The organism is uncultured Cocleimonas sp., assembly GCF_947495625.1.
Lineage (GTDB): Bacteria > Pseudomonadota > Gammaproteobacteria > Thiotrichales > Thiotrichaceae > Cocleimonas.
In genome coordinates, this window is the sequence record NZ_CANLZW010000019.1 from 1 (window position 1) to 57,671 (window position 57,671).

A 57,671-nucleotide genomic window follows, 5' to 3' on the forward strand; every position below is an offset into this window, starting at 1 on the left:
CTTTGCCTGCTCTAGCTTTGCCTGCTCTAGCTTTGCCTGCTCTAGCTTTGCCTGCTCTAGCTTTGCCTGCTCTAGCTTTGCCTGCTCTAGCTGCTGCTGTTTTATTTTTTCTTTCTGAAGCCTTTCTTGTTCTATTTTTTGCTGATTCGAATCATCAACCTCATCTTCCGTTGATTTATGAACATGCAGGGTTGAACGAAGCTTGTCAAAAACGCTTGGTTTTGTTTTAACAGTTAGAGCAGGAGGCTTGGGAGGAACAACAGGCTGACTATTATTAGTTTGCTGTGATTCTGGTTCTTTTTCGGGAATTTCAGCTGTTTCAAGCACAGGTTCGTGCTTTTGATCTTCTTCTGCGGTCAATGAAGCCAAGATGAGATCTAGCTCATCGTCTGAGCTTATTATTTCCATAGGGTCAATAGCGATATCATCCTGTTTTTCAGATGCACTTAATTCGTCAAAAGCTAGCTTTTCACCTAGTTCTGATAATGAGGATTTTTGTGGTGCCTTATCCGCAGACATTTCAACAACCTATACATTTTTTTTATTATTTTTCGCCCAGTATATTCTGGATATATCATATTTAAGCAGTTAAATAGTTTTGGTTAAATTCCTAAAAGAAAACATAACTAAACTTCGAACCACTCCATTTCACTATAAATTATTTTATTCATACAGTCACTTTATACCGGATAGAGGGACTTACTTTTTTGAAAAAAGCTCCAAGAGAATATTGATTTAGTCATGCCGAATTAACAGACACAAAAAAGCCAGCTAGAAAGCTGGCTTTTAATGTATGGCGCGCTGGGGAGGAATCGAACCCCCGACCCCCTGGTTCGTAGCCAGGTACTCTATCCATCTGAGCTACCAGCGCAGGTCTTGATAAATCAAGGTTGCGTATTCTGCTTATATAAACTTTACAAGTCAAGAGATAGATATTCTCATCTTATAGAGTTTGCAACGAAATACGGCTTTACTCAATTAAAATGGCGGAGAAGGAGGGATTCGAACCCTCGATCCGGGATAAACCAGATACTCCCTTAGCAGGGGAGCGCCTTCGGCCACTCGGCCACTTCTCCAATTCTAATCGTGTATTTTTACGAAGCGCAAGAATACCTGTGCACGAGGCCAAGGTAAAGTCCGAATATCAAAAAATCACATACATTTTCACGATTATTTAAAAAAGAGGCTAAAAGTAGGGGGGTGACCTTTTTTAATCTAAAAATACGCTTAAAAATCTTTTTTTTCACTGTGTTATTTTTCAGATCTAATCTCGACCCTCTCATTACATTTAGCCAATAAAAATGATAACCACACGAAAAGTAGATTTTTACCCGCAACAATCCTTTTCTTATATATAATCCATCCCGAATTTATTCTATTAGGAGAATACCATGGCACAAGCCAGCGCTCGTCATTTACTCGTTGATACTGAAGAAAAGTGTAACGATCTTAAAAAACAAATTGAAGAAGGTGCCGATTTTGGCGCAATCGCTCAACAACATTCTAGCTGTCCATCAAAAGCACAAGGTGGTGATTTAGGTTCTTTTGGCCCAGGCCAAATGGTTCCTGAGTTTGATAAAGTTGTATTCAGCGCACCAGTTAACACGGTTCAAGGCCCTGTTAAAACACAGTTTGGTTATCACTTGCTTGAAGTAACAAGTCGCACAGACTAATTACAAAAACACATAAAAAAAGCCCTGATTTTTCAGGGCTTTTTTTATGTCTAAACATTTTATCTAGATAGGATTGCGGTAGGTGTTGGTTCTATTTCTCCAGCCAGGCAACCACTTTCTTTCGTTTCTACTTGGATTTGAATTTTTTACACGACGCTCAAGTACTCTCATCGACGCATCAGCAAATTCATTAAGTGCTTGTTGACCCGGGTTTACTGGACGCATTTCTTCGAGAACCTGCAATAGCCCCCAGTTTTGTCCTTTATAACCACCAGTTCGATTTAAACCTTCACCCTTGAAATTAACATAATCAACAAGTACATATCTACCGCCGCGCGAATTAGCTACAGCATTAAGGTTATTAGCAACCTGACCACGTAAGTGAGATGGAGTCTTCTTAACTAATTTAGGCATCGCACGCATGGCACGATCCATAATGTATTTAGCTTGCAAGTGTCTCGTATTATACAAGAGCTGTGAGAATTGCTTAATCTCTGGACTATTCTTTGCAGCCATTAATTGTGCACGATTTCTCCATGGAGCTCCTTCAAACCTTGCTCTTTGAACCCAAGCAGGAAGTTGCACACCATTTTTCTGTAAGTAATCTAGCAAGCCCGGAAAAGTATTTCCAAATCTTTGACTTCGACCTGATGGGTACCAGGTAAAATGCCCTATTCCCATTGCGGCGAAATCTTCTCTTAGATTCCAGTGAACAAGTTGATCTATACGCCCACCTGTTTCATTTTTAAATATTTGATCACCAATACCATAGAGCTCTGATAATTCAGCTTGTTGTCGAGCATTCTGTGAAGGTTGAGCCGGCTTTACGACGACCCTTGGCTGTTGAACAACGGGTCGTCTTACTTGCTGCTGAGATACACTCTGCTTATAAGTAGGAGCTCTTCTTTGCTGCTGAAAAACCACTTGTTGAGGCTTAGGTGTTTGCTTGGGTGTTTTGACATAATATGTCTTTGAAGAATTAGCTGTATTTTGGGGTGCTGCAGATTGCTGAGTACACGCAGATAATCCTAATAGGGATACCGCAGCCACTGCACTTAAGGCTTTAACTTTCATTGAGTTACCATGTTTATTATTATTATTTTTGGAGCTACTTATCTAACTAAACAAATTATTACTAGTTTAAAACAACAAATGTTAGTTAAGTGGTTCGCTGGTCTAACTATGGTACATAATATAGGATTGAAAATTTCAGTCGAGAAACTCACGACGAATGGACATATCTATTTAATATAATACATATAAAAACAACAACTTAGATTATTTAAAATATTTATTAAACAACCTTTCCCCGAACAAGATAGTTAATATGGCAGCATATATCACAGGTTCCGTGATATCGAGTTTTACCATCCACCAAAAATGCAGCACACCAAGCATAGAAATAGGATAGATCAACATATGCAGCTTCTTCCACTTCTTACCCAATCGCTTAATCATCCCTTTAGTTGAAGTTACCGCCAGTGGCGTCAATAAAATAACGGCTACCATACCTACCGTAATAAATGGACGCTCCAGAATATCAAACCAGATTTCTTCCCAATCAAAGAATTGATCAAACCAAAGATAACCCAGCAAGTGCAAAACTACGTAAAAATAGGCATATAAACCAATCATACGACGCAAGCGCAAAAGCTGAGCCCAGTTGAGTAAACGCCTTAAAGGGGAAATTGCCAGAGTAAGCAATAGAATCCTTAAACCCCAATCGCCTAAACCTCTTATTACAGCCTCTAAGGGATTAGCACCCAGCGCATCTTGCCAGACTCCCCAACCATAATAGATGGCGGGGAGCAGTAATAATACAAACAGAGATGGTTTTAGAATACGTGAAAATTTATATTCCGAGATTTTCATTACTAGCCAACTTTCAATTTACTCACTTATTTTTATTAGATGTGTACCGCCGCAAATTGCCAAACCTAAATTAATCAAGCTTAGAAATTCTTCTTTAAATCCATTCCAGTATAAAGTGATGCTACCTGTTCACCATAACCATTAAACGGTTGCGTTTTAATTTTTCGAAATTGACCGATTCGTCTTTCTTTACGTTGACTCCAGCGCGGATGAGAAACATCAGGATTCACATTTGAGAAAAAACCATATTCATTTTTATTCGCTTTTTGCCAGGAATTTACTGGCTGCGTTTCAGAAAATCGTATTTTTGCGATGCTTTTTATACTTTTAAAACCATATTTCCAGGGAACGACCAGGCGCAACGGCGCACCATTCTGATTTAACAAATCTTTGCCATAAATACCTGTGCCCATTAACGTTAATGGATTCATCGCCTCATCCATTCGCAAACCTTCTACATAAGGCCAATCCAGTACTGCACGTTTTTGACCTGGCATCTGCTTAGGGTCATGAAGCGTTTCAAAGTAGACATATTTAGCTTTAGAGGTTGGCTGCATACGCTTAATCAAATCAGCTAGTGGAAAGCCCATCCACGGTATCACCATTGACCAGCCTTCAACGCAACGAAAACGATAAATCCTCTCTTCGACAGAAACTGGCTTTAACAGATCTTCAAGATTATATTTACCCGGATTTTCACACTCCCCTTCTATAACCACATCCCAGGGAGAGGTTACTAAAGTATGCGCATTTTTTGCGGGATCTTCTTTCCCCGTACCGAACTCGTAAAAGTTACAATACGTTGTAATATCTTTGTAATCTGTCAGCTTTTCATCGGTTGAATAGGGGGATATTGTTTTTGCGGAAGCCTCGATGATAGGCAAACCACTAACCGCTGCAATACCAAGGCCTGCAGCCGTCTTCATAAATTTACGTCGATTTTGATAGACCGAAAAGTCTGTTACTTCATTTTCGCTAAGTTCGTTATTTTTCTTGATTAACATTTAAAGCCTCCGTCCTTATATGCAAAATCAACTATATCATAAGATTTAGCTGAAACCTTTGGATGAACCATGCACAGGATCAGCCCAATACATAAATCCAGATTTGATTATTAGTACGGTTTTTTTTAGTTCTTGTATGCCAGATAAGGGAATTTATTTGCAAAAAGTGAGGGGGGATATAAAATATGACACCAAGAAACAGCAAAGGAGTGTTAACTACACCCCCCTACTTTTAGATGGTTTTTATTAAATCGACACTGGATCGATTTAAGCTGTATTCAAATTTAATTTTATTTGACTGTAATTTACTGTTTACCGTATTCGTGAACCGCATCAACCAGAACAGTCACATTATCAGGATCAATATGCTGATGAATTCCGTGACCCAGATTAAATACGTGACCTGTACCTTTTCCAAAACCAGTAATCACTTTTTTCACTTCATCTTTGATCGTGTCAGCGGATGCATACAAAACACTAGGATCCATATTACCCTGCAAAGTCACTTTATCTCCTACTCGTTGACGAGCGTCAGAGATATCTTGAGTCCAGTCTAAACCAAGAGCATCACACCCTGTTTCCGCCATGATTTCCAACCATTGCCCACCACCCTTGGTAAACAACGTTACAGGGACTCTACGTCCGTCTGCTTCACGCGTTAAACCAGATACGATTTTCTGCATATATGCCAAAGAAAACTCTTTGTATTTCTCAGGTGAAAGCACTCCACCCCAGGTATCAAAAACCATTACAGCTTGAGCACCAGCAGCAATTTGCGCATTTAGATAAGACGTTACACTAGAAGCTAACTTATCCAATAAAAGATGCATTGCCTGAGGATTTTCAAACATCATCCCTTTGACTTTGCCAAAATCTTTGGTTGTCCCACCCTCAACCATATAAGTTGCTAGTGTCCACGGACTTCCAGAAAATCCAATTAACGGCACGCGACCATTTAATTCTCTTCGGATAGTGCGCACTGCATTCATCACATATTGCAATTCGTTTTCAGGATCAGGATCAGGAAGTTGTTGAATATCAGCCAGACTTTTCAAAGGACGCTCAAATTTTGGTCCTTCGCCTTCGGCAAAATAAAGACCTAGGCCCATTGCATCTGGAATAGTTAAAATATCAGAGAAAAGTATCGCGGCATCAAGGTCATAGCGCTCCAAAGGCTGAAGCGTAACTTCACATGCTAAATCAGCGTTTTCACATAGATCCATGAAACTCCCGGCTTTCGCACGAGTCGCTTTATACTCAGGCAAATATCGCCCTGCTTGTCGCATAATCCATATTGGCGTTGTATCTACGGGTTGCTTGAGTAGAGCTCTTAGAAATCTATCGTTTTTTAATTCTGACATGGAAGGCATTGTCCTGAACTAATAACATCAAAACAGAAAGTCTTAGATGTATTAAATTTAAAAAAAGAAAGCGTCATATTATTAATGACAAATGATGACAGAATTTACTATGACATATCGCTGGTGAACATACGATATGAAACATTAATTTTAACCAGCTAAAGCGCTTTTGATGATACCGCTGATTTTTCCCATATCAGCACGACCTTGCATTTGAGGCTTGAGAATAGCCATAACTTTTCCCATGTCTTTCATGCTTTCTGCGCCAGAACTTGCGATCGCATCGGTAACGAGACTCTGAACTTCATCATCACTCAGTGGCTCAGGCAAATATCGCTGGATAAAACCAAGCTCCATTTCTTCCTGAGCAACAAGATCATCACGGCCCGCATCTTTGAACTGACTGATGGATTCACGACGTTGCTTACTCAATTTATCAAGTATAGCAAGAACATCTGTGTCATTGAGGTCTTCGCGAGTATCGACTTCTTGCTGCTTGATCGCAGCTAAGATAGTACGAACTGTCAATAGCAGGTCTTTCTCTTTGGCACGCATAGCCGTTTTCATATCATCGGAAAGGCGTTGTTTTAAGTCTGACATACTAGTGATCTTTGATTTGCTTGAAATAGTTAAACTATTTATTTATCAAAATAACTATATTTAGCATTTAGCGCTATATAGTTAGTGATAAAAGAATGTATTAATTAATACATTCTTACGCGACGATTAATCTCGCGCTTTAAATTCTTGATATTACGCTTAACTGCAGCAGCCTTCTCTCTCTTACGGATTGAAGTTGGCTTTTCATAAAATTCGCGGCTACGAACTTCAGCTACAACGCCCGCTTTTTCACAGGTACGCTTGAAACGACGTAATGCAATTTCAAAAGGCTCGTTTTCTCTAACTTTTACACTTGGCATATTGTTGCTCTGTTTTATATTACTAATAAGATAGTAAGTTAAATGAATATAGGTTTTAAAAGAACGGGATATTATACGCCTCATAACAGCAAATGCAAAATCGAAATTACAATTAATTTCAAAAATCATCAAAATGATATCTTACGCACCACCAATTAAACAAAGTAATTCACCTTTTAACGTAAAAAACTAATAGCCCTGCAATAAATATTGTAGAATAATTAACCAATTACAAAATAAGCCTGTAAAACTATGTTTAAAACACGACCCAACTCAATGCTTAAAGTTATCGCTATGCTCACATTAGCGCTACTAGTCTCCAGTTGCTCCATATATAAAATGGAAGTTCAACAGGGAAATGCATTAAACAACGAAACCGTTTCTCAACTTCAAAAAGGCATGAGTAAAGCAGAAGTTGCCTCTTTGCTAGGCAATCCATTACTGCAAGATAACTTTAGAAGCAATCGTTGGGATTATGTTTACTTCAAACGCGACGGAAAAAAGTTAGGAAACAAACAAAATCTGACGTTATTTTTTACTAACGACCAGCTGACTCAAGTTAAAAAATAGTTATCCAACTGTTTTAGAGCCACTCACCCAGATAATAGATAAACTGTCCTTCTGAAGATTTAGAAGGACCAACCACAATAGCAGCAAACTTTTTATCTCCTGAGGAAGCGTTAGCTATTGCCAATTCTTTAGTCTCAAAAATCTCAACGCAATTTGCCGGAAAACGTTTTCTATTTCTTTTAGGCACATAAACAACGGCAAACCTTGGCAAAGAAACCTTTGTTTGAGGATCTGGCGGAACCATGCCTCTCATTTAATTATCAGCCTTTTCTGCTGCTGCTCCACTACCACCTTTTTTAAGCACTTTACCTTCAGCTGCTCGTTTTTTACGAACTTCCTTAGGATCTGCGATTAAAGGACGATAGATCTCAATTCGATCTTTATCCCTAACCTTTTGTTTCATTGTGGTGATTTTCCCGAAAAGCCCTACCTTCATGGTATCTAAATCTAACTCAGGGTATAGCTCTAATACTCCCGATTCAAGAATAACCTGTTGCACTTCTGAGCCTTCTTCGATCTCTAGATTTAATAAGTCTTGCTCATCTGGCAGCGCATAAATCACTTCTACATGAATTTTATCAGCCATAAACTACCTTCGCTTGCTTTACAAAAGAATCAACCATTGTATTTGCCACTTGATTGAAGACAGGCCCAACTACCATACCCAGAATTTTACTTGAAAATTCATATTCCAAATCAAGCGAAACTTTACACGCGCCAGGCTTTAATTCAGTGAATTTCCAAAAACCCTGAAGCTTTTTAAAGGGCCCATCTACTAGAATTATTTCTATTTGTTCATTTTCAGTAAGAATATTCTTAGTGGTAAAGGATTTTTTCACTGACCCTTTTGATATAGTTACTGAGCCTACAACAACATTACCCTCACGAGAAATTTCCTCAGAAGCACCACACCATGGCAGAAATTGCTGATACGATGACACATCATCAACCAATTTATACATTTGTTCTGCACTATATGGCACTAATGCGCTTTTATTTACTTGAGACATAGAAAAAAACCACTACAATTCTTAAAGCTGTATTAGATTATATTCTAACAGCGAATATTTAGATTCGTCAGGTTATAATCCCTTTTTACTCAATAAAACAACAGGCTAGTATTTCGATGGCAAAGAAAAACAAAAAGAAAAAAGGTCATGGTGGCCAATCCATAGCGCGTAACAAAGTTGCATTTCATGACTATTTTATTGAAGATACTTTTGAAGCCGGGATGGTACTTGAAGGCTGGGAAGTAAAAAGCCTTCGTGATGGTCGCGCTCAATTAAAAGAAGGCTATGTATTCATCAAAAATGGTGAAGCCTGGATGTCTGGCGCTCAAATTACACCGTTGTTGACGGCATCTACGCACATTCATCCAAATGCAACTCGTGTAAGAAAGCTCTTGTTACATGATTATGAAATCGTAAAACTAAAGGCAGAAGTCGATCGCAAAGGTTATTCTATTTTACCGCTATCACTCTACTGGAAAAACAATCGAGTAAAGTTAGAAATAGGCGTTGGTAAAGGTAAAAAGCAACACGATAAGCGTGCAACTGAAAAAGAAAAGGATTGGAATAGAGACAAGCAAAGAGTTTTAAAGGGGAGGTAAAATCAAGAAACTAACTATTGTTAGTTATTTGATTTAGGTCACCCCCCTACTTTAAGGGTGTTTTTTGCTTCCTTGTTTGAACCTTAAATTTGATGGTTTTAGATTCGCACTAGGCATTTTTTAGCAGTGCCTAATAACTATCCCAAAGGGTTTTACCTGATTCATCTTGAATTTTCTGCAAATACTTCTGATGACTATCCAACTCGTTAGCATCAGCTTTTATCACCGCGAAGGGCTGGCGTTTTGAATCTAATCGACTGAATGACTTTGCGCTGACCTCTGCATCACTAGACCCCTCCCCTCCTAATAATAACGCAGTTTGACCACCTGTCATCGCTAGATAAACATCAGCAAGTATCTCAGAATCCAGTAACGCCCCATGCAACTGACGATGATCATTGCTAATCATATAGCGCTTACACAAAGCGTCTAAGGAGTTACGTTGACCTGGATGAAGCTGTCTAGCTTGCACCAAACTATCACTGATTTCACAGATAGTAGCTAGGTCTTGTATACCGCCTGCTACTCCGCTAGATAACAAAGATAGTTCGTAATTTAAAAAACCTATATCAAAAGGTGCATTGTGAATAATTAACTCGGCACCTTTCACATACTCTAAAAAGTCGACAGCAATTTCGTTAAATCTGGGTTTATCCGCTAAAAATTCGGTGGTGATACCGTGAACCGCCAAAGCTTCTTCATCACTTTCACGATCTGGTTTAATGTATTGATGGTAGTTATTATTGGTCAGCTTTCTATCGACCATCTCTACACAACCGATTTCAATAATTCGGTGTCCATCGCGCGTTTCTAAACCCGTAGTTTCAGTATCAAGAAAAATCTGTCTAATCATTTATATATTACCTTAGGTATTCCCTTTCTTTTCATCCATGGCGCGATTCGCTAAATCATCTGCCCGCTCATTGCCCGGGTGACCGCTATGACCTTTGATCCAATGCCAATTTATATTGTGACTTTGCACTGCAGCATCTAATCGCTGCCATAGATCTTTATTTTTCACAGGCTTTTTAGCCGCAGTTTTCCAGCCACGCTTCTTCCAGCCATCCATCCATTCTAGAATACCTTTTCGTACGTATTGAGAATCTGTAGTCAGCTCAATTTCGCAAGAACGAGATAACATTTCCAAAGCGCTTATTGCTGCCATCAACTCCATACGGTTATTTGTGGTTTCAGCTTCGTAACCATAGATTTCTTTCTCGTGCTCACCGAACTTCAATACTGCACCCCAACCACCTGGACCAGGGTTCCCCCTGCATCCTCCGTCTGTATAGACGACTACTTTTTGTTCACTCATAAATTAGAATAATTATCTTGTCTTATTTTTCTCGCAGTTCTATTTAAAGCAACCTTACCGCCACTTAATACAGCAGGAGCTTGCCATACTTTCTTGTCAGGTCGCATTGCAATGACTCGTTTTTTGGCATGAATAACATACATATTACCTAAAATAGGCCCAGTATATTCACCCCAACTCTCCATCCAGCGCAAGCTTTCAAAAAGCTTCTTGTTTTTTACACCTGGTCTATAACCAAGGTAATTCACATCAAGCACTTTAAAACCTAGTAATGAAAACCAGTCTTTCACTCGATTAACACTTCTCATTTTGTATGGACTTTGACGTTTTTCACGAAAATGCCTCATCTGTCTTCCAAGGTTCGAAACAGAATGCGGGTTAAACCCAATCAAAATACAATGCCCTTCGGGTACAAGTATTCTATCTATCTCTCTCAATACCTGATGAGGGTTTTTTGAAGACTCTAGTATGTGGCTTGCAACCACAAGATCAACATTATCTGTGGATATTGGCAATTGTTCGTTAGTAGCGATTAAAGAATAGTCTTGCTTAGCTTTTTCATTAATTGATCCGCCTATGATAGAACTACTAGTAAGTTCAGCTTTATCTAAAGGTTTACCAGCTTTTTCAACTCTGAATTTGAGAGCATCATCGCTTACCAGAGAAAAATCGGCAGTAATCCTGGAATGCTTCAGTAAATCTTCCTGACCACTTAACGCGCCCATTTGTATGGCGTAATAACCAAATATCTCTGACAATAAATCAGAAAAAAAGACATCTAATTCTTCTAAAGCTGCGGCTCCAGAATGAGATTCATACCAGTTAAAACAATGCTTTAGTACTTCTTCGTTGTTTCTCATTTATTATTTATATACCTCTTTTGATTAACGTCCAACTAACTCGAAACCAATATATACCTTGAGATTGAAGCCATATCATACTATATTTACACGTAATATCGGGGGATACTGTAGAGTCATATTTAGATGATAGCACCGTAAATATTCAATTCATTTTTCATGAAAAAAGTATACTCTATTTTTACTAGCATTTAATTTTTAAGGGCATGGGATGAAAACCAACAATTCACCTTTCAGGGTGACTATAACTTTTTTTATATCAATTTTATCAATATATGGACTTCCCAACTTAGTTTCAGCACAAACCAACTCCGACGACCAAAGCATTCTAAATGCTGCTAGAGCATTAGGTGTTGTTAAAAACATTCCTAGAACCGCTCCAGCCCAACAACAAGCATACACCCCAAGAACACAAGCTCAGCCGGCTGCAAATACAGTTAAACCTGACCCTTATGCAGCAAAGCGCCAACAGATACTTAGGCAGAACGCCGCTAGAAGAAAAGCGCATCAACAAAGAATTCAACAAGCTCAACGACAAAAATACCAAAAGGCGAATCTACAGCGAACTCAACAACAAAATTCGCAACACAATCTTTGGAATCGAGTTTACCAAGGCTTCAGATTTCGCGACTACAAACACCAGCCACTTGTAAAAAAATATACTCGCGAATTTTCTCGTAGCCCACAAAGAATCCAACAACTAGCAGATCGTTCTTCTGATTACCTCTTCATGGTAGTAAACGAATTGAACCGTCGAAGAATGCCTACAGAGCTAGCATTACTTCCATTTGTTGAAAGTGCCTATAAAAACTCAGCGTTTTCTCATGCGGGCGCAGCTGGCATGTGGCAATTTATTCCCGCAACTGGTCGTCGCTATGGTTTAAAACAAACACGAAGCTATGATGCAAGATTAGACTCTCATCAAGCTACACGTGCAGCATTAGACTATTTACAAAAACTCAATCGACAGTTCAAAGGCGATTGGTTACTCGCTCTAGCAGCATATAATTGTGGCGAATATAGAGTAGAAAGAGAAATCGCAAAAAATAGAAGTAGAGGAAAAAGAACAGACTATTGGAGCTTAGATCTTCCAAGAGAGACAAGGCAATACGTACCACGCTTACTTGCATTTAAAGAGATCTACCGCAATCCAGGTGCTTATCAAGTCCGTCTTAAAGGAATTCCTAATAGCCCTGCTCTCGCACGCATAAACGTTAATAAACCAGTAAATCTAAGAAAAGCTGCAGCACGTGCCGGCCTTCCTGCCGATAAGTTACTTGCACTTAATTCTGGTTATCTGCATGGTATAACTACACCTCGTTTCTCAAACCAAATTACACTTCCACGTCGCTACGCCGGGCGCTTGCACAAAGCGATACAGTCTCTCCCTCCGGCTAAAGACGTGCACAATGTTTCCGCAAGAGGATACGCTAAGTACTCTCGCGGAAAACGCTCGAAGTTTCGTTATCACAAAGTTAGACGTGGTGATAATTTATTCCAGATTGCACGCAAACATGGCACTACTGTCAAGCGCATAAAAAGACTAAACAAAATGCGAAGCAGTAAAATATGGCCAGGCAAACGACTCATAATTGCCAAAAGCTCCAGAAGAAGCTACTCTTAGCAATCAAAACCACCTTTTTAGGTGGTTTTTTTATACCTTATAGTTTGCATTAATGTTATTAGTATCAAATTATGGAACATGAACTTAGAGCCTATTTAAAAGATAAAAGAACATCTTTCTCAAAAAAATTACAAGCAGAGAAATCTAAAAAAATCATTGAAACAGTTGAAAGCTCTGAAGCCTATAAAGATGCAAAAAATATTGGCACTTACCACTCAGTAAAAGGAGAAGCTAACCCTGCTGATCTTATTCACAAAGCTCAAAGAGAAAAAGCTGAAAAGGTATTTTACTTGCCTGTTCTGTCCTCAAATAAACAACAAGGTTTGTTATTTGGCCAATTAACACCCATAACTAAATTCAAGATCAATAGATTCTCTATCCCAGAACCCATATTTAAGGAAAGCGATTTAGTCAGTGGAGAGCAGTTAGATCTTGTTCTAGTACCGCTTCTTGGTTTTGACAAAAATGGAAACAGACTTGGAATGGGAGGTGGTTTTTATGATCGTTGCTTTGCCTTCAAAAAAGACAAACCAAATAAAACCATACTGATGGGATTTGCCTACGATTTTCAGGAAATAGATGAACTCAAACCAGAAACCTGGGATGTTAGATTAGATTTGATCGCGACCGAAACCCAACTTATCGATTTACGTTAGATTTGCTTTCCTGAATGTTTCTTTTCAACCTGAGGGACAGACTCATTCGGCATCAATAATGGCTTAGAAAGCTCTCTCTTCAACTCTTGTGTACCTTCTTCTATTGCACGACCCAATTCATTCATTGACTCTGACAGGGACTCATCCAGGCCTTTTACGCCTTCTTGCATTAAACCATTCAATTGATCAAAAATATTATTGGCCGTGTATTTCACGACAGAAGTCATAGACTTTTTCACATTCACACGCCAACCATGTCTTGTCTTCACAAGAACAGTTACACCTGGCATCTTAACTCCAGACTCACCTATTTTACTCGTATATAGAACGGTCGAAACTTCAGATCGGGTTTCCCCCATCATCTGCTCACCCAATTCAAATCTTTCTGGATGCAGTTTATCTGTATTTAAATATTTCAGATAATCAACGGTATCCCACGTTGCCATTATTTTTGCTGATTCCATATCACGATCTTGAATCGCCTGCCAAAAAGCCTGACTTACTTGCTTAGGAGATTCAGCTTTATTTGCATTACAAGCACCTAAAGACAACAGAATCGCCAATATAGAACCCACACATACAAACTTTTTGAATGTGTTTTTCATCGTTAAAGCACCTTTCCTGTTAATACACTTTTATCAGAAGAATAACCCAGAATTTGAGTTTGCTTTACTCTTCCCTCTAATAAGACATCATTCTGCCCAATAGATTCAACACGACAGAAGTTTGGAGCATATCCACTATAAACGCGCCTACCCTCTTCATTTTTTTTCTGTCCTTCCCATAACACATCGACTGCTTGATTAATTTGCTGCTGGTGAAAATCTTTCTTTAAACTTTCCGCCAATAAATGAAGCTCATGGCTTCTTTGTTTTTTAATATCTTCCGCGATCTGGTTTTGCAAACCTGCGGCCTTGGTTCCCTCTCTAGGGGAAAAAGCAAATATATGCATATGTCCAAAACCAATAGACTCAACATTTTCTAAAGTTAACGACCATTCTTCATCTGTTTCCCCAGGAAAACCAACAATTATATCTGTTGTCACATTGAAATCTGGAATTGAAGATCTTGCCTGATTAATCAGAGCAGAAAAATCAGCAACCTTACAACGTCGTGACATACGACGTAAAACTGAATCGGCCCCACTTTGCAGTGGTAAATGCATATGCGGCATTAACCGTTTATTTTCGAAAAGAGTAAAGAAATCTTCAGGCAAATCCCAAGGCTCAACGGAAGCAAAACGTATTCTTGGAATATCAGTTTCGGCCAGTAACACTTTCACCAAGTCAGTTAATGAGCTGCCAATATCACTACCATAACCGCCTACGTGAACACCTGTTAAGACAATTTCCTCAATTCCCTGCTGATGCAAATGATTAACTTCTTCTACAATATCAGCTAAGGTACGGCTTTTTTCTTCGCCTCTCGCAACAGTAACTATGCAATAGGTACAACGGTATCGACAGCCATCTTGAATCTTGATGAATGCACGCTGCTTTCCCCTAAGGAACAATGATGATTGATCCGGCTCCATCGCATTTAAAGGCATGGTATTGGCTGAAAACTCATCCATTACCTTTCTCGGCAATAGGTCTTTGTCTTGATTATTCACAACCAGATCTACACCAATTCGCTTTGCCACTTCCTGCTCTTCAAGTGTCGCATAACAACCACTGACAACTAATTTCGATTGCGGATTTTCACGATGCAAACGATTCATCAATTTACGAGATTTCTTTGTGGCCTCGGTCGTTACAGCACAAGTATTAACTACTACTACATCAGCAACTTCTGCATCTTTTACAATGCTATGCCCCTCTCCAGTAAATTCTCTGGACCATTGCTCAAGTTCTGCTTCGTTGAGCCTACAACCTAGTGCTTTTAAATGTATTTTCATGGCTAATTTAAATATCGAAATTATTAGGAATATTGTTTATAGATTAAAGCATATAGACAAATTGTATTTGGATTAATATTACATTAAATACATAATCAATTAAGCCAATGATCTTGCGACTCATTGGCTTAAAAACCCCTTATAAGTAGGGGGGGGGTCTTTAAATTTAAAGAGACAATAAACGGACTCTTTAAGTTTTAAAAGCAGCTAATTATTGAATATTCTCTGGGAACAGCTCAACCTCAGCATTTTCACGTAAAGATTTTAATACTGCTGCCTGTTCGCGAGACGCAATCATTTGAGTAAAGCTCTTTTGCAGATTAGTATCCAACTCTGTTGCCCCGTCTTTAACACCCGTTAAAGCAATCAAGACATAGTCTCCAGCAGGAAGAATGGTATTAGCAAAAGTCTTTTTACCTGATTCCGGCTTATCCATGCTGAATAGTTTATCAACGATAGTATTAGATAAACGTGTATCTGTTCGCTTTACATCAGCATTGATCTCTACTTTATCTGCACTTGCACCAATAGATTCTAATGCCGACCATTCTCCAGATTGCTTAAGAGATGCGAGCACCAACTCGCCTTTGTCAATTAACAGTTTACGAAGCTTTTGACTAAGCAAGCTACTTTTAATTTGCTCTTCAACATCAGCCAGTGATTTTTGTTCTGGGACTTTGTGTTCTTGTAAACGAAGCACCGCTACTTTTGTAGGGTCAATCTCTATCAGCTCTGAATTCTTACCTCCGTTCAAAACTTCATCACTGTATGCCGCTTGAATAAATTTTGCAGAAGAATACTTCTTATCAGGATTTGGGGTTTCACCACGTTGAATCCAGTCTGAAGTTTCAACTTTTGCTCCAATCCCATCTGCTGCACCATCAAGACTACTATCATTCTCAAAAGCCAATGTTTGTAATTTATCTGATTGTTCCAGGAATAATTTCTCAGCCTGCTCTCTACGATAAAGAGTCTCTACTTCAGTCTTTACTTCATCAAATGATTTTTGTTTAGACTCAATGATGTCTTGAACTTTTAATATTTCAAAACCAGCTTCAGTTTTAACAACTTCAGATATAGCACCTTTTTCCAAAGCAAAAACCTCAGTTTCAAACAATGGCCCCATTTCGCCTCTTGCGATTAAACCGAGTTCTCCATTTTTCTCTGCGGCAAGTTTGTCATCAGAATCAGTTTTAGCAACATCTTCGAAAGTTTTAGCTCCAGACTTTATTTCTTCATACAGCGCTTTAGCTTTTTCTTCTGCTTGAGCTTCAGCACCATCTTCATCACCAACTTTAATGAGGATATGAGATACCTTGCGTTGCTCTGGATCTGTATATCGACTTAAATTATCATCATAAAATAACTGTAATGCATCATCTTCTACAGGAATGGTTTTTGCGAGCTCAGACTGTTCCAATAAGACATAACTCACTTTGACTTTATCGTTGGTCATATAATTCGATAAGTTTGCATCGTATTGCGCTTTTATCTCTTCAGCAGAAACTTGAACTTGAGATTCAAAATCCGCCTGCTTCAAAGTATAGGTCTCAGCATTTCTTTGCTGATTCTGCAAACCCTGATATCGAGTAACCTCTTCAACTGGAAGGAAAGCCGCTTTACTAATCCCTTGAGAAAACTGCTGATTAGTAATACTCGTTCTGATTTCTGTTTCAAAACTATTTTTACTTCTTCTTTGAGACTCTAACAACAATTCATAAGTCTTAGGGTCAAACTGACCATCTTTTTGAAAAGCCGGAATGTTTGCAATAGTGTCATAGACTTCCTGATTACTTGCTCGATAACCATTATTTGCAGCTTCCTGCCTTAATAACGCCTGATTCACCACCTGATCTAAAGCTTGCTGTTTGATCGTATCTTCATTAAATCCGGGAGGTAATTTCCCGCCGAAAATTTGCATCATTCTTTGGCGTTGTTGCAATACCAGGTTTTGCACTTCTTGAACCTGAATCTCTTCACCATTCACCGTTGCAGCGACTAGCGAACCACTTCCACCTAAATACGAACTGATGCCAAATAGAGCAAAAGGAACTGCAATAAATCCCACGATTAAATATGCAACCCAACCTTTAGCTTTGTCATGAATATTTTGTAACATAATTTCTCTTTTGTGTTATCAAGTTAGATTACTGAAAAGCCCTATCTCAGTAATATAGTGTTATAAATTCAGCGCGTAATGATACCTTATGCGCCCGTAGTTACCAAGAAAGACAAGCCTTGCTAGTGATAATAATTATTGGAAATTGACCGAAAATGTGATTTAACAAATACAGACACAATAATTTTAAAAAAATATGCCTATAAGTAGGGGGGTGACTTTTAAATTACTGAATTTCAAATATAAAACCCCTCTTTTCAAATAGACATTAAAAATAATAGCTATCTATTTATTTTGAGCAAAAAAAAGGATGCCTTACGGCATCCTTCTTAATATGGCGGAGCGGACGGGACTCGAACCCGCGACCCCCGGCGTGACAGGCCGGTATTCTAACCAGCTGAACTACCGCTCCGGATCACATTTTTCATAAAAATGTAAAAAAAAGTGGTGGGTGATGAGAGATTCGAACTCCCGACATTCGCCTTGTAAGGGCGACGCTCTACCAACTGAGCTAATCACCCACTGAATCAAAATCCATCAGATTTCGAAATTACTAAAAATTGTCACCTTTTTAGCAAGTGGGAAAAACTTTAAACAATATTGTTATTAAAATCCGACAGGATAGTAATCAGCAACAAATACATCTTATATTAAAAAAGGATGCCCTAAGGCACCCTTCATAATATGGCGGAGCGGACGGGACTCGAACCCGCGACCCCCGGCGTGACAGGCCGGTATTCTAACCAGCTGAACTACCGCTCCGCATAACATTTTTTAAAAAAAAACGCAAAAAAAAATGGTGGGTGATGAGAGATTCGAACTCCCGACATTCGCCTTGTAAGGGCGACGCTCTACCAACTGAGCTAATCACCCACTGGATTGAGGCCAACCATCTGGCCTCAGAAAGCGCGCTAGTTTACTGCATCTTTTAGAGCTTTACCAGCCTTAAATGCAGGATTATTTGCAGCTTTAATTTGGATAGTTTCACCAGTGCGTGGGTTACGTCCAGTACGTGCTTTACGCTCACGAACTAGAAATGTTCCGAAACCAATCATAGTAACTTGGTCGCCCTTTTGTAGAGCTTCTGTGATACTTTCTACAAAGCCTTTAAATGCTCTTTCTGTATCAGCTTTAGTTAGCCCTGACTTAGCAGCAACAGCATCAATTAGTTCTGATTTGTTCATAAAATTCTTCCTTTATGTAAATAGTGGCAATATTAATTTCATATTATAATTATTTATGACAATAATTAGAAACGATAATAACAATGTAAATTAAAATCTCAATGTATTTCTTGAGTTATTAGTATAAAGCTATGTGGCTAAAGTACCACCACATCTCACAAGCGGAGACATTTATACCAGCGCACATAGCAAGTTTCAACACAAACTAACAAAAAAGATAAATTAAATAGATTGATTTATAAATACCCGACCAAAAACACTATAAAATGCTTTCAGACGGGTATAAAGTAGTGATTTACACGCTAGTGAGCGCGTGACTCTTCTTCCTGATCAGGATTATTTTGAGACTGTGTAGATTGCTCCAAATCTTCTTCAAGATCATCTTCTTCATCAATAGCTTCTGGCATTGACTCTAATGCGAACTCTAAAACTTCATCAATCCACTTAACAGGCTTGATACTCAGTCCTTTTTTAACGTTATCCGGAACATCCGCCAAATCTTTTTCATTATCAGCAGGAATTAACACAGTTGTAATACCACCACGATGAGCAGCTAATAATTTCTCTTTTAGCCCGCCTATTGGAAGCACTTCACCACGCAGAGTAATTTCACCCGTCATTGCCACTTCAGCTTTTACTGGTATTCCCGTCATAGAAGAAACAATAGCTGTGACCATGCCGACACCAGCACTTGGTCCATCCTTAGGCGTTGCTCCTTCTGGAACATGTATATGCACATTCTTTTTCTTCAAGAACTTTTGCGTAATACCTAAATGACGTGAACGGCTTTTTACAACTGTCTCAGCCGCCTGGATAGATTCCTGCATTACTTTACCAAGACTCCCCGTGCTCTTTACATGACCATTACCAGAAACAACTACACTCTCAATCGTTAGTAATTCACCACCAACAGAAGTCCACGCAAGTCCGGTTACCTGACCAACCTGATTCTTCTTATCGGCTTTACCGTAATCAAATCGTTGCACACCTAGGTACTTGGAGATATTTCTACCAGTAACAGATGACTTGCTCTTCTTACCTAGCAAATGCTCACGAATTACTTTGCGACAGATTTTAGATATTTCTCTTTCCAAGCTACGTACACCAGCTTCACGAGTGTAATGACGAATAATAGATAGAATCGCTGAGTCACTGATTGTGACCTCACCTTTTTCAACACCATTATCTTTATACTGCTTAGGCACTAAGTAATTCTTAGCAATATTCAGTTTTTCATCTTCCGTATAACCAGGTATACGTATGATTTCCATTCTATCTAACAACGGACCTGGAATATTCATACTATTAGATGTAGCAACAAACATTACATCCGAGAGATCAAAGTCCACTTCGAGATAGTGATCAGCGAATGAATTATTTTGCTCCGGATCTAGCACCTCAAGCATTGCTGATGCAGGATCACCACGAAAATCTGTCGCCATCTTATCGATTTCATCTAATAAGAACAGTGGGTTACGTGTTTTAACTCTTGATAAATTCTGAATAATTTTACCTGGTAGCGCACCAATGTAAGTACGACGATGACCACGAATTTCCGCCTCATCCCTTACCCCACCAAGTGCCATACGCGTGTAATTACGTCCAGTAGCCTTAGCTAAAGATTTACCTAGAGAGGTTTTACCCACACCAGGAGGCCCTACCAAACACATGATTGGACCTTTTAGTTTTTTAACGCGTTGCTGCACCGCAAGGTACTCAACAATCCGCTCTTTAACTTCATCAAGACCATAATGATCTTCATCGAGAACTTTTTGCGCTTTAGCAAGATCTTTACTGATCTTAGACTTTTTACTCCACGGTAAACCTACCATCCAATCGATATAGTTTCTTACTACAGTAGCTTCTGCCGACATTGGCGACATCATCTTTAATTTCTTTAGCTCTTCTTCAGCCTTCTCTTTGGCCTCTTTAGGCATCTTAGCTTTTTCTAGCTTTTCTGCTAACTGTTCTAGCTCGTTTGAAGGAGCATCATCCAAGTCACCCAATTCTTTCTGGATAGCTTTCATTTGCTCATTAAGATAATACTCACGCTGACTGCGATCCATTTGCTGCTTAACACGCCCACGGATACGCTTTTCAACTTGAAGTAAATCAATTTCACCTTCGACCAAACTCACCAAATGCTCTAAACGCTCTTTCACCGAGGTGATTTCAAGGATCTTTTGCTTATCAGTAACTTTCAAACCCAAGTGTGCAGCAATAGCATCTGACAAACGATCTGGCTCATCAATGCCTGACAATGACGATAATATCTCAGGTGGAACTTTCTTATTTAAATTTACATATTTATCGAATAAATTAACTAGTGCTCGACTTAATAACTCTGTCTTTCTCTTATCAAAGCTATCATCCACTGGGATAACATCAATATCGGCAGTAAAGTATTCACCCTCTATATCCATAGAGGCAATTTTTACGCGTTCTACGCCTTCAACCAGTACTTTCAAAGTACCATCAGGAAGTTTCAGAAGCTGTAATATAGTAGCTAAAGTTCCTACTTCGAAAATATCATCTGGGCCGGGCTCATCTACTTCAGCACTTTTTTGTGCAACCAATAAAATTTGTTTGTTGTTTTCCATCGCTTCATCAAGAGAACGAATAGATTTCTCTCTACCAACGAATAATGGAATAACCATATGAGGATACACAACCACATCTCGGAGTGTGAGAACCGGTATCCCTTTAATATTCTTTTCAGTCTCTGCTGTCTTATTATCTTTTTCAGTAGCCATTTTAGCCTCTTCTTTAAGCACCTCTGTATAATCACAGAAGTCTAATTAGTTAGATTGGGACGTTTTAGAAAAAAATCAATACTTATATAAAATAAAGCCTCGCTAGTTTCCACTGCGAGGCTTTATAGAACATCTAATGAAGGACTAACTAGAAATCAGCGTTACTTCACTTAGATGATGTCGCTTTCTTTTTAACGTCTTTGTTTTCGTATATGAGATATGGCTGAGATTCCCCATTCACAACCGACTCATCTACAACAACTTTTGTAACATCTTTCTCTGAAGGCAAATCATACATAGTATCCAATAATATCTTTTCCATTATTGAACGTAATCCACGAGCACCCGTCTTTCTTTCCATTGCTTTTTTAGCAATAGCATGAAGCGCATCATCACGGAAATCTATTTCTGCACCTTCCATATCGAATAGCTTTGTATACTGCTTAGTCAAAGCATTTTTTGGCTCAGTCAATATTCTCACAAGAGCATCTTCATTAAGCTCTTCAAGAGTAGCAATCACTGGTAAACGACCAACAAACTCAGGTATTAGGCCATAGCGAACCAAGTCTTCCGCCTCAATTTCCTTGATAACATCACCAAAAGCTCGATCATCATCCGGCGCTTTAACTTCTGCTGAGAAACCAATACCACCTTTGGAAGTTCTATCAAGAACCACTTTATCCAAACCAGAGAAAGCACCACCACATATAAACAGAATATTCTTGGTATCTACCTGCAAAAATTCTTGCTGCGGATGCTTACGACCACCTTGCGGAGGAACAGAAGCAACAGTTCCTTCAATAAGTTTCAAAAGCGCTTGCTGAACACCTTCACCCGAAACATCACGAGTAATCGATGGATTGTCAGATTTGCGCGAAATCTTATCAATTTCATCAATGTAGACTATGCCTGTTTCCGCTTTAGCAACATCATAATCACATTTCTGTAATAACTTCTGAATGATATTTTCAACATCTTCACCCACATAACCTGCTTCGGTTAATGTCGTCGCATCAGCCATAGTAAATGGAACATTCAACATTCTCGCTAAAGTTTCAGCTAATAATGTTTTACCACTCCCTGTTGGACCAATTAATAGGATGTTACTTTTAGAAAGCTCAATCTCATCTTTTGACGAATTGCTTTCTAATCTTTTGTAGTGATTATAAACAGCAACAGACAAAACTCGTTTAGCTGCATTTTGATCGATAACATAATCATTTAAGAAATCATTGATTTCTTTAGGGATTGGAAGACTTCTCTTCTCTCCTTCGTCTTTTTCCTGCAGTTCTTCAGTGATAATATCGTTACATAAATCTACGCATTCATCACATATGAATACTGAAGGACCAGCGATTAACTTTCTTACTTCATGCTGGCTTTTTCCACAAAAAGAGCAATAAAGTAACTTACCGTCACCCTTGCCATTTTGCCCATCTTTCTTATCTTTGCTCATTGACGAAAAACCTCAATTTTACTTTTCCCCTAATACTAACCCTAAAGTTAATCCTAATCTGCTTAAAAGTACAGTAAGAACAGATAAAGTCGGTTAATTATTTTATAGGCGAATAGTTAGAAAACAACAATAAAAAAAGCCTGATAATTCAGGCTTTAAATAAAAATTAGTGATATTAATGTGTTTATTTACTTCTACTGTCTAAAACATCATCAATTAACCCATATGCTTTTGCAGCCTGAGAATCCATGAAGTTATCACGATCTGTATCTTTCTCAATAGTCTTCATATTTTGACCAGTATGATGAGCCAGAACAGAGTTAAGTTCTTTACGAATTTTAAGAATCTCTTTTGCATGGATATCAATATCAGATGCCTGACCTTGAAAACCACCTAATGGCTGGTGAATCATTACTCTTGAGTGAGGTAATGCAAAACGCTTTCCTTTTGCTCCACCCGCTAACAATACGGCACCCATACTAGCTGCTTGACCAACACACAATGTACTAACATCAGGCTTGATAAATTGCATCGTATCGTAAATAGCCATTCCAGCTGTAACAACACCACCTGGTGAATTGATATACATATGGATGTCTTTTTCTGAATTATCAGCTTCTAAAAACAAAAGCTGAGCCATAACAGAAGTAGACATATAGTCTTCTACCTGACCGACTACGAAAATTACTCGTTCTTTCAGCATGCGTGAAAGAATATCTGAGCCTCTTTCCTGACCTCGTACCGTTTCAGTAACACCCGGCATAGGTAAGATACCGTTCACTCCGAGTATTTCATCTTGAAATCGAGCATTTGACATATTATTACCTTTAAACATTGATTATTTTATTTTTTAACTCAAAAAAAGAATAAAACAATTAAGCCTGAGTATTCATAAGATCTGTAAATTTAACAGTCTCATCTTCAACTTTAGCTTTATCCAATACCCAATCTACGATCATTTCTTCCATAACAGCAGCTTCGATAGTTTGCATCGCCTGCAGATCACTTCGGTAATATTCGATTAACGCTTGTGGATCTTCGTAACTCGCAGCCAAAGAATTCAGCATATCGTCAACACGAGCCTGATCTTTTTCTAATTTGTTCTTAGTGATAATTTCACCAACAATCAAACCGAGCTTAACGCGTCTTGCTGCCTGATCTTTAAACATATCATCAGGTAAAGACGACATATCTGCACCTTGAGAGTTTTGCTCCATTTCGCTACGAACTTGCTTTATTTCATCTTCAACCAAAGATGTAGGTAAATCAATTTCATGCAAATCATGCAAACCTTCCATTACAGACTGTTTAACTCGGCTTTTAACACGCTGCTCTACTTCACGCTGCATATTAGATTTTATTTCTGCTTTGAAGCTTTTACTTGTTCCGTCTTCTACACCAAATTTCTTGATGAAGTCTTCATCAACTTTAGGCAGAGAAGGAGCGCTAACTGTTTTAACATTCAAAGTGAACTGTGCAGTTTTACCTTTTAGGTTTTCTGCAGGATATTCTTCAGGGAAAGTAACATCTGCTTCTTTTTCAGAACCAGCTTTCATTCCAGTTAAGGCATCTTCAAAGTCTTTCAACATACGACCAGCGCCAAGCTCTACAGAAAAGTCTTGAGCTGCTCCGCCTTCGAACTCTTCGCCATCAACTTTACCGTTGAAATCAACAACCAGAAGATCACCTTCTTTAGCGGCACGCTTAACTTCTTTCCAGTCTTGCTGTTGCTTACGTAGAGTTTCGATCATTTCATCAACATCAGCAGCTGCCAACTTAACGACTGGCTTAGTTACTGTCATTTTTGAAATATCGCCAATCTCGAATTCAGGATAGATATCGAAAGTTGCAGTGTACTCAAGGTCTTTACCAGGCACTAAAGTAGTTGCATCGATCTTAGGCATTCCAGCTACACGTAGCTTTTCCTGCTCTGCAGCTTCATAAAAGGTAGACTGAAAAATCTCACCAACAACTTCTTGATAAACAGAATCGCCATATTGTTGACTAACAACACTCATTGGCACTTTTCCTGGACGGAAGCCATCAATCTTTACTCTGCCACGCATAGACTTAAGTCGTTTATCAACTTCTCCGTCAACGCGCTCGGCTGGCACAGTTATTGATAATTTACGTTCGATATTTCCGGTAGTCTCGACTGAAACCTGCATGCAATAAACCTCATCTCAAGCCATACGATAATGTCTTGAGTTCTTCTTATAGTTTAATAAAAGATTAATAGTAAGCTTAACAAAGCTAAGCTTACTATTTATATATGGTGCGAAAGGAGAGACTCGAACTCTCACATCCTAAGATACTGGTACCTAAAACCAGCGCGTCTACCAATTCCGCCACTCTCGCAAAAAGAAAGCGATTATACATTGCATTTCAACGCTTGTATAACCTGAATAAAGAAAAAAGTATTTATAAACAAAACAACTTCTTTTCTTTAATTTAAAAAAATCTGGGGTGGGTAATGGGACTCGAACCCACGACGACCGGCATCACAAGCCGGGGCTCTACCAACTGAGCTATACCCACCATAAAATCATGGCCTACCATTTAATGGCGCGCCTGGCAGGACTCGAACCTGCAACCTACGGCTTAGAAGGCTGTTGCTCTATCCAGTTGAGCTACAGGCGCAATATTAAGGTCCACCACGTACATCATTTCATGTTGTAAATGGTCGGGGTAGAGAGATTCGAACTCCCGACATCCTGCACCCAAAGCAGGCGCGCTACCAGACTGCGCTATACCCCGACACGTCGCTATCAAATAAATAATAATAGCTTCTACCAAAACAACAGAGCGCGAATGATACGCATCAAAATTATACTCGTCAACCCAATATTAGTAGTTATTTTAAGTTTAAAAGATTCTTACAAAATTATTCGCTATAAAAGCCTAAAATACTCTTTCGCGTTCAATATCATAAAAGGCATAGTCACTCTCATGCATTATCCATCTGCCTTACAAGATAAGCTATGCTTATTTTTTAAGGCAAGATATATCATTTGTTTTAATCTGAGATTTTTCTTACGATATTCCCACATTCCTACCAAGCTTAATGACTTCAGACTAACCTCGCCCCATATCAGTTTTTTAAATAACAAAACCTTAAGAAAGAACAGTTTTCAATTACAGTAAAACAAATTAAATAGATTGCTTCCACAATACAAAAAAGAGTTATCGCGTTTAGTCTCAAGTATTTTAAACAGCGCTCTAAATAAACTTCTCTTTTGACACTTGTAATGTCGCTTAAAAACAAGCTTAATTTACAAACAATTAGTAACGTTTACATTTTTATTGGATATCTAGTATGTCGGCTCAAATTATCGATGGAAAAAAAGTTTCAGCAGAAGTAAGAAACGAATTAAAAGCAGCAATAGACGTGAGAAACTCACAAGGAAAACGGCCTCCGGGTCTTGCTGTTATTCTCGTTGGCAGTGACCCTGCCTCTGAAGTTTATGTTGGTCATAAACGCAGAGCGTGCTCTGAAGTGGGTATTTATTCACGCTCTTATGACTTACCTGAAGAAACCACTCATCATGAGCTTGTTTCATTAATTGACCAGCTAAATAGCGATCATTTCATCGATGGCATACTTGTTCAATTACCTTTACCTGACCATCTTGATGCTTCATTAATCATTGAACGAATTGACCCGAGTAAAGATGTTGATGGCTTTCACCCCGTAAACGTTGGTCGTTTAACGTTACGTATTCCAGGTCTTAGACCATGCACGCCTTACGGAATAATTAGATTACTCGAATCTATAGATGTAAACCCTAAAGGCTTAAATGCGGTTGTTGTTGGCGCATCAAATATTGTGGGGCGACCCATGATGCTAGAGCTACTTCTGCAAGGTGCTACCGTTACAGTATGTCACCGCTTTACAAAAAATACCCCAGAACTAGTGTCTCAAGCTGACCTAGTCGTAGTTGCCGTAGGTAAAGCTGGGCTTGTCAAAGGCGAGTGGATTAAACCTGGCGCGGTAGTGATTGATGTTGGCGTTAACCGCTTAGAAGACGGAACACTTGCAGGTGATGTTGAATTCAAAGAAGCATCTGAAAGAGCTTCATGGATTACCCCCGTCCCTGGTGGAGTTGGCCCTATGACAGTTGCCATGCTAATGAAGAACACATTATCTGCCTGCGAAAAACATCAATTCTGATTGTTAATATTAATTAGGTCACCCCCCTACTTTTAGCCTGTTTTTTATTAAACTGAAAAACAGGCTAAAAGTAGGGGGGGGGGGTGACCTAATTTTTTTAAATTAGCTTATACTTTTTGCAGCTCACTATTTCGGGCAGCTCGCCTTATCTCCGGGTACTTTTCCCGCAACTTTCAAGAACGCTTCAAAAGGCGACATAACTTTCATTGCCTCACCTTTGGGTCCTTTGAATTTTAATTTACCCGTCATCATGGCACCCATTGCACCGCAACCAAATGAACCTCTACCCATACATGCCCAGTTTTTATCGCTAGCATGCATTAAGTAATCCACATTAAAATTCATCTTCTTACCATCAGGCTTACCCGCTGCGACACACATTGCCGCGCCATTCTTATTTTGAATTATCAACTGTACTTTGGTTTGTTCGCCACATTTCGAACGATACATCTGCACTAATTTATAACCACGTTTAGCATCATTATTAATCCAGGAATAACCACCCGCTACTTCTTCATTAATATCGACATCAACTAGCTGCTTAGTGAGTACTGGACTTGCATTCCAGGCATTACACGCTTTTTTAGCCCATGCTGCATCCATATAAGTATCTGCTAGCGCTGGGCTAGCCGACGCTCCCAATAAAAACATTAATCCAAGCTTTTTATACATAATTCGTTCTCCGTAATTGTCTGGATATTTTCTACAGACATTCGTACTTAATTTTTTTAAAGCAAAAAAAAGCGAGCTATAGCCCGCTTTTTTAACAACTGAATTTTAAAAGTTCTTAGTATATGAAATACCAAATGAATTTTGATTCATACTAATATCAGCCGCTGTAACATCCGTTAATGGATTTGGACCAACCTGAATAATAGAACCTGGTGAAGCAGGACCTTGTGCCGTTAAAGTACCATCACCCTTTATTTTATTTTCAAAAGCATGCATGTACTGGAATGTCAGATTTGAAGTTTTGGAAAGCTTATAATCCATACCTAGAGTTAAGTGATCTTCAACAGTAGCAGGCGCCAATACATTAAACGCTGTTTCTGTCTCAGGAATCGGTGCTTTACCGTGATTATAACCAGCCAAAAGTGTCATTCTATTATTTAGTTGATGCTTAATACCTAGCTTTATTACATTTTGATCTTTCCAACCAAAACCTGCACCATCATCATCACCTAGTTTCGGACCTTGCAAATCTGCTGGTGCCACACCTTGTAATAACTGCCCCTGTAACTGAGCGGTATTATTAACATTAGATATTGATGCTACATCAGTATAGTTAATGCGAGCAAAATCCAGAGCAATCGTTGTTTTAGGCGTCGCTTTAAAAGATACACCTGCGGTGATCATACTGGGTATATCAAAGTCACCCTGTTCTGCCAATAGACCACTGTAGTTATCAAACTTACTCATCTTGGTCTTGCTACGATAAGCCAAACCAAGTGTTACCTTATCATTTACCTGACCTTGCCAACCTAGCGTTAAACCAGCACCAGTAGATCCATCATACCCATTGTTAGATAAATTACTTGGATCACTACTAAATGGAGCAAAAGAATCTACACCACCTATTTTGATGCGTTGATAGACAAGATTTAAAGAAGCACCAATACTATTTTTCTCACCCAGCTTCATTGACACACCAGGTGCTAAAAACAACTGAGAAAAATCGATACCTGTATTATGAGTCTGACTAAAAATAGGTCGATCGTAAGTGGCGTTCATACCACCATTACCATAGGCAGCAATACCTATAGAAAATTTATCATTTAGATGCCTTTGATAAGCGATCTCCGGAATAGGAAAGTTGCCATCATCATTTGCATCAAGATCAGCACCCGAAATACCTGGGTTATATTGAGGAGAGTCGTAACTTGTCCCTCTATCCGGTACAAAAATATCCAGACCCGCCGTCCAGTTATTAGAACCAAAAGATAACGCAGCCGGGTTTGTTGCCTGATTCATCGCATTATCGCTACCTGCAACCGCAGTTCCACCCATGGCCTTTTGAACTATACCAAAACCATGTGACGCATAGCCATTAGTTGCGTGTGCCGACGTTGATATAACACATGCTATTGTGATTGAGGCCGCAAGCACTGACTTTTTTAATTGATACTCCATCCATCTTCTCCTATTTTATATTTTTTTAGTGTGGTTTTTATTCCCTTACTAAGAGTGTCAGAAATACTGCCTCCTATCAATACACATTTATGGGTAGGTTTTTTGCAGATAGGTTATTGATTTTACTTATATTATTAAATTATAATATTCTTCTATATTAAGTATAGCTAGATGAGAGCGCTTTCATCATAACTATATGTTATTACCATCACCCCCCTACTTTACTCAGCTTTTTTGTTCTTTTTTATATTAAAAATTATTTTCTTTTAACAAAACTTCTAAGATTCAAATAACCTCGACTATACCCACACAAAGTGTTTTTTGATGATTTACTTGTGATCTTTTAAACAAATATGTGCATAGATCTAAAAGAACAATTAACATACCCAATTTTTTCAATACATAACTAAAGCGTTACTCATGGATTTCACACTCAAACACTCAGATAAATCAAATAATAACCTTGCCAGACGAGGTGAACTGAACTTCCCGAGAGGCTCAGTTCAAACTCCTGCCTTTATGCCTGTTGGCACTTATGGCACGGTTAAATCGATGAAGCCCGAAGAGATAAAAGACCTTGGCGCAGAAATCATACTCGGTAACACTTTTCATTTAATGCTTCGACCTGGTACGGATATTATCGAGAAGCATGGAGATTTACATGACTTCATGCACTGGGACAAACCAATCCTTACTGACTCAGGTGGCTTTCAGGTTTTTTCACTCGCAAAAATGCGCAAGATTACTGAGGAAGGTGTTCACTTTAGATCGCCCGTCAATGGCGACAAGGTGTTACTTTCACCAGAAGTGTCGATGGATATTCAGCGCAAGCTAGGCTCAGATATTGTTATGATATTTGATGAATGCACTCCTTACCCCGCTGGATTATCGGAAGCCCGTGAATCAATGGAGTTATCTTTGCGCTGGGCTAAACGTAGCAAAGAAGCACATGCGGATAACCCATCAGCATTGTTTGGTATAGTTCAAGGTGGTATGCATGCAGAACTCAGAACGACGTCTGCACAAGGCTTAAAAGATATTGGATTTGATGGCTACGCTATCGGTGGACTTTCTGTTGGCGAACCCAAAGATGAACGAGATCATGTATTAGAGGTAACCACCCCCCTACTTCCAGCCGACAAACCCAGATATTTAATGGGCGTTGGAAAACCAGAAGATATTGTAGAGTCAGTCAGGCGTGGTGTAGATATGTTTGATTGCGTTATACCTACCAGAAACGCACGCAATGGTTTTTTGTTTACCCGCTTCGGTGAATTAAAGCTACGCAATAGCAAGCATCAGGCTGATACTGGCCCCATCGATCCAGAATGTGGCTGTTATACCTGCCAGAATTATTCTCGATCTTACTTACGTCATTTAGACAAATGCAGTGAAATGCTTGGCGCTCATCTGAACACGATTCATAACCTTTACTATTATCAGGAACTGATGAGAGGAATTCGTAATGCTATTGAAAACGATAAATTTGATGAGTTTGCTGACGAGTTTTATGCGTTAAGAGAAAATAAAGAGAACGTCTAATTATCAACAGCAACATTTAATATAACTATAGTCACCCCCCTACTTTGGGGGCTTTTTTTTATATAAAAAAAGCAGACACAAAAAAGCCGCGAATTTCGCGGCTTTTTTGATACTTATTAAAACGAAGTGTTGATTACATGACACCAAGCTTTTCAAGTGTATCGATCGTTAGACCACCAGTAGCAAGGCCGTTATCTTTCTGGAATCTTTCTACCGCTGACATTGTGCCACGTCCAACATTTCCATCTACAGCACCTGTGTAAACACCAGCATCTTTAAGCGCTTGTTGGATTCTTTTGTTGATATCAGGCCCCATGTTTGTCTTACAAAGAACTCGACGCCATTCTAAACGTTCGCTAGCAACTTTCGCACGCTTTTCAACAGTGTTGTATTCAGCAGGAATCATGGTACGAATTTCTTCAGCTTCTGTAGCTACATTGCTAACTTTGATTAGCTTAGCAACCGGCTCAACTTTTTCTTCTTCAATTGCAGCTGGCGTATCAATCACAAGCTTCTTAACTTTAGTGAATTTAGCTGGGATTTCTTTAAGACAAATCTGGTTTCCAGTATAAGTACCTTCACCGTCAACCGCTGCCCCTCTCCATGTAAAGCTCGCATCAGATACTTTATTCGTTAGAGTAATTTTCTTGTACTCAGCTGGTATCTTAACTTTATCGATCGTAGCATCGCTAACTAGCTTAGATACTTTAACGCCTTTAGCTTCTTCAGGGATTTCTACTAAATCGATAGTAGAAGGAGTCTTAAGAACAGTCTTCTTGATGATCTTGTATTTAGCAGGAACCTGGATCAAACACATTATTTCACCAGTAGAGTTATCAATCTTAGTGATTGGACCGTCACCCTTCTTCCATACTGCTTTAGCTGGCTCGATTTCGATCTTCTCTTCAATCGTCTCGTATTCAGCTGGCTTGTATACTTTTTTCTTGCTTGCCTGCTTAACTACAACTGTTTCTTCAGTTTCTTCGAACTGAGCAGCAGCAACTTTGATTTCTTCTGACTCTTCTTTAACAAGCACTTCTTTCTCAGATTGCTCATACTTTGCAGGTACGTAGAATTCTTTGAAACACTCACCAATAGCCGCACTAGAAATATCAATGCTGTTAGTTTTTGCAGCTGCTAATAATGCAGGGCTTGCAGGAATACCTTTTTTACCAAGGTCTGTAACCCATTCTGTACTTGCCTTAGCCACTTCAACTTCTTCAAATTCTTCGCGGAATTTTGCAGGAATGACTTTAACTTTAGTGAAACCTTCTTTAGCAACAATTGATTTTTCTGCCACATCAAAAACAGCTGGCTTAACTTCAACTTTTTCTGATTCTGGTTTAACTAATACTTGCTCTGTTTTAGTTTCGTATTGTGCTGGTACAATTACTTTTGCATAACACTCACCTGGTTTCGCATCAGGTAAAGTATCAGTAGCATCGATTCTGTTTTTTTCTTCATCACTATGAGAAGCAGCCATTGTCTGTGTAGCTGGTAGCAAAAGCGCCAATACGGCTGCTGAAGCAAAAGTTTTAGTGAACATTTGAAACTCCTTAATTATTTTTTAACTTTGATGGTTACAAGTTATTCTTGGCTTTAAGCCCACAATATTTTTTCCGAGCCGAATAACAGATTTTGCAAGGATAATCCATTAGTCTCTAATGAGCAACCGTCTATCGCCTCATACATAACGCGATTACAGTTTAATTTAAGTTATTTTTACCTGGAATTTCACTCAAAAATGACAAACTCAGAAATAATGCAATAACAAAAAAATACAAACTTAAATAAAAAGAACTCTATTTATATAGTAGAAGCTGAAATTATTTAGAATTTCATCAATCTATCTTAAAGAGTTACATGACGATTGAAAACGGTGACTTTACCCTGCGGATCAATTTTAATCTGTTGTATTTGTCAATTCCAAACTACAAAAAGTTCAAAAGAGAATCATATTTCTCGCGGCTGATTAATTGATTTATCTTAAAGAACAGAAACAAGACAATCAAAATACTTACAGAAAGCCTTAAATTTAACCTATTCAAAAAAGTTACTAATCAATCATTCAAAGTTCAACGAAATAAAGAAACCGGTACCACTGACAATAAACCTCTGACATTTAAATAACCGGCAATACTCACAAGTGTTGCTCCTAAAGCTGTCCCGATAAAGATTAATCCCAGATTGATCTGTGGAGTCAATTCGAATAGCTGGTAAGCTGCTGCATTCCCTGCAATCAATGCTAAAACTGCGGCTAAAAATCCTGCTAAACCACCAATCATGGCAAACTCTAGTATCAGGTTACGACGCAAATAGGCTCTATTAGCACCGAGCGTTTTTAGAATTGCGAGCTCTTTTCTGCGCAATGCTTTTTGTGACTGCAAAGCGGCAAACAGAACCACTACTCCTGCTACTAAGGTAAACAAAAATATCGCCTGTACCGCGAAAGCCGCTTTGTTAATTAAGTCTCGCACCTGAGTCAGTATCGCGCTGATATCGATATCAGTCACACTTGGGAATTTCTTTATTAAATTCGGTAAAACTTCTGTTTTGGTTTTATCCAGATGGATACTGGTGATAAAGGTTTTCGGGTAATTCTCAAAAGCATTAGGTGCTGCCAATACGAAAAAATTGGGCTTCATGCTATCCCACTGAACCGTTCGCATACTCGTGATTGTTTCGATTAATCGTTGACCCGCAATGTCAAAAGTCAGCTTATCACCCATCTTCACACCCAGATTATCTGCGATTCCCTGTTCCATAGAGAAGCCTGTCTGAGCATCCTTTTCGAACCATTTACCTGCAGTAATGATATTTCCCTCGGGCATATCTTCGCTTGCCGATAGATTAAACTCACGAATTAACAAACGTTGCGCACGTTCATTTTCAGCGTATTTAGAATCATCAGGGGATATAGGCTTATCATTGACCTCAACTAATCGTCCCCGCACCATAGGATATATAGGCGCTTCGGTATTATCTTTAGCGAGTAATTCTTTTAGTGGCTTAACTTCATCTGGCTGGATATTAATCAGGAAATGATTAGGTGCGCCTTCAGGAAGACTCGCTTGCCAACGATCGATAAGATCACTACGCAAAGTGGTTAATAGTAATAAACTAAATAAGCCCACACCAAAAACTACCACCATCAAAGCCATGCGACGGTTGGCTTTGGGTAGATGCCAGCGCTCACCTATTTTACGAACCAGCTTTAGCATTAATAATGCACACACCCAGAAAACAGCCAGTGCGATGATTACCGCAACCAATAGATAAAAGCTCAGCTTGATATCACCTGTTTGCAGCCACATCAAACCCAGTATTGATAGGGTTAAACTAAAAACAGGCAACAATAGTGGAGCTTTTGAAACAGTACTTGCGCGCTGAAGTATTTGGACAGGCGCTGTTTTCACTAGTTGGAATAGGTGAGGTGCAGAAAAACCAATCACTAATACCTGTGAAGTCAGTAATCCCACCCAAACAGGAGTCCATCCCGGACTGGGCAATTCCTGACCGATAAAATCCTGTAAGTAATTCGCCAAAAAGAACTGGATAAAATATCCAAAGAGAGAACCAACAATCCCTGCGATAAGTGCAACCACCAATAACTGGAATAGGTAATGTTTTGTAATTTGCCAGCGAGATGCACCCATGGTTTTAAGTACAGCTACCGCAGAGGTTTCATGTCTGGTTAGACTATAACTACTCAAAGCTATTCCAGCGCCCGCTAGAATAACAGCCAATAACGCCGCCATTTTCAAGAAACGTTGTCCGCGTTGTAAGGCTTGTTGAATGGCCGGCATACCATCTTCTAGTGTTCGAATTCTTTCATTCTGTTTGAGCTTTGGCTTCAACCAATTACCAAACGATTTGACCTGCTGCTCATTACCCGCGAATAACAAACTGTAGCTAGCTCGACTTGCTCCCGTTAATAATCCAGTCGCAGGAAGTTGCTCTATAGGCATGATCAAAGTCGGCGCAAACTGAAAAGCATTACTCGCCTGGTCCGGCATCTTCTGGATGATTTTCGCCAGCGTCTTTTCGGTTTGTCCTAATTGAACAATATCTCCAGCGGTGGTTCCCAGGGAAACGAACAATCTGTTATCCGCAATGATTTCATTATCCGCCAAAGTATCAATGGAGGTTATATTAATCACCCCCCCACTTTTAGCCATTGTTTCTATTTCACCGTGTAACGGGTATTTATCTGATACTGCTTTAACTTGCGCTAATTGAAACTTCTCTCCACGAGAAACCATGCTGCTGAAAGTAATGGTACTCGCAGTTCTCAAACCTCTTTGCTCGGCTTCTTTTAGATAGGCTTCATCAATAGGTCGTGTCGATACGATAACCATATCACCACCCAATAATTGCGTAGCCTGAGCATTCATCACTCGATCAGCTCGATCAGTAAAAAAGCCTACTGAGGTTACGGCAACAACTGCAACGAGTAGTGCTAAAAAGAGTAAGCGCGTTTCTGCGAGTCGCCAGAAACGTTTAGTCTGAATTAAAAACTGCTGGATTAAAGATATCATTGTTATGCCAATTTTCGTTTACAGTTACAGCGCCAGTGCGCCATTAACTAATTTGTAATGCGTTTGGCATTTCTCAGCTAAATCATCATCATGGGTAACCAGCACTAGTGTGGTGTTACTTTCTTTTTGCATTGCAAATAACAAGTCGATGATTTCATCACCCGTTTGGCTGTCTAGATTACCTGTTGGCTCATCTGCAAATAACACTAAAGGCTTGGTCACGAAAGCTCTCGCAAGTGCAACTCGCTGCTGCTCTCCACCCGATAACTGTGTTGGTAAATGAGTAAGTCGTTCACCCAAACCGACTTGATTCAATGCCTCGCTCGCACGCTGTCTAATTTCAGTGAGTTTTAATCCAGACTGTCTATCTAACTCTAACGGCAACATGACATTTTCAAGTGCGGTTAAATTATCCATTAGATGAAAGGATTGAAACACAAAGCCGACTTTACTCAGTCGTAACTCTGCACGTTGATCTTCATCGAGCTCGGTTAATTCCTTATTGAGCAGACTCACTTCACCTTCAGAAGGAACATCCAAACCTGCCAGCAACCCTAAAAGCGTTGTTTTACCCGAGCCCGAAGTGCCCGTAATTGCAACAGATTCACCCTGCTCTACAACCAAAGAAACGTCATTTAGAATGTGTAATTTTTCACCCGTTGAAACCGGTAAGTTTTTACTTAAATTTTGTGATTCAATTACAATAGAATTATTTGGCATTTATGTGGTCATATATTAGGAATAATAAGAGTATTAACTATGGGTTTCATATTGAAAGTTTTCAAGCCAGTACAACGTTGTTTTCTGTTTATAGCGGTAATGCTTTTTAGCAGCGTCTTCAGTAGCACCGTGTTTGCCGATCAAAAAATTCTGATTTGGGGGGATAGCCTCAGCGCGGCTTATGGGATACCGCTAGAAAAAGGCTGGGTAAATCTGATGCGCACTGAACTCGGAGAGAAGTTCGAGATCATTAATGGCAGCATTAGCGGCGAGACTACTCAAGGCGGTAGAACGCGTTTACCAAAAGCCTTGGAAGAGCATCAGCCAAATTATATCGTTTTAGAACTGGGAGCGAATGATGGTTTAAGAGGAATTCCTCCCAATATAACCAAAATAAATCTGGATAAAATGATACAAGCCGCACAAGCAGCGAATGCAAAAGTGATTTTATTAGGAATGAAAATCCCACCCAATTATGGGGCTGTTTATTCAGAAAAGTTTGAGGCTGTTTTTACAGATTTGGCTGAGCAATACAAACTTCCGTTTATTCCTTTCTTTCTGGAAGACGTTGCCGAGAACTTTGATTACTTACAAGCGGATGAATTACACCCGACGGCTTCGGCGCAACCGATATTGCTAAAAAGAATACTGCCAACTATCAAGAAAGAATTGCCTTCAAGTTGAAGTGATTTTTAAGAAACGAAGAAACGTCGTTAAAAGAAATTCGCATAAATCACAGACATAAAAAAACCCACTCAAGTTAACTTGAGTGGGTCTGTACTCTTCAGGTTTTTACTGAGGTGGTACAGTAGTTAAACCTAAAGTTACCCAGGATTGCATACCACCGCGATACCACTTAATTTTATTCGCAGGATAGCCTTTTTTAACTAATGATCTGATATTGACTGTTGATTGATGACACCATGATCCATTACAGAAAAACACCAGTGTTTTAGCATCGCTAAAGTCTAATTTATCTTCATCACCTTTCACGCCAAAACGATCTTTCATTACGTCTGTTGCTGTAGGAGCATCTTCTGACTCTTCCCACGCGCCCTTACCTGCAACACTTAAATCAGTCCAGGGAATGTTGACAGATCCAGGAATCGTTCCACGTGCTACCCAGTCACTGGTTCTAGAATCGATCACAATCACTGAGTTATCTGTAGAAGCCTGCTTTACATAGTCCAGCATTTCTAATTCAGCAATCGTCTCAACACCCGGTGCTGCAACGCCAGGTTGAATACAGAATGGAGGACAAGAACGCGACGTTTTTGAGTAAAGCTTAGGAATCGTATGACCCTTATCCTGATCTCTCTGGATAGTGATTCTATCTCCCATGTGAACAACACCGACTGAATCTAATTTTGGTGAAATTTTCACGTTCATAGAGTCATCAGCAACTGCTGAAAATGATATTAGAGAAGCCACGAGACCCCCCGCTAAAATTGAAACTGCCTTGTTTTTCATGATGTACCACCTCATCTGTTAATTAAAATATTAATGGATGCTAATATACGATAGAGATAGCTTGCAGTAATTGACTAAAATCAACTTAATGTTTTATTTCGAATAAGGGATAAAGGGGGAGAAAAGTAGGAGAAGAGTATAAAAGTAATATTAGAGTTCAATGAGGGGGTAATTAGAGTGAAAATACTTTTTCCTGGAGGCTCACAGGACAAATAAACGACAAGCGGACCGCACTCAATTGAAGATCAAGACCTTTAGCACTGTCACTGTTAGCAATATCACTATCTGATAAGTCTGTAAATGTTCCATTGTCTGATTGAGATGGCCCATAAAGCCGGTCACCAACCACAGGAAACCCTAAACCTGAGAGATGTTTTCTAATTTGATGCTTCCTACCCGTTTCGATATTAACTTCTAATAAGGTTTGATTGTTAATCTCATCAAATTTCAAAACGCTAACGTGCGAGACAGCTATTTTTCCATCTAGCTCAGCACCTATAGTGACAGAGCCATTTTCATCTGTATCAGCAATAACATTAGCATTGGCCGCAGTAAAACAACCTTCGACCAAAACCTGATAAATCTTGGTGATCTGTCTTTGCTCGAACATTCGTCCGAACTGAGCCGCTACTTTCTTCTTATGGGCGAGAATAATTAAGCCATTCGCAGCACGATCCAGACGGTGCACCACAAAAGCTACGCGCTCAGGCACCAAGGTCTTCTCCGCCCAACGTTTTATCGTACAATGATCACCCCATTTAGAGCCTTGCGAAAACATGCCAGATGGTTTATTCCAGATGCTGTAATCACCTTCGTCACTGATTAAAGTAGCGGGTTGTGGTATCTGCTGGAGGATATTTTCATCGTAATAAAAATGCAGGATATTTCCTGTGCTAAGCACTTTTTTTGCTCGGCGAAGTCTTGAAACGGGTTGATTTTTTTGCTCTAACCACACGCAACCTTGTTGCATCACCGTTTTAATTTTTTGACGAGATAAGCCGGACGCCTCAGCAAGATAATCCAGAGCTATTTTGTCGTCGCTAGTAATCTCAATATGAAATTCTTGTTTTTGATTATCGGTGCTGGTCATATGAGATTTTTTATCGTCTGATTATATAGAAGGATATTGATCGGTATCATAGTACACCCCCCTACTTTAAGGCGCTTTTTTTCAGAATAAATACAGCTTTAAAAAGCCTTGATACTCTGACAATTCCAGCAATCGGTGAATCGTGAACTGTGTTGCTCACCACAATTTTTACAGACCCAATTTTCTTCCGCATTAGTCGGTTGTAGCGCTTGCTCAATAATCTCTTTCGCCCACGCTTCTTTTAAGGAGTCTTTAACCCAAAGCTCTGGCCAGCACACCAACAATGGGAGTTCTCCTGCCAGAGATGAAAGTCGATCATTTTTCATCATGCAGTCAATACCCTCAGCTTCCAGTATGTTTTTTAGATGATGTAAATAAACAACATCTGCCGATGTATGTACTAACTTCAAATTCGCAACCCTTTCGTAGCCATATCGCAGCTGTTCTCAACTTAACTATTATGTACCTAAAATATTTTTTTTGATCTCTCTGCGTATATTTTACCGCAATATTCGCCACATTAATAAATGCTTGCCTTGAATCTTACTCATAATATTCAACACCAATTCGTAATAATCAATTTTAATCCCGCATATTAATCTAGCATTCAGACAAATTAACATATAGTTTGCATATTAACTGCTTTAATAGAAATATAAGGCTTAGCACCAAAATACTCACTCTCATAAATCTAACGATAAGGAGTCAATAAAGAATGGATAGCCAAAGATATCGCATAGTTGCTATCGGTGATAAGTCACCCAATATGCTATCTGAATTCTGCAATGAGTTATTGGGGTGTAACTGTGAAATTCAAAGCATTTCATCGCTTAGGTTAGGGCACAGTTTTGTTGTTGTAGTGATGGTTGAATCGTATATTGATTCGCTGGAGATTGAACGTTGTCTTCTAGCAGTGGTTAACGATTATAAACTTAAATTAATCATCGACACCTGCACCCGCAAAACCTTTAAATTTCAAAAGTCTGATGTATTTATGCGCGTTAAAGGGATTAATACCACAGGCATTAAAGAGGCCGTTATTTCAAAATTAACTGCCGGCGGATTAGATATCCACGGCTTAGAATCAGATATTTATAGAGAAGATGAAAAGAATATTTTTGTGATCAATGTCAAAGGACATGCATCAACAGAAAACTTTGATAATTTAACCAGAGTAGCCGCAGAACTTCAGGAAGAAAATATGGAAGTGGCTATTTCTAACGAATGGAAATTATTGATTTAAACGATTTACAGCTCCCCTCCCCCGACGTAATGATTTTTGATCATTACATTTAGAATGATAATAACTGGCTAGTTTCCTATACTAGCTCAGTTATTATCAATCTTTTTTTCTTCAAATGATTAACATCTGAAGGCTTATTTTTTAACCTCGCCTTTCGTTCTGACACCTTCAACAGAAAGAATCATTTCAACATCCGCAGATTTAGGGCCAAGATCTTTCTTGATACCGAAGTCAGCCATTTTGAATGTAGTACGACCTTCAAATCCGGCACGGTAACCACCCCATGGATCTTCACCTTCACCGATTTTCTCAATAGCGATATCAACAGGTTTAGTCACACCATGCAGTGTTAAATCACCTTTTAAGGTTTTACCATCAAAGCTGGTACTGGTAAATGTCGCTTCAGGGAATTTATCCACATTAAGGAAATCATCACTACGGATGTGCTTATCACGTTCTGCGTGGTTAGTATCCACACTTGATGTATCAATCTTTACCGATACTTTTGCTTTTTCTGGCTGCTCAGCATCGTAGCTGAAGTTACCATCAAAATCGTTGAAACGGCCATACAACCAGCTGTAACCTAAATGCTGTACTCTAAATTGTACAAACTGATGTGCACCTTTTTTATCGAAGGCATAGTCAGCCGCTTGTGCAGATACTGTACCGGCAAGTAAACCCAGTGCTAAAAATGATGTTGCTATTGTCTTTAATTTCATAATTCCTTCCTTTGTTGATAATTGATAATTGATAATTAATTTTCTACTTCTGTCTCTATTACTTTTGTAATGCCTGTCAAACTTGTGATTTTTGTATTTCTTTTTTATGTATTCAAATGCTCAACTTTTAAGACCTAACATTCTCTTTAACGTTCGATCTTTCATAAAGAAATGATGAACCAGTGCTGCTAGTGCATGAATCGCTACCAACACCATGAATCCTAACCCTAAATATTCATGTACTTTGCCCGCTAATTCTCCACGGTCTTTATCGTCTGGTAACAAAGCTGGCACTTCGAAAAGTCCAAATATCTCAACGCCTTGGCCATTTGCCGTAGAAATCAGATAGCCACTGACCACCATGATAAAGACCATCAGGTAAAAAAAGTAATGTGTTAGTGAAGCCATCATATTCATTACTGTACTTTTAACATCAAGATATGTTGGTTTCGCTTGCAACACATTCCACAGCAGGCGCGCGAGCATTAACAAGCCAATAATCACACCGATGCTTTTATGAATATAGGGCGCATCTTTATACCACTTGTCGTAGTAGTCCAGACCCACCATCCAGTCACCCACAAAATACATCGCGATGAGTGCCACAGCCATTAGCCAATGCAGGCTGATAGACACCCATCCGAAACTATCTTTGGTATTTGTTAAACTCGCCATCTGAAGTTCTTATCCTTTAAAACCTGTTATTTCTAAAATCGTCAAACGCTTGTCTGACTTCGTCTTGGGTGTTCATCACAAAGGGACCACCTCTGGCGACTTTTTCATTCAATGGCAGTGCCGATACAATCAGAAATCGGGCAGTATCAGTTTTCGCTTTAACCAGAACTTGTTCACCAGCGTTTAAAATTCCCAGCGTTTTTGCTGACAATATCTGTTGCTGTGTTCCTATTTCAACGTCGCCATCAATCACATAAATGAACGTGTTATCTTGTGCATTTACGGTTTGCTCAAATGGGTCTGAGGTCGCTAACGACACATCCATAAATAACGGACTGACATAATCATTCTTTACCGGGCCCGTTGTTCCTTTTTCGGTAGTACCCGCAACAACGCGAATTTCGGTGCCATTATCCCAGCTTTCCAGTGGTACTTCTGATGCTGAAAATTCCTGATAAGCAGGATCTGTCATTTTATTTGCAGCGGGTAAATTCACCCAAAGCTGAAATCCCTGAAGTAGGCCATTTTCCTGCTCCGGCATTTCTGAATGCATAATACCTTTGCCCGCAGTCATCCACTGCACACCGCCAGATTCGATAACACCTTCGTTGCCTGCATTATCCTTATGGCGCATCTTACCTTCTAAAAGATAAGTGACCGTTTCAAAACCACGATGCGGGTGCGGTGGAAAACCACCAATATAGTCGTTTGGCTCATCCGAACCAAAAGCATCCAGCAGTAAGAACGGATCAACCATATTAAGCTCAGCTGTGCCGATGAGTCGAGTCATCGACACACCATCACCGTCAGATGTTTTGAATCCAACACTAGAACTTACTAACTCTTTTACAGAATTTTTATTACTCGCAATAGTCATATTAAAACCCTCAAAAAATGTTCAGTTCTTAACAAGAAGTATTTCCTGCCAGTTATTGAATAATAGCTAGTCATTAGAAAAGAATAAATATCGAAAAGCGCAACTCATTATTCACTTTATTAGAACAATAATTTCACTTCCAGCCACAACTACAACTTTAAAAGAAACAATGAATATCCAGATACTTTTAATAATTCCCAAAATAACTCTAACTAAATAACGGCTTTAACTGCCCACCATTTCACCTTATTTCAACAAAATAAAGTCACCCACCACCTTTTAGGGCTTTTTTAAGGTTTACAAAACAGCCGAACAAGGAACAAAATACAAACCATACTGATTACATAAAATAACGAATAATAAACAACTAGAAATTTTGGAGTTTCAAATGGAAGCAGATTTTTGGCACGAACGTTGGAGTAAAAATGAAATTGGATTTCATGAGAAAGAAGTTAATCCACTTCTGATTAAACACATCAACGATTTGAAGCTTTCAAAAGGCAGTCGTATTTTTTTGCCCCTTTGTGGAAAAACAAGAGATATTGCCTGGTTACACAGTCAGGGTTTTTCAGTCGTTGGCATCGAACTCAGCGAGCACGCCGTAAAACAACTGTTTGAAGATCTATTGGGTGATGAATCAATAAAACCAACGGTTACTCAATTAGGCAATCTGACTCTATATACTATTGAAAATATTGAAATCTATGTTGGAGACTTCTTCAATTTCAGTAAAGAACAACTCGGGCAGATTGATGCCGTTTACGATCGCGCCTCACTGATTGCGCTACCAGATGCCATGCGAGAAAAATATGCTCAGCATCTTATCGAGATTACAGCTGGTATTCCTCAACTGTTGATAACGCTCGAATACGATCAAAGCATTATCAACGGCCCTCCTTTTTCTATCTCGAATGAAATGATCAAAAACTATTACAACGATGATTTCAATATTACCGAGCTAGATAGAATTGAAGAAAGCTTAAAGGGCAAAGTAGATGCAGATAATGTAGTTTGGCATTTAGCACCTAAAACTTAAAACTAGTCACCCCCCTACTTTTAAGTGATTTTTATGCGGCTGCGCCTACCCTACGGTAAGCATTAAACAACAATGCTTTTGTCTCGCTATATCTCGGCTCATTTCGTTGTTTGAAATGACTAAAGGAACTTATGCTTTGCGGAATGATTTACGTTTTTATTTTTTAAAAACGTAAATAGAATTTATGCTTTTCGAAAGTACTTTTCCAGACAAATCATTTAGTAAGAAAATATCAAGAACTCAAGATCCAATTTGGGTTCTTGATACAGTAACTTTTCTGCAGACTGTGACCAATGGATATCATTTTCCGATCAACGCAAAAATCTTACATAAAGTGACATTTCTTTGATATTTTTTTCTAATTTAAGGAGTAATATAAATTTCAACAAATAAACATCTGTTTCGTTCTATTCGTTAAAAGCTCCTTTCCTAAACAAGATTAAGCCGAATGAAATGGCACACGCTAAGCTCTAATGAAACACTGATAATGAAAGGAATCGCTATTCTTATGATAGCGGTGCATAACTTTATGCATTTGTTTCCTTTTCCTAAAGAAAACGAATTCGATTTTTCATTCGAACGCACCTCCAGCATGTTGCATCTTCTCTGGACAGAACCAGAAAATAGCATACGAGTGTTGTTTTCGTTCTTCGGGCATTTTGGTGTCGAAGTTTTTATCTTTCTTAGCGCTTATGGACTAACCAAAAAGTCTTCAAAGCATACTCTCACCTATTGGTCTTTTATTAGCGATCGCATCGCCAAGCTTTTCCCTGCATTTATTATCGCTATTCTGATCTGGTTGGCGCTAGAAGGTTTTTATTCTCATGGGATTTTGGGGCCTTTTAAAATGCTTTCCATGCATTATCAGGAAATCCTGTTAAAGCTGACTCTAGTTTCAAATTTCATCCCTGATATGGCACTAGAGTCGATTGGCCCCTGGTGGTTCATCCCGTTTATCTTCCAGTTTTATTTCGCGTTTCCGTTTTTACTAAAACTCTATGATCGCTGGCAAACAATGGGACTGGTTACACTCTCTGTTTTCTGCCTGGTATTTTCTGCTACTGTTGACGGCAGTATTTCCGGGGTAAATCTCTATTATACGATTGTGCCTTATATGCCAGTATTCGCGCTTGGCATCTATCTGGCAAAACAAGATATCTCGATAAAAGCCATAGAAATTCCAGGGTCCTTGTTATTACTTACTGTGTTAATTTTTATACTCGGTAACGTCAATCCTTATTTATGGGTTTTGAGTAATATCAGTTTTATCATCCTGTTTCTGGTGACAATGAATACTGTGATTCCCAAGATACAAGGCAATCTTCAAAATATATTGATCTTTACCGGTGAGATATCTATGGCGCTGTTTCTAGTTAATGGCTTCTTACGATTCCCCATGTTGCGATGGGCAGTTGAAAAAGACAACTGGCTGATCACCATTGCCTTATGCTTAGTCTTCCTTGCGATTTCTTATATTGTCGCAATCATTCTGATTCGTTTAGAACGCTTACTGACCCCAAAATTAAAAGCATATCGATACAAATACAAACGCGCTGCTTAAATTGACACCCCCTACCTTTTACGGGATTTTTTAACCAGGCTATCAATAAGCTTGTATTTATAAATTCACCCGCTAAATAAAAACAGTTTCAATATATGACGGTTATATGGTTTTATCCATTTCACTGATAGCGCTTGTGAGAGAACCTCGATGAATTCATCAACTACAGCAACAAAACCATCTAAACCAGCAAAATTAACAACGAAACAACAAATTATCGGATTAGTCGGCTGGATACTTTTATCCTTTGCTGCATCAGCCGCTGGCGCGATAGCTTCTATACAGGCTAAATCATTCTACGGAAAACTCACCCAACCCGAATGGGCGCCACCCGGCTGGGTGTTTGGCCCTGTCTGGAGTGCACTATTCCTGATGATGGCGATTGCCGCGTGGCTGGTTTGGCGCGATGGCGGTTTTAATAAACATCGCGGCGCACTTACCTTATTTATACTGCAGCTGATACCCAATATACTCTGGAGCTGGCTATTCTTCGCCTGGAATCGTGGCGGAATGGCTTTCGCTGACATCTTATTGTTATGGGTAATGATTGCCGCCACCGTCATCAGTTTCTGGCGTATCAATCGCATCGCTGGCGCATTGTTGATCCCTTATTTACTCTGGGTGAGTTTTGCCGCGTTTCTTAACTACTCGGTTTGGCAGTTGAATCCACAGATTTTGGGTTAGCTACACTTTTTATTATTGATTTAGTTATTGTTTGAGTTATTGATGAACAACTTGAAGAATATTAGTTTTGATTAAAACACTCCGACCCATCATATTTTTTAACGCTTAGGTACTGCTTATTATCGGGGTAGCTGCGTCAATACCCTTTGGATTTTCTTTTTTTGACGATGATTATATTGATGAAAAACTATTCTTTTTCGGATGCATGGAAATTATGACTATTATGATTCTGCTAACACTCAATATCTGGAAGAAATAAACGCATCAAATAGCTAAGCAGTTTAATCAATACAAAAACATTTAAAGGTCACCCCCCTACTTTAAATGATATTACGTTTTTACTTTTAAAAAACGTAAATAGAATTTATGGAGAGCTAGAATTTTTTTGTTTGAAACATTCTTATTAGAATGTATAAGTAGCTCGTAAAAAAACACCTTAAAATAGAACAGGAAATCTTATGTCAGAAGAATTATCAGTCGTGGTACTAATCGACGTCATACCAGGAAAAAGAGAAGATCAAATAAATGCCTTTAAGAAAGTAGAACCGCTCGTATTGGCTGAAGATGGCTGCATTCAATACGAATTAAAAGCAGACCAAGACAATGAGAATCGTTTTGTGATTATAGAAAGATGGGCATCAGCAGACGCCTTAGCCGCGCACGCCGTATCAGAACACATGGTAGAAGCGGGTAAAAGCAATCATTTATTTAGAGCAAAGCCGCCAGAAGTGATAAAGCTATCAGATACCTAAAGAACACCTAAAACTATTTAAAAGGTCACCCCCCTACTTTTAAGTGATTTTTATGCGGCTGCGCCTTCCCTACGGTAAGCATTAAACAACAATGCTTTTGTCTCGCTATATCTCGGCTCATTTCGTTGTTTGAAATGACTAAAGGAATTTATGCAGAGCCAGGCACTTTTTACGTCAGTATACTAGCGCCCAATTTACAGGCAATTGCATCAATCATAGGTTCTGGTGGATATTCGATAGGATTACTTAAACGATAGGCCTGCCACTCGTTAAAATCATTCGCCACACAAGTGTTATTTCCGAGACACGATAAGACCTTAATCACATGTCCAGAAATCTTCCACGGGCCTTCACCCTCTATCCAGCCTTTAATGAGCTGAATACCTTGCTGATCATCCTGTAAATGCCAATAAGGTTCGAACACTAATAAACCTTTAGGGTGTTTATAGAATTCAGCCATCAGCAATTCGTCACCATCTGGATTGGTTATAGTGAGCGGTGCAGTAACTGTGAATAAATTAGCCATACGAGGGATTATATAGCGAAGTGATTATTAGGAAAGTCACCCCCCTACTTTAAGGGTGTTTTTCATATTTATTCTGATTTAGTCAGAAAATGACTTATAAAGAACTAATCTAAATTAAGACGTTGTTGGCGAAGTTTTTCTAAAACATCAGTGGGAAGATTTCTCATACCCTCTGCTTGTTTCTGGCGTGATTCAACACCCACGACATCAGGCAACTTACTCAACGCTAGCTCTTTATAATTATATGAAGACAAAGAAGAAGTAGCAGAAATTTTTGCTGAAATATCTGGGTTAGGCGGATTAAGCGGAACGAATTCACTCAAAATATTGGCATCTAAAATGCTCTCGTTGTATGCACTCAGACCGGTATTGGCTAATCCATTTCTAGCCGTTTCATTCAAAGACCAACTCAACTCTTTATTCACATTAAACCAGGAAACCGCGCGTATTGCGGGGTAGCTTTCGTGGATTCTCTTTAGCATATTGCTGATCCAAAGCTCTTTGCTTTCAACCGCATCTGAATCATCACCATATTGACCCCAGGCAGGATCAGGAAGGTCACTGGGTTCAGCGCTAGCCACCTCTGCAATCAAGATCGGTTTGTGTGGATAGTTATTTACCAGCTTCACATAAGCCGCACTAAAAACCTCGTCGAACGTTCTCCAACTAGACCAAGTGTAATTACTACCCCAGTTATAACCATCGAGACTGGTCCAGTCGACCACATCATCGCCCGGGTAATAAACTGTTATATCGTTATAGTCATCAGTATCCGTAGCACTTGCAGACCAAATCCACTCCACACTGTCATTCACCCCAGCGGCTTCAAATAAACCATGGATATGTCGCCAAGCCGCTTTGTATGCCTCAGGCTGATTTCCCCATGCATACCAATTCCCATTAAATTCGTGACCAAAGCGCAGTAAAATAGTTGGTCGACTATCTTTAGGATAACTATCGCGCCATGCTTTAAAATCAGTAATCCATCTATTGATATAACTGTCTTTCTCACCCATTGCAATCATACTTAATAAATCTTCATGACCTGAGTTGAAAGGCATCAAGGTAATCAAAGGCATCGAGCCACTAGCAACAATATTCGACGTTTGAGTCGTTAAAAAACTCCAATCCATCTCGAAGTTGGTATAGAGCGTAATGATGGACGTTTGTTTGTGGGTATCGGCCTTAAATTTCTCCAGAATATCTAATGACCAACCATCATTTTTAAGATAAGCACCCAGCATGATTTTAGAATCTGGCACATTCGGAGTTTTCGTATCAGTAGAATCAGACGACGCCCCACAAGAGACGATAAATATGCAGGTAAATAAAAAGAGAATAAGGTTTTTCTTATTGGATAGAGGCATAGCTTTTCTGATTTTTCCGTTTTATTAAGGTTAATTATCAAGAGTGAAACGTGCTACTCGAATAATCATATTAGGCACTTAACAGGAATAAAATCGGGAAAAGAAAACCTTGCGGGCAAAATAAATTAAATAGCAAATGAGTGCAAGTTTTAGGAAGCTAATTACGGTGTTTTTGGGAGGTATTCGATGAGTGGTGGGGATTTATTAAAAATATCAGTTACCACCTTTTTGATGTTTTTGTTAAACAGGCCTATAATCATAAGTAATACTTAGTAATACTTGGAGAAACGCCATGCCAATCACCTCAGTTGCAGTAAAACTTGAAGACGATATTAAAGAACGCATTCAACATCTTGGCGAACTCAAAGATCGCTCAAGCCACTGGCTGATGAAACGAGCGATCCTAGATTATCTTGAAAAAGAAGAACAGTTTGAACAGGAAAAACTAGAAGATAAAAAACGCTGGGAAACCTATGCAGAAACAGGCGAAGCGATCTCACACAAAGACATGAAAAACTGGCTAAAATCTCTCTAGACACTATGTCAAATAAAGAATTGCCAAACAAAGCATTAATCTGGTTGCCCGAAGCCAAAGACGACATTTCCCGCCTGCATGAATTCCTAAAAAGTAAAAATCCTGAAGCAGCTACAAGAATGGTGAATTTACTTTTAACTGGGGCGGATAGGCTAATAGACTTCCCAGAAATTGGAAAACCTATAGGTGATGAATTAAAACGCCGCGAGTTATTTCTCGCATTTGGGGCTGGCGCTTATGTAATACGATATATTTTGACTGAAAATAGCATTGTGGTAATACGTGTTTGGCATTCTCGAGAAATGCGATAGGTAATAAAGTTAAATGACACCCCCTACTTTTGGGCACTATTTCTAATTATGTTATGCAAAATGGGTGGTCGGATAAATACAGTTCCATCCGACATGACGATGATTATTCGGATACAAATGTCGGATGGCGTTCCTTATCCGACCTACGCGCTACCTAGGTTTTAGCTTATTTCAATGATATATATTTCTACCGCCTATCTGACAAATTCGTAGTGAGTCCGTCTTTGCGCTAATGTCATACGACTATTTTAAGAATTCGTGCTACATTTAAATATAATAATTATAAATATGCACAACGAAAACAATTAAAAGACCGATTCAGGATAAATTTAACTCCCTAAAAACAATGAAAAAACAGTGGCTTAAAAAACTGAAAGTACTGTTGCTATTATCCTTTGCGGTAACTGCATCTTTATCTTTGCATGCAGCAGAAGATTCTACAGAAATAGAGTTGAGTTATACTTATGTTGAGTATTTAAACTTTGTAGGTACCGCCGCTGGGGCTGCACGATATTTTAATCATGATGAAGTTATGCCCTTATCCAATAAAGGAAATCCTGCAAATAGAATAGGTCAAAAAGTTAATTTAGGAACGTTAGGCTTAAACTCAAACATAACGGGTGACTGTACTCTGGATTTTTCTACCCAAAACGATTTTCAGTTAGAACATACAACATCAGGAAAAGTACTGACATCTTATAGACTTGAATACAGAAATACTGAGATTACTAGCGGTAGTAATTTACAAATGATACTACCTTGCAGTTATCCTGTTAGTAATATTGATTTCACCACAACGGGAAAATACCAAAATAGCAATAAACCCAAAGCCGGGGTCTATCAAGATATCGTCAATATCACGGTTACTTCCCAATAAAGACTGCTTTTAGAAATAGAGTTATTTACTAATCAGGAATAGCATTAAACACCCCCCTACTTTTAGGGTGTTTTTGTTTCTAAACTCCTTCAAACAACTTTTGTAATTTTAATTTTAGTACATCAAAGTTTGTGTGGGAAAAATCAAATGGCGCGTTGGGATAACCGATATTATAAATTTGATTAAGAATGGCTTTATGATTTTCTTTTGATTTAAAGTCTGAACAATCTAAAAAAGCATTTAAACATTCTTTCTGTTCTTCAGGAATTGTTGAAAGTATTAGTGATTCTAGATACCCACATTTTTCATCAGGATCGCAAGTAATATAAATATCAGTACTGGCATTTAAGTCTAATTTATCAAGTGTTTTTTCTAGTTCAGTTTTTGTATTTTCAAAACCACCATACTTTTCATCATTTCCTTCAAAGTCGGCATCTAGAACAAAAAGTATCTTCTCAATTGATTCGTTTTTTATATTAAGCAATAACTCTTTATAATTTTTGTCATCCACTTTAAAGAAATTACTTTTAGTTCCCATCCCAAAAAATTTAACATTTTTTTCATCTAAACCAAGATTATCTAATAAAAGCAGTAGAAGTTCGTTATCGTGAGTTTTTTTTGCATTTCCTTCATGCAATATTGCAACTTTTACCACCCTCTTAACTCATGGTCTTGCTCAAGTGTATTGGTCAGCATTTCAGCATCATAAACACCTGCATCAATAGACCCATCTTTTAGTTTTGTTAAGATCGTATAAGTAATATTTTGATCTTGTAATTTATTGGCTGTTCTTTCGTAAGATTCAATGCATTCTTTAGAATGGGTAGTTGCAAAGACCTGCACATTAAGCTCTTTAGATAAGGTTAAAATAATATTCCATACATCATCTAGTATTGTGTAATGAAGACCATTATCTATTTCATCAATAAATAATTGCCCATTCTCCGAACTATATAATGATGAGATAATATTAATTAGATGCCGAATACCATCACCCATATCGCTAACTTCAATATATCTCGTATTCACTTTACATTGAGGAACATCTTCAATAACCTTAAATGACTCAATTCTTGAATCTACTTTATTCAAAAAATGATTTAGATATTCTTCTTTATCATTTTTCTGTAATGAGGAATAGTTTGCCATCAAAGCTCTATCGGTAGCCCCAAGACTACTCATAAATATTATATTTCCCTTGAAAACTTTTTCGAACGTAAAGTCCTTAACATTTATTGAAACGCTCTTATCCCCTATTGAAATTTTATATTTTTTAACGCCATCTTTACTATTTACCTTGAAAGAAGAACTTCTAATATTTGAAGTTACCGTTAGATCACTTGTTTTTTCTAAATATGATGTTAACTCTATATTGTTTAGTGATGGATTGTTTAATCGTTCACGACGATATTTAATGGAAGCAAGTGCAGCTGTAAAATTTTTAACATCTACTCCCCTTATATTCACATTACAAGCTTCCATTAATGCAGTCTTACCCACATTATTCTTACCTCCAATAAGATTTACACGAGCAAAACCAGATGCTTTAAATAGGTTAAAGCATTTAAAATGTCTTATCTCAATGTTTTTTATAAAGTGATCTGTCATGACTTCCTTTTATTTAACGTTTTTATGTATATTAACAAAAAGGAACTTAAGTTTTCTCATTATTATCCCAACCACTCTGTCCCCCAAGAGAACCATACTTATAATAGTAAGTTTGAAACTCTAAGCATTCAGATTTTGTTTCAGATCAAGGCTCACCGACGCACAGTGAGGGAGCATACGATAAGTATGTGACCGATCGAGCATCGGAGCAACGCCGAGCTGGGACAAAAGCTGAGTGCGAAACCGAAACTACAACCCGTTGTCTTGTAGCCAATATTCTAGTAGCGCCATGTGCCACAACTTATTACCCTGAATCCTAGTATGGTGTTCATCAGGAGCGCCTAAAAGCTTCTCCACATAAGTCCTTTGATAAATCCCTCTATCCTTACACTTCTGCGAATTCAGTATATCTTGCATAAATTCCAGGAACTCACCGCGTACGTATTTAAGCGCGGGTACTGGGAAGTAACCTTTCTTACGATCGATGACGCTATCTGGAATCATTCCGCGTGAGATTTCTTGCAGTACGTGTTTACCACCACTGTTGAGTTTCATGTGAGGAGGCATTTTCGCGGCGAGTTCTACCAGTTCGTGATCAAGGAAAGGTACACGTGCTTCCAGGCCATGAGCCATGGTCATATTGTCGACGCGTTTTACAGGATCATCGACAACTAGCATGGTGGTGTCAGCTCTGAAAACGGCATCAATAAAGGTATCGGCATTGGGTGCTTCCAATATGCTTTTCATTGTTTCTGCGGTGAAATCTCTGTCGATATATTTCGGTGTTAGCATTTCTGCCATTTCATCGTGATCTCTATCGAAATAGAATTGGCGGAAGCGTTCTAAATGCGTGCCTTTTGCCTTATTCATTTTATCGAACCAGAAGTAGCCACCGAATACTTCATCGGCTCCCTGCCCTGATTGCACTACTTTTACGTCTTTCGCGACTTGCTCTGATAGTAAGTAGAAACCAATCGCGTCCTGGCCGAACATTGGCTCGGACATATTCGCTATCGCTTCAGGCAAACGACTGAGGGTTTGCTCGTTTGGAATATGGATTTTGTGGTGGTTGGTATTGAAACGCTCTACCACTGCATCGGAGAATTCAAACTCACTGCCTTTTTCTTCTGGCTGATCGTCAAAACCGATACTGTAAGTTGGGATATCTTTAATGCCTATTTCATCGAGTAGTCCAACCAGTAGACTTGAGTCTAATCCACCTGAGAGTAATACGCCCACGGGTACATCAGATACATCATTACGACGACGGACTGCTACGCGCAGTGCTTCGTGAATTGCTTCTGTCCATTCTGCATCGCTACGTTCTTCTTTTGGACGCGTTGCATCTAAAGTCCAGTAACGGTTGAGTTGTTGCTCGCCGTTTTCTTTGATTAATAAGGTATGCGCTGGTTCTAGTTTACGAATACCTTTGAGTACCGTCATTGGTGCGGGTACTACTGCATGCAGAGTAAATTGATGATGCAGAGCGACTGGGTCGATTGATGTATCGATTGCAGCGTCATCATTTGATGCGAGTAACGCTTGGGTGTTTGATGCAAAGCGAAAGCCTTTGCCAGTGTTTGCATAGTAAAGCGGCTTGATGCCCATACGATCACGCGCGAGGAATAATGTCTTTTTCTTTAAATCCCAAATGGCGATGGCGAACATGCCGAGGAAATGCTTTACGCAATCTGTGCCCCATTCTGCATAGGCTTTTAGAATAACTTCAGTATCACCTGTAGAAAAGAAGGTATGGCCTTTGGCGCCAAGCTCTTTGCGTAATTCTGGGTGATTGTAGATTGTGCCGTTGAAGACTAATGCGAGGCTTAATTGCGGGTCAATCATCGGTTGATTGCCTTTCTCAGACAAATCTAGAATTGAGAGTCTTCTATGACCAAACGCTAACGCACCGTCGGAGAATGTACCGGCGTGATCTGGACCACGCTTTTCTAACTTCTCCATCATCGACTGGATGTGATCTAAATTCGGCAAGGTGCCGTCTAATCGATATTCACCACAAATTCCGCACATATTTTTGCTTCCATTTTCTTCCAAATTCAATTAAATGTAATTATAGAGTAAAACGATTGTTTAAAAAGTCACCCCCCTACTTTCAGGCACTTTTTTATAATTAATTTTTCTTAACATTAAAAATACTAAGAGCTATTGCTTTTCAAGGGTGATTTAAATAGTCTTACGCTGTAATAAGAAACCCCTGATCAAGTCCGTTTATTTACTTCTTTAATTTTAGTTAAGTTGTAACCGACTGAAGCAGGGCTTTCCCAAAAAAACGCGCTAGTTTTTATCTCAATCAATCTAATTACAATCAAAGGAATCTATCATGACACATGAATTACCAGGTTTACCATACGAAAAAAATGCTCTTGAGCCATACATTTCTGCTGAGACTTTAGACTATCACCACGATAAGCATCACCAGGCTTATGTGACTAACCTAAACAATTTGATTGAAGGCACTGAGTTTGCTGATAAATCATTAGAAGAAATCGTTACTTCTGCACCTGCTGGTGGCGTTTTCAATAACGCTGCTCAAGTTTGGAACCACACATTCTACTTTAACTGTATGGCTCCTAAAGCTGGTGGCGAGCCTACTGGTGCGGTTGCAGATGCAATCAACGCTGCATTCGGTTCTTTCGCAGACTTCAAAGAGAAGTTCTCTGCATCTGCTGTTGGCAACTTCGGTTCTGGCTGGACCTGGTTAGTGAAGAATGCTGACGGTTCTGTTGAGATCGTTAACACAACCGCTGCTGGCTGCCCACTAACTGATGGCAAGACACCTGTACTAACTATCGACGTTTGGGAACATGCTTACTACGTTGATAAGCGTAATGCTCGTCCTGCTTATGTTGCTGATTTCTGGAACCTGGTTAACTGGGATTTCGTTAATAGCAATATGTAAGACAACTGTCATAAACCTATAACAAGCCATAACAGGCTTGATATATTGACAAAAAAGAGAAAAGCGAGCAATATTGCTCGTTTTTCTGCAAAAGGGCAGCTTCTAGCTGCCCTTTTCTATTGCCTTTGTAACGCGCTTTAACCGCTAAACTTAAGTTATTTTCCAGTTAAGTCCAAGCTAACAGAATCGTGTTTTGGGTTGTAATATAGGAATATTATTGTGTCAGATTCATTAATGTCTACTTACGCACGTCTTCCAGTCTCTTTTGAGAAAGGCGAAGGTGTGTATCTTTTTGATTCAGAAGGTAATAAATACTTAGACGCGCTTGCGGGTATCGCGGTGTGTAGTCTAGGTCATGCGCACCCTCGTGTTGCGGATGCTATTGCTGATCAGGCACGAACACTTATTCATACGTCTAATGTGTATAACATTCCTCACCAGACTGAGCTTGGCGATAAGCTTTGTAGCCTATCTGGTATGAGCCGTGTGTTCTTTGGCAATTCAGGCGCTGAAGCGAATGAAGCGGCGATTAAAATAGCGCGTCTATTTGGTAAGAAGCAAGGCATTGATCGTCCTAAAATTATTGTGGCTAGTGGTAGTTTTCACGGTCGTACCTTAGCAACTCTTTCTGCAACGGGTAGTCGTAAAGTACAAGCCGGTTTCTCTCCATTGGTTGAAGGTTTTGTTCGTGTTGAATACAACGATATCGAAGCGATTCAAAAGATTGCTGAGAATAGTAGCGAAGTTGCTGCAATTTTAGTTGAGCCTGTTCAGGGTGAAGGCGGAATTATAGTTCCTGACGAAGGCTACCTAAGCAGTATCAGAAAAATCTGTGATGACAATAACTGGCTGATGATGCTCGATGAGATTCAAACGGGCATGGGCAGAACAGGAAAGATGTTTGCTTTCCAACATGAAGGTATTACGCCTGATGTGATGACTTTAGCCAAAGCACTTGGTAATGGCGTTCCCATTGGTGCGTGTTTAGCAGCGGGTAAAGCTGAAGAAATCTTCACTCCGGGAACTCATGGTTCTACTTTTGGTGGTAATCCTTTAGTGACGCGTACTGCGCTTGAAGTGATCAGTATTATGGAAGAGCAAGATATTCCGAATAAAGCAGCTGAAATGGGTAGCTATATGCTTTCTCAATTCAAACAAGCGCTTGCAGATGTCGATGGTGTTCAAGATATTCGTGGTCATGGAATGATGCTGGGTATTGAGTTGAATAAAGACTGCGGGGAATTGGTTGCTAAAGCATTAGAGAAGAAACTTCTCATCAATGTAACTGCACATAAAACTATTCGACTATTACCACCTTTGGTAATCACTAAAGATCAAGCGGATGACGTTGTTTCAACACTCGTTCCACTTATCAAAGAATTTCTTTAAGCTTACATAAAAAGCTATAGCTAACGCCAAATTAACGTTAACGGCGTACCCAAACAGAAGGTATTTATTATGTCTAAACTGAGACATTTTCTTACATTAATGGATTTCAGCCCAGAAGAGCTTCAGCAATTAATTGCTAGAGCCATTGAGCTAAAAAAGATGCAGAAAAGTGGTGAAATTTACGAACCGCTGAAAAATATGACATTGGCGATGATTTTTGAAAAGTCATCGACTCGTACACGCGTATCTTTTGAAACAGGCATGGTCCAGTTAGGTGGTCATGGCATGTTTTTATCTTCACGTGATACTCAACTAGGCCGTGGTGAACCACTCGAAGATAGCGCACGCGTTATTTCAAGCATGGTTGATATCGTTATGATCCGTACTTTCGGACACAATATTGTTGAAACCTTTGCGGAGAATTCACGCGTTCCTGTCATCAATGCATTGACTGATGATTTTCATCCTTGTCAGCTACTTGCGGACATGATGACGTATGAAGAACATCGCGGTAGCATTAAAGGTAAAACAGCAACATACGTGGGTGATGGCAACAATATGTGTCATTCGTGGATGAATGCGGCGAAACAGTTTGGTTTCCACCTGAATATTGCTAGCCCAAAAGGCTATGAGCCGAATGCTGAGCTTTTAGCAAAACTATCTGATCACGTAACATTGTTCAATGATATTAATGAGTCTGTTGAAAACACAGACTTAATCACAACTGATGTCTGGGCAAGCATGGGACAGGAAGAAGAGCAAAAAATACGCGAAAAATCTTTCAAATCCTTTAAAGTGGACTCTGCGGTAATGGCTAAAGCGAATAAGGATGCTATCTTCATGCATTGCTTACCAGCACATCGTGAAGAAGAAGTCAGCGCGAAAGTCATAGACGGCCCACAGAGTGTTGTTTGGGACGAAGCTGAAAATCGCCTACATGCACAAAAAGCATTGCTAGAAGCATTAGTGATTGGTTTACCAAACTCAAAAGAAGATTCTTAATGGCTAGTCATTCAAAAGAAGTCTCTTTACGACGCACGTTTGCGATTATTTCGCATCCCGATGCGGGTAAAACGACCATCACCGAAAAACTATTGTTATTCGGGGGTGCGATTCAGCTTGCCGGATCGGTAAAAGGTAGAAAAGCAGCGCGTCATGCGACATCTGACTGGATGGCAATGGAGAAAGAGCGTGGCATCTCGGTAACATCATCAGTGATGCAGTTTCCTTATAAATTAAATAAGAAACATCCGAGTGATCCTGATCCCATTATCAATCTACTGGATACACCGGGTCATGAAGATTTCTCGGAAGATACTTATCGTACACTGACTGCTGTTGACTCGGCGTTAATGGTAATCGACGTCGCTAAAGGCGTTGAGGATAGAACAATCAAATTAATGGAAGTTTGTCGTCTGCGTGATACGCCGATAATGACTTTCATCAACAAGCTTGACCGTGAAGGTCGAGACCCGATTGACTTACTTGATGAAGTTGAAAGTGTACTAAAAATACAGTGCGCGCCAGTTACCTGGCCAATCGGCATGGGTAAACGCTTGAAGGGTGTTTATCATATTCAAAATGATAAGGTCCATTTGTATGACCCAAATCATGATGGGAAAATCCTTGAAGGCGAAACTATTCAGGGCCTTGATAATCCACGCTTAGACGAATTGTTAGGTACGCAAGCCGAAGAGCTTCGTGATGAGATTGAATTGGTTCAAGGGGCAAGTAACGCTTTTGATAAGGAAGCTTATCTTGCTGGAAAACTCACTCCGGTGTTCTTCGGTTCAGCGGTGAACAACTTCGGGGTTGCTGAGCTGTTAGCAGACTTTGTTGAACATGCTCCTGCCCCACAACCTCGTGCGACAAATACACGTGTGGTTTCACCAAACGAAGAAAAATTCAGTGGCTTCATTTTCAAAATTCAAGCCAATATGGACCCGCAACACCGTGATCGCATAGCGTTTATGCGCGTTTGTTCGGGAAGCTTTAAGAAAGGCATGAAATTAAGCCATGTGCGTATCAAGAAAGAAGTAAAAATTCCTGATGCTCTG

The 57,671-nt window shown here is 39.2% G+C and carries 57 protein-coding genes and 10 tRNA genes (1 of these 67 running past the window's edge); 20 read left to right on the forward strand and 47 right to left on the reverse strand.

What is annotated here, in order from left to right; all coding sequences use genetic code 11:
* The 3 genes from Q1A31_RS11600 to Q1A31_RS11610 form a co-directional block, all read right to left on the reverse strand.
* Positions 1–519, reverse strand: a 519-nt coding sequence (locus tag Q1A31_RS11600; protein ID WP_299876516.1) for a pentapeptide repeat-containing protein, incomplete at its 3' end; no start/stop codon positions are given.
* Between the two features lie 275 nt (positions 520–794).
* A tRNA-Arg gene (locus Q1A31_RS11605) sits at positions 795–871 on the reverse strand.
* Between the two features lie 113 nt (positions 872–984).
* A tRNA-Ser gene (locus Q1A31_RS11610) sits at positions 985–1,076 on the reverse strand.
* Between the two features lie 315 nt (positions 1,077–1,391).
* Here Q1A31_RS11610 and Q1A31_RS11615 point away from each other — a divergent pair.
* Complete coding sequence (locus Q1A31_RS11615; protein ID WP_299876518.1) at positions 1,392–1,673, forward strand: peptidylprolyl isomerase; 282 nt, start codon at positions 1,392–1,394, stop codon at positions 1,671–1,673.
* Positions 1,674–1,736: 63 nt separating this feature from the next.
* On the opposite strand, the gene Q1A31_RS11620 is transcribed toward Q1A31_RS11615, so the two are convergent.
* The 6 genes from Q1A31_RS11620 to rpsU all read right to left on the reverse strand — a co-directional run bounded on the left by Q1A31_RS11620 (position 1,737) and on the right by rpsU (position 6,830).
* Positions 1,737–2,747 carry a hypothetical protein gene (locus Q1A31_RS11620; RefSeq protein ID WP_299876521.1) on the reverse strand — a complete coding sequence of 337 codons (1,011 nt, stop codon included), beginning with the start codon at positions 2,745–2,747 and terminating at the stop codon, positions 1,737–1,739.
* Between the two features lie 204 nt (positions 2,748–2,951).
* Positions 2,952–3,545 carry a sulfite oxidase heme-binding subunit YedZ gene (locus tag Q1A31_RS11625; protein WP_299876523.1) on the reverse strand — a complete coding sequence of 198 codons (594 nt, stop codon included), beginning with the start codon at positions 3,543–3,545 and terminating at the stop codon, positions 2,952–2,954.
* Between the two features lie 80 nt (positions 3,546–3,625).
* On the reverse strand, positions 3,626–4,549 hold the full coding sequence (msrP, locus tag Q1A31_RS11630; protein ID WP_299876524.1) for a protein-methionine-sulfoxide reductase catalytic subunit MsrP: 924 nt from the start codon (positions 4,547–4,549) through the stop codon (positions 3,626–3,628).
* A gap of 305 nt (positions 4,550–4,854) precedes the next feature.
* Entirely contained in the window at positions 4,855–5,910 is a 1,056-nt protein-coding gene (gene hemE / locus Q1A31_RS11635) for a uroporphyrinogen decarboxylase (protein WP_299876526.1), read from the reverse strand.
* 150 nt (positions 5,911–6,060) lie between these two features.
* Positions 6,061–6,510, reverse strand: coding sequence for a GatB/YqeY domain-containing protein (locus Q1A31_RS11640; RefSeq protein WP_299876528.1), 450 nt, complete (start codon positions 6,508–6,510; stop codon positions 6,061–6,063).
* 104 nt (positions 6,511–6,614) lie between these two features.
* On the reverse strand, positions 6,615–6,830 hold the full coding sequence (gene rpsU / locus Q1A31_RS11645) for a 30S ribosomal protein S21 (RefSeq protein WP_131904107.1): 216 nt from the start codon (positions 6,828–6,830) through the stop codon (positions 6,615–6,617).
* 252 nt (positions 6,831–7,082) lie between these two features.
* Here rpsU and Q1A31_RS11650 point away from each other — a divergent pair, with 252 nt between their 5' ends.
* Entirely contained in the window at positions 7,083–7,400 is a 318-nt protein-coding gene (locus Q1A31_RS11650; RefSeq protein WP_299876530.1) for an outer membrane protein assembly factor BamE, read from the forward strand.
* 13 nt (positions 7,401–7,413) lie between these two features.
* On the opposite strand, the gene Q1A31_RS11655 is transcribed toward Q1A31_RS11650, so the two are convergent.
* The 3 genes from Q1A31_RS11655 to Q1A31_RS11665 are packed head-to-tail and all read right to left on the reverse strand — an operon-like array spanning position 7,414 to position 8,410.
* Positions 7,414–7,653: a hypothetical protein gene (locus Q1A31_RS11655; RefSeq protein WP_299876532.1), complete on the reverse strand. Its 240-nt coding sequence runs from the start codon at positions 7,651–7,653 to the stop codon at positions 7,414–7,416.
* Complete coding sequence (locus Q1A31_RS11660) at positions 7,654–7,986, reverse strand: RnfH family protein (RefSeq protein WP_299876534.1); 333 nt, start codon at positions 7,984–7,986, stop codon at positions 7,654–7,656.
* Entirely contained in the window at positions 7,979–8,410 is a 432-nt protein-coding gene (locus tag Q1A31_RS11665; RefSeq protein WP_299876536.1) for a type II toxin-antitoxin system RatA family toxin, read from the reverse strand. The genes Q1A31_RS11660 and Q1A31_RS11665 overlap by 8 nt, the downstream gene beginning before the upstream one ends.
* Positions 8,411–8,526: 116 nt before the next feature.
* On the opposite strand from Q1A31_RS11665, the gene smpB reads away from it, so the two are divergent.
* Complete coding sequence (gene smpB, locus Q1A31_RS11670) at positions 8,527–9,009, forward strand: SsrA-binding protein SmpB (RefSeq protein WP_299876538.1); 483 nt, start codon at positions 8,527–8,529, stop codon at positions 9,007–9,009.
* A 130-nt stretch (positions 9,010–9,139) separates the two neighbouring features.
* Here smpB and dnaQ read toward each other — a convergent pair whose 3' ends face one another.
* From dnaQ to Q1A31_RS11685, 3 genes are read right to left on the reverse strand one after another with little or no spacing between them, the layout of a single operon-like run.
* Positions 9,140–9,862, reverse strand: coding sequence for a DNA polymerase III subunit epsilon (gene dnaQ / locus Q1A31_RS11675; protein WP_299876540.1), 723 nt, complete (start codon positions 9,860–9,862; stop codon positions 9,140–9,142).
* A 12-nt stretch (positions 9,863–9,874) separates the two neighbouring features.
* The gene (rnhA, locus tag Q1A31_RS11680; RefSeq protein WP_299876542.1) at positions 9,875–10,324 is read right to left on the reverse strand and encodes a ribonuclease HI; all 450 of its coding nucleotides are present in this window, start codon (positions 10,322–10,324) and stop codon (positions 9,875–9,877) included.
* Positions 10,321–11,184 carry a class I SAM-dependent methyltransferase gene (locus tag Q1A31_RS11685; RefSeq protein ID WP_299876544.1) on the reverse strand — a complete coding sequence of 288 codons (864 nt, stop codon included), beginning with the start codon at positions 11,182–11,184 and terminating at the stop codon, positions 10,321–10,323. Before Q1A31_RS11685 ends, rnhA begins: the two co-directional genes overlap by 4 nt.
* Positions 11,185–11,395: 211 nt before the next feature.
* On the opposite strand from Q1A31_RS11685, the gene Q1A31_RS11690 reads away from it, so the two are divergent.
* Complete coding sequence (locus Q1A31_RS11690) at positions 11,396–12,808, forward strand: transglycosylase SLT domain-containing protein (protein ID WP_299876546.1); 1,413 nt, start codon at positions 11,396–11,398, stop codon at positions 12,806–12,808.
* A gap of 71 nt (positions 12,809–12,879) precedes the next feature.
* Positions 12,880–13,464 (forward strand): 5-formyltetrahydrofolate cyclo-ligase, encoded by a 585-nt coding sequence (locus Q1A31_RS11695; protein ID WP_299876548.1) that lies wholly within the window; start codon positions 12,880–12,882, stop codon positions 13,462–13,464.
* On the opposite strand, the gene Q1A31_RS11700 is transcribed toward Q1A31_RS11695, so the two are convergent.
* The 16 genes from Q1A31_RS11700 to Q1A31_RS11775 all read right to left on the reverse strand — a co-directional run bounded on the left by Q1A31_RS11700 (position 13,461) and on the right by Q1A31_RS11775 (position 25,630).
* Positions 13,461–14,069, reverse strand: coding sequence for a hypothetical protein (locus Q1A31_RS11700; RefSeq protein ID WP_299876550.1), 609 nt, complete (start codon positions 14,067–14,069; stop codon positions 13,461–13,463). The genes Q1A31_RS11695 and Q1A31_RS11700 overlap by 4 nt on opposite strands.
* A 2-nt stretch (positions 14,070–14,071) precedes the next feature.
* Positions 14,072–15,361 (reverse strand): tRNA (N(6)-L-threonylcarbamoyladenosine(37)-C(2))-methylthiotransferase MtaB, encoded by a 1,290-nt coding sequence (mtaB, locus tag Q1A31_RS11705; protein WP_299876552.1) that lies wholly within the window; start codon positions 15,359–15,361, stop codon positions 14,072–14,074.
* Positions 15,362–15,572: 211 nt separating this feature from the next.
* Positions 15,573–17,480, reverse strand: a complete 1,908-nt coding sequence (locus tag Q1A31_RS11710; protein WP_299876554.1) for a SurA N-terminal domain-containing protein — start codon at positions 17,478–17,480, stop codon at positions 15,573–15,575.
* A 335-nt stretch (positions 17,481–17,815) separates the two neighbouring features.
* Positions 17,816–17,892 (reverse strand) — tRNA-Asp (locus Q1A31_RS11715).
* 33 nt (positions 17,893–17,925) lie between these two features.
* A tRNA-Val gene (locus Q1A31_RS11720) sits at positions 17,926–18,001 on the reverse strand.
* A 164-nt stretch (positions 18,002–18,165) separates the two neighbouring features.
* Positions 18,166–18,242, reverse strand: a tRNA-Asp gene (locus Q1A31_RS11725).
* Between the two features lie 35 nt (positions 18,243–18,277).
* Positions 18,278–18,353: transfer RNA gene (locus Q1A31_RS11730), tRNA-Val, on the reverse strand.
* A gap of 38 nt (positions 18,354–18,391) precedes the next feature.
* Complete coding sequence (locus Q1A31_RS11735) at positions 18,392–18,664, reverse strand: HU family DNA-binding protein (RefSeq protein ID WP_131904120.1); 273 nt, start codon at positions 18,662–18,664, stop codon at positions 18,392–18,394.
* A 302-nt stretch (positions 18,665–18,966) separates the two neighbouring features.
* Positions 18,967–21,417: an endopeptidase La gene (lon, locus tag Q1A31_RS11740; RefSeq protein WP_299876557.1), complete on the reverse strand. Its 2,451-nt coding sequence runs from the start codon at positions 21,415–21,417 to the stop codon at positions 18,967–18,969.
* 166 nt (positions 21,418–21,583) lie between these two features.
* Positions 21,584–22,873, reverse strand: a complete 1,290-nt coding sequence (clpX, locus tag Q1A31_RS11745) for an ATP-dependent Clp protease ATP-binding subunit ClpX (protein ID WP_299876558.1) — start codon at positions 22,871–22,873, stop codon at positions 21,584–21,586.
* Positions 22,874–23,057: 184 nt separating this feature from the next.
* Positions 23,058–23,690, reverse strand: a complete 633-nt coding sequence (locus Q1A31_RS11750; RefSeq protein ID WP_299876560.1) for an ATP-dependent Clp protease proteolytic subunit — start codon at positions 23,688–23,690, stop codon at positions 23,058–23,060.
* Positions 23,691–23,748: 58 nt separating this feature from the next.
* Positions 23,749–25,041, reverse strand: a complete 1,293-nt coding sequence (gene tig, locus Q1A31_RS11755) for a trigger factor (RefSeq protein WP_299876562.1) — start codon at positions 25,039–25,041, stop codon at positions 23,749–23,751.
* 105 nt (positions 25,042–25,146) lie between these two features.
* Positions 25,147–25,231: transfer RNA gene (locus Q1A31_RS11760), tRNA-Leu, on the reverse strand.
* A 104-nt stretch (positions 25,232–25,335) separates the two neighbouring features.
* A tRNA-His gene (locus tag Q1A31_RS11765) sits at positions 25,336–25,411 on the reverse strand.
* 25 nt (positions 25,412–25,436) lie between these two features.
* Positions 25,437–25,513: transfer RNA gene (locus tag Q1A31_RS11770), tRNA-Arg, on the reverse strand.
* A 40-nt stretch (positions 25,514–25,553) separates the two neighbouring features.
* Positions 25,554–25,630: transfer RNA gene (locus Q1A31_RS11775), tRNA-Pro, on the reverse strand.
* Between the two features lie 559 nt (positions 25,631–26,189).
* On the opposite strand from Q1A31_RS11775, the gene folD reads away from it, so the two are divergent.
* The gene (gene folD, locus Q1A31_RS11780) at positions 26,190–27,044 is read left to right on the forward strand and encodes a bifunctional methylenetetrahydrofolate dehydrogenase/methenyltetrahydrofolate cyclohydrolase FolD (protein ID WP_299876564.1); all 855 of its coding nucleotides are present in this window, start codon (positions 26,190–26,192) and stop codon (positions 27,042–27,044) included.
* Between the two features lie 126 nt (positions 27,045–27,170).
* Here folD and Q1A31_RS11785 read toward each other — a convergent pair whose 3' ends face one another.
* Positions 27,171–27,716 carry an SCP2 sterol-binding domain-containing protein gene (locus Q1A31_RS11785; protein ID WP_299876566.1) on the reverse strand — a complete coding sequence of 182 codons (546 nt, stop codon included), beginning with the start codon at positions 27,714–27,716 and terminating at the stop codon, positions 27,171–27,173.
* Positions 27,717–27,821: 105 nt separating this feature from the next.
* Positions 27,822–29,174, reverse strand: a complete 1,353-nt coding sequence (locus Q1A31_RS11790; RefSeq protein WP_299876568.1) for an OmpP1/FadL family transporter — start codon at positions 29,172–29,174, stop codon at positions 27,822–27,824.
* 420 nt (positions 29,175–29,594) lie between these two features.
* Here Q1A31_RS11790 and tgt point away from each other — a divergent pair, with 420 nt between their 5' ends.
* On the forward strand, positions 29,595–30,716 hold the full coding sequence (gene tgt, locus Q1A31_RS11795; RefSeq protein ID WP_299876570.1) for a tRNA guanosine(34) transglycosylase Tgt: 1,122 nt from the start codon (positions 29,595–29,597) through the stop codon (positions 30,714–30,716).
* Positions 30,717–30,849: 133 nt separating this feature from the next.
* Here tgt and Q1A31_RS11800 read toward each other — a convergent pair whose 3' ends face one another.
* The 3 genes from Q1A31_RS11800 to Q1A31_RS11810 form a co-directional block, all read right to left on the reverse strand.
* Entirely contained in the window at positions 30,850–32,262 is a 1,413-nt protein-coding gene (locus Q1A31_RS11800) for a peptidoglycan-binding protein (protein WP_299876572.1), read from the reverse strand.
* Between the two features lie 529 nt (positions 32,263–32,791).
* Complete coding sequence (locus Q1A31_RS11805; protein ID WP_299876574.1) at positions 32,792–35,254, reverse strand: ABC transporter permease; 2,463 nt, start codon at positions 35,252–35,254, stop codon at positions 32,792–32,794.
* Between the two features lie 24 nt (positions 35,255–35,278).
* A complete protein-coding gene (locus Q1A31_RS11810; RefSeq protein ID WP_299876576.1) occupies positions 35,279–35,974 on the reverse strand; it encodes an ABC transporter ATP-binding protein in 696 nt (231 codons plus the stop codon).
* Between the two features lie 39 nt (positions 35,975–36,013).
* On the opposite strand from Q1A31_RS11810, the gene Q1A31_RS11815 reads away from it, so the two are divergent.
* On the forward strand, positions 36,014–36,658 hold the full coding sequence (locus Q1A31_RS11815; RefSeq protein ID WP_299876578.1) for an arylesterase: 645 nt from the start codon (positions 36,014–36,016) through the stop codon (positions 36,656–36,658).
* A 108-nt stretch (positions 36,659–36,766) separates the two neighbouring features.
* Here the strand turns inward: Q1A31_RS11815 and Q1A31_RS11820 are convergent, their stop codons facing one another.
* The 3 genes from Q1A31_RS11820 to Q1A31_RS11830 all read right to left on the reverse strand — a co-directional run bounded on the left by Q1A31_RS11820 (position 36,767) and on the right by Q1A31_RS11830 (position 38,944).
* Positions 36,767–37,444 (reverse strand): rhodanese-like domain-containing protein, encoded by a 678-nt coding sequence (locus Q1A31_RS11820; RefSeq protein WP_299876580.1) that lies wholly within the window; start codon positions 37,442–37,444, stop codon positions 36,767–36,769.
* 172 nt (positions 37,445–37,616) lie between these two features.
* Positions 37,617–38,534, reverse strand: coding sequence for an RNA pseudouridine synthase (locus Q1A31_RS11825; RefSeq protein WP_299876582.1), 918 nt, complete (start codon positions 38,532–38,534; stop codon positions 37,617–37,619).
* Positions 38,535–38,632: 98 nt separating this feature from the next.
* A complete protein-coding gene (locus tag Q1A31_RS11830) occupies positions 38,633–38,944 on the reverse strand; it encodes a DUF2007 domain-containing protein (RefSeq protein WP_299876584.1) in 312 nt (103 codons plus the stop codon).
* 305 nt (positions 38,945–39,249) lie between these two features.
* On the opposite strand from Q1A31_RS11830, the gene Q1A31_RS11835 reads away from it, so the two are divergent.
* Positions 39,250–39,777, forward strand: coding sequence for a hypothetical protein (locus tag Q1A31_RS11835; RefSeq protein ID WP_299876586.1), 528 nt, complete (start codon positions 39,250–39,252; stop codon positions 39,775–39,777).
* Between the two features lie 134 nt (positions 39,778–39,911).
* On the opposite strand, the gene Q1A31_RS11840 is transcribed toward Q1A31_RS11835, so the two are convergent.
* The 3 genes from Q1A31_RS11840 to Q1A31_RS11850 all read right to left on the reverse strand — a co-directional run bounded on the left by Q1A31_RS11840 (position 39,912) and on the right by Q1A31_RS11850 (position 42,048).
* The gene (locus Q1A31_RS11840; RefSeq protein ID WP_299876588.1) at positions 39,912–40,496 is read right to left on the reverse strand and encodes a YceI family protein; all 585 of its coding nucleotides are present in this window, start codon (positions 40,494–40,496) and stop codon (positions 39,912–39,914) included.
* 120 nt (positions 40,497–40,616) lie between these two features.
* Positions 40,617–41,171 carry a cytochrome b gene (locus tag Q1A31_RS11845; protein ID WP_299876590.1) on the reverse strand — a complete coding sequence of 185 codons (555 nt, stop codon included), beginning with the start codon at positions 41,169–41,171 and terminating at the stop codon, positions 40,617–40,619.
* Between the two features lie 16 nt (positions 41,172–41,187).
* Complete coding sequence (locus Q1A31_RS11850; RefSeq protein ID WP_299876592.1) at positions 41,188–42,048, reverse strand: pirin family protein; 861 nt, start codon at positions 42,046–42,048, stop codon at positions 41,188–41,190.
* A gap of 388 nt (positions 42,049–42,436) precedes the next feature.
* On the opposite strand from Q1A31_RS11850, the gene tmpT reads away from it, so the two are divergent.
* The 4 genes from tmpT to Q1A31_RS11870 all read left to right on the forward strand — a co-directional run bounded on the left by tmpT (position 42,437) and on the right by Q1A31_RS11870 (position 46,081).
* A complete protein-coding gene (tmpT, locus tag Q1A31_RS11855) occupies positions 42,437–43,084 on the forward strand; it encodes a thiopurine S-methyltransferase (RefSeq protein WP_299876594.1) in 648 nt (215 codons plus the stop codon).
* Between the two features lie 448 nt (positions 43,085–43,532).
* Positions 43,533–44,645, forward strand: coding sequence for an acyltransferase (locus tag Q1A31_RS11860; protein ID WP_299876596.1), 1,113 nt, complete (start codon positions 43,533–43,535; stop codon positions 44,643–44,645).
* Between the two features lie 150 nt (positions 44,646–44,795).
* Positions 44,796–45,329: a TspO/MBR family protein gene (locus tag Q1A31_RS11865; protein WP_299876598.1), complete on the forward strand. Its 534-nt coding sequence runs from the start codon at positions 44,796–44,798 to the stop codon at positions 45,327–45,329.
* A gap of 458 nt (positions 45,330–45,787) precedes the next feature.
* Positions 45,788–46,081, forward strand: coding sequence for a putative quinol monooxygenase (locus Q1A31_RS11870; protein WP_299876600.1), 294 nt, complete (start codon positions 45,788–45,790; stop codon positions 46,079–46,081).
* A 169-nt stretch (positions 46,082–46,250) separates the two neighbouring features.
* Here the strand turns inward: Q1A31_RS11870 and Q1A31_RS11875 are convergent, their stop codons facing one another.
* Both Q1A31_RS11875 and Q1A31_RS11880 read right to left on the reverse strand, forming a co-directional pair.
* Entirely contained in the window at positions 46,251–46,607 is a 357-nt protein-coding gene (locus tag Q1A31_RS11875; protein WP_299876602.1) for a hypothetical protein, read from the reverse strand.
* A gap of 104 nt (positions 46,608–46,711) precedes the next feature.
* Positions 46,712–47,974: a glycoside hydrolase family 26 protein gene (locus Q1A31_RS11880; protein WP_299876603.1), complete on the reverse strand. Its 1,263-nt coding sequence runs from the start codon at positions 47,972–47,974 to the stop codon at positions 46,712–46,714.
* Between the two features lie 292 nt (positions 47,975–48,266).
* Between Q1A31_RS11880 and Q1A31_RS11885 the strand changes: the two genes are divergently transcribed.
* The 3 genes from Q1A31_RS11885 to Q1A31_RS11895 all read left to right on the forward strand — a co-directional run bounded on the left by Q1A31_RS11885 (position 48,267) and on the right by Q1A31_RS11895 (position 49,697).
* Positions 48,267–48,509, forward strand: a complete 243-nt coding sequence (locus Q1A31_RS11885; RefSeq protein WP_299876605.1) for a CopG family ribbon-helix-helix protein — start codon at positions 48,267–48,269, stop codon at positions 48,507–48,509.
* Between the two features lie 5 nt (positions 48,510–48,514).
* Complete coding sequence (locus Q1A31_RS11890; protein WP_299876607.1) at positions 48,515–48,820, forward strand: type II toxin-antitoxin system RelE/ParE family toxin; 306 nt, start codon at positions 48,515–48,517, stop codon at positions 48,818–48,820.
* Positions 48,821–49,166: 346 nt separating this feature from the next.
* Positions 49,167–49,697 (forward strand): hypothetical protein, encoded by a 531-nt coding sequence (locus tag Q1A31_RS11895; RefSeq protein WP_299876609.1) that lies wholly within the window; start codon positions 49,167–49,169, stop codon positions 49,695–49,697.
* A gap of 79 nt (positions 49,698–49,776) precedes the next feature.
* On the opposite strand, the gene Q1A31_RS11900 is transcribed toward Q1A31_RS11895, so the two are convergent.
* The 3 genes from Q1A31_RS11900 to Q1A31_RS11910 form a co-directional block, all read right to left on the reverse strand.
* Positions 49,777–50,352: a hypothetical protein gene (locus Q1A31_RS11900; RefSeq protein WP_299876611.1), complete on the reverse strand. Its 576-nt coding sequence runs from the start codon at positions 50,350–50,352 to the stop codon at positions 49,777–49,779.
* Positions 50,346–51,305 carry an ATP/GTP-binding protein gene (locus Q1A31_RS11905; protein WP_299876613.1) on the reverse strand — a complete coding sequence of 320 codons (960 nt, stop codon included), beginning with the start codon at positions 51,303–51,305 and terminating at the stop codon, positions 50,346–50,348. Before Q1A31_RS11905 ends, Q1A31_RS11900 begins: the two co-directional genes overlap by 7 nt.
* A gap of 249 nt (positions 51,306–51,554) precedes the next feature.
* A complete protein-coding gene (locus Q1A31_RS11910; RefSeq protein ID WP_299876615.1) occupies positions 51,555–53,336 on the reverse strand; it encodes an N-acetylglutaminylglutamine amidotransferase in 1,782 nt (593 codons plus the stop codon).
* A 310-nt stretch (positions 53,337–53,646) separates the two neighbouring features.
* Between Q1A31_RS11910 and Q1A31_RS11915 the strand changes: the two genes are divergently transcribed.
* From Q1A31_RS11915 to Q1A31_RS11930, 4 genes are all read left to right on the forward strand, one after another.
* On the forward strand, positions 53,647–54,225 hold the full coding sequence (locus tag Q1A31_RS11915; RefSeq protein WP_299876617.1) for a superoxide dismutase: 579 nt from the start codon (positions 53,647–53,649) through the stop codon (positions 54,223–54,225).
* A 219-nt stretch (positions 54,226–54,444) separates the two neighbouring features.
* Complete coding sequence (locus tag Q1A31_RS11920; RefSeq protein ID WP_299876619.1) at positions 54,445–55,614, forward strand: aspartate aminotransferase family protein; 1,170 nt, start codon at positions 54,445–54,447, stop codon at positions 55,612–55,614.
* A gap of 69 nt (positions 55,615–55,683) precedes the next feature.
* Positions 55,684–56,616 carry an ornithine carbamoyltransferase gene (gene argF / locus Q1A31_RS11925; protein ID WP_299876621.1) on the forward strand — a complete coding sequence of 311 codons (933 nt, stop codon included), beginning with the start codon at positions 55,684–55,686 and terminating at the stop codon, positions 56,614–56,616.
* Positions 56,616–57,671, forward strand: the 5' portion of a protein-coding gene (locus Q1A31_RS11930; protein ID WP_299876623.1) for a peptide chain release factor 3. Its footprint extends 561 nt past the window's final position; the window shows 1,056 of its 1,617 coding nt (coding positions 1–1,056); the start codon lies at positions 56,616–56,618; its stop codon lies beyond the right edge, outside the window. Before argF ends, Q1A31_RS11930 begins: the two co-directional genes overlap by 1 nt.

Coding starts and splice junctions, on each gene's coding strand:
- tgt (WP_299876570.1), top strand. CDS start 29,595: ATGGATTTCACACTCAAACACTCAGATAAATCAAATAATAACCTTGCC.
- Q1A31_RS11810 (WP_299876576.1), bottom strand. CDS start 35,974: ATGCCAAATAATTCTATTGTAATTGAATCACAAAATTTAAGTAAAAAC.
- smpB (WP_299876538.1), top strand. CDS start 8,527: ATGGCAAAGAAAAACAAAAAGAAAAAAGGTCATGGTGGCCAATCCATA.
- tig (WP_299876562.1), bottom strand. CDS start 25,041: ATGCAGGTTTCAGTCGAGACTACCGGAAATATCGAACGTAAATTATCA.
- Q1A31_RS11815 (WP_299876578.1), top strand. CDS start 36,014: ATGGGTTTCATATTGAAAGTTTTCAAGCCAGTACAACGTTGTTTTCTG.
- rpsU (WP_131904107.1), bottom strand. CDS start 6,830: ATGCCAAGTGTAAAAGTTAGAGAAAACGAGCCTTTTGAAATTGCATTA.
- Q1A31_RS11885 (WP_299876605.1), top strand. CDS start 48,267: ATGCCAATCACCTCAGTTGCAGTAAAACTTGAAGACGATATTAAAGAA.
- argF (WP_299876621.1), top strand. CDS start 55,684: ATGTCTAAACTGAGACATTTTCTTACATTAATGGATTTCAGCCCAGAA.
- Q1A31_RS11615 (WP_299876518.1), top strand. CDS start 1,392: ATGGCACAAGCCAGCGCTCGTCATTTACTCGTTGATACTGAAGAAAAG.
- Q1A31_RS11625 (WP_299876523.1), bottom strand. CDS start 3,545: ATGAAAATCTCGGAATATAAATTTTCACGTATTCTAAAACCATCTCTG.
- Q1A31_RS11825 (WP_299876582.1), bottom strand. CDS start 38,534: ATGACCAGCACCGATAATCAAAAACAAGAATTTCATATTGAGATTACT.
- msrP (WP_299876524.1), bottom strand. CDS start 4,549: ATGTTAATCAAGAAAAATAACGAACTTAGCGAAAATGAAGTAACAGAC.
- Q1A31_RS11870 (WP_299876600.1), top strand. CDS start 45,788: ATGTCAGAAGAATTATCAGTCGTGGTACTAATCGACGTCATACCAGGA.
- Q1A31_RS11785 (WP_299876566.1), bottom strand. CDS start 27,716: ATGTATAAAAAGCTTGGATTAATGTTTTTATTGGGAGCGTCGGCTAGC.
- Q1A31_RS11840 (WP_299876588.1), bottom strand. CDS start 40,496: ATGAAATTAAAGACAATAGCAACATCATTTTTAGCACTGGGTTTACTT.
- Q1A31_RS11735 (WP_131904120.1), bottom strand. CDS start 18,664: ATGAACAAATCAGAACTAATTGATGCTGTTGCTGCTAAGTCAGGGCTA.
- Q1A31_RS11820 (WP_299876580.1), bottom strand. CDS start 37,444: ATGAAAAACAAGGCAGTTTCAATTTTAGCGGGGGGTCTCGTGGCTTCT.
- Q1A31_RS11905 (WP_299876613.1), bottom strand. CDS start 51,305: ATGACAGATCACTTTATAAAAAACATTGAGATAAGACATTTTAAATGC.
- tmpT (WP_299876594.1), top strand. CDS start 42,437: ATGGAAGCAGATTTTTGGCACGAACGTTGGAGTAAAAATGAAATTGGA.
- Q1A31_RS11685 (WP_299876544.1), bottom strand. CDS start 11,184: ATGAGAAACAACGAAGAAGTACTAAAGCATTGTTTTAACTGGTATGAA.
- mtaB (WP_299876552.1), bottom strand. CDS start 15,361: ATGAAAATACATTTAAAAGCACTAGGTTGTAGGCTCAACGAAGCAGAA.
- Q1A31_RS11805 (WP_299876574.1), bottom strand. CDS start 35,254: ATGATATCTTTAATCCAGCAGTTTTTAATTCAGACTAAACGTTTCTGG.
- Q1A31_RS11895 (WP_299876609.1), top strand. CDS start 49,167: ATGAAAAAACAGTGGCTTAAAAAACTGAAAGTACTGTTGCTATTATCC.
- Q1A31_RS11790 (WP_299876568.1), bottom strand. CDS start 29,174: ATGGAGTATCAATTAAAAAAGTCAGTGCTTGCGGCCTCAATCACAATA.
- Q1A31_RS11665 (WP_299876536.1), bottom strand. CDS start 8,410: ATGTCTCAAGTAAATAAAAGCGCATTAGTGCCATATAGTGCAGAACAA.
- Q1A31_RS11650 (WP_299876530.1), top strand. CDS start 7,083: ATGTTTAAAACACGACCCAACTCAATGCTTAAAGTTATCGCTATGCTC.
- clpX (WP_299876558.1), bottom strand. CDS start 22,873: ATGAGCAAAGATAAGAAAGATGGGCAAAATGGCAAGGGTGACGGTAAG.
- Q1A31_RS11660 (WP_299876534.1), bottom strand. CDS start 7,986: ATGGCTGATAAAATTCATGTAGAAGTGATTTATGCGCTGCCAGATGAG.
- Q1A31_RS11915 (WP_299876617.1), top strand. CDS start 53,647: ATGACACATGAATTACCAGGTTTACCATACGAAAAAAATGCTCTTGAG.
- Q1A31_RS11690 (WP_299876546.1), top strand. CDS start 11,396: ATGAAAACCAACAATTCACCTTTCAGGGTGACTATAACTTTTTTTATA.
- Q1A31_RS11655 (WP_299876532.1), bottom strand. CDS start 7,653: ATGAGAGGCATGGTTCCGCCAGATCCTCAAACAAAGGTTTCTTTGCCA.
- Q1A31_RS11890 (WP_299876607.1), top strand. CDS start 48,515: ATGTCAAATAAAGAATTGCCAAACAAAGCATTAATCTGGTTGCCCGAA.
- Q1A31_RS11845 (WP_299876590.1), bottom strand. CDS start 41,171: ATGGCGAGTTTAACAAATACCAAAGATAGTTTCGGATGGGTGTCTATC.
- dnaQ (WP_299876540.1), bottom strand. CDS start 9,862: ATGATTAGACAGATTTTTCTTGATACTGAAACTACGGGTTTAGAAACG.
- Q1A31_RS11700 (WP_299876550.1), bottom strand. CDS start 14,069: ATGAAAAACACATTCAAAAAGTTTGTATGTGTGGGTTCTATATTGGCG.
- Q1A31_RS11835 (WP_299876586.1), top strand. CDS start 39,250: ATGGATAGCCAAAGATATCGCATAGTTGCTATCGGTGATAAGTCACCC.
- hemE (WP_299876526.1), bottom strand. CDS start 5,910: ATGTCAGAATTAAAAAACGATAGATTTCTAAGAGCTCTACTCAAGCAA.
- Q1A31_RS11880 (WP_299876603.1), bottom strand. CDS start 47,974: ATGCCTCTATCCAATAAGAAAAACCTTATTCTCTTTTTATTTACCTGC.
- Q1A31_RS11750 (WP_299876560.1), bottom strand. CDS start 23,690: ATGTCAAATGCTCGATTTCAAGATGAAATACTCGGAGTGAACGGTATC.
- folD (WP_299876564.1), top strand. CDS start 26,190: ATGTCGGCTCAAATTATCGATGGAAAAAAAGTTTCAGCAGAAGTAAGA.
- Q1A31_RS11875 (WP_299876602.1), bottom strand. CDS start 46,607: ATGGCTAATTTATTCACAGTTACTGCACCGCTCACTATAACCAATCCA.
- Q1A31_RS11910 (WP_299876615.1), bottom strand. CDS start 53,336: ATGTGCGGAATTTGTGGTGAATATCGATTAGACGGCACCTTGCCGAAT.
- Q1A31_RS11800 (WP_299876572.1), bottom strand. CDS start 32,262: ATGTTCACTAAAACTTTTGCTTCAGCAGCCGTATTGGCGCTTTTGCTA.
- Q1A31_RS11695 (WP_299876548.1), top strand. CDS start 12,880: ATGGAACATGAACTTAGAGCCTATTTAAAAGATAAAAGAACATCTTTC.
- Q1A31_RS11860 (WP_299876596.1), top strand. CDS start 43,533: ATGAAATGGCACACGCTAAGCTCTAATGAAACACTGATAATGAAAGGA.
- Q1A31_RS11850 (WP_299876592.1), bottom strand. CDS start 42,048: ATGACTATTGCGAGTAATAAAAATTCTGTAAAAGAGTTAGTAAGTTCT.
- Q1A31_RS11620 (WP_299876521.1), bottom strand. CDS start 2,747: ATGAAAGTTAAAGCCTTAAGTGCAGTGGCTGCGGTATCCCTATTAGGA.
- Q1A31_RS11640 (WP_299876528.1), bottom strand. CDS start 6,510: ATGTCAGACTTAAAACAACGCCTTTCCGATGATATGAAAACGGCTATG.
- lon (WP_299876557.1), bottom strand. CDS start 21,417: ATGGCTACTGAAAAAGATAATAAGACAGCAGAGACTGAAAAGAATATT.
- rnhA (WP_299876542.1), bottom strand. CDS start 10,324: ATGAGTGAACAAAAAGTAGTCGTCTATACAGACGGAGGATGCAGGGGG.
- Q1A31_RS11865 (WP_299876598.1), top strand. CDS start 44,796: ATGAATTCATCAACTACAGCAACAAAACCATCTAAACCAGCAAAATTA.
- Q1A31_RS11710 (WP_299876554.1), bottom strand. CDS start 17,480: ATGTTACAAAATATTCATGACAAAGCTAAAGGTTGGGTTGCATATTTA.